Genomic DNA, 57,671 nt, shown 5'->3' with positions numbered 1-57,671 from the left:
TGATATCGGTTGCGGGCGGATCCTGAAACGATGGAAACTGATTGGCGAGAGCCGGATTCTTCGGCCCCGGATCGGTCAGGCTCTGGCGGTTGCGCGCGTTGATCGCGCCTTCCGGCGGGCGGTCCGGGTTGCCGAACGTGGCCGCCTTCGCCGTCACGGCAAGGCCGGCCGCGGCAACCGCGCCGGCCGTGTTCGCGAGCATCCTGCGTCGGGAAAGATTCGTCATGATTTCCTCTTCAATTCGCAATTAATCGAATTCTCGGCACGAGATAATCGATCGACTTTCAATTTGTCGATTAAATCGATATCCCGAGACACAAGTTAAATACAAAACCAAGAGAAAATTAAATGAATAATCAAGATGGTTTAATGATTTAATATAATCAACTTTAAGTTTGTAATAAATGCATTCGGGTGACGCGAACGTGCGGGATGCCGTCTCGCCGATTTTTCGGGCCATCCCTCTATCGACATTCGTCACACCATAGTTTTTATAAGCTGGCGCGAATGATTTTGGCTTCGTTAGATGAATGACAATTCGCCGCCAAACGACAACGATCTAACAGCCGATGACCTGCGCGTTCGCCCATACCGTCGAAGCCCGTTTCGCCGAACTGACGCCCACCGCGAAGCGCATCGCGAGCTACATGCTCGCGAATCTCGACCGGCTCGGCCTCGAGACCGCCGACCAGATCGCGCAGCAGGCCGGCACCAGCGGAATCTCGGTCGGGCGCTTCCTGCGCAGCGTCGGCTACCGCAATCTCGACGACCTGAAGCGCGAGCTGCGCGGCGACGGCGATCGCCCGTGGATGATCACCGACCGCCTCGACGAATACCGCCGCGCCGCCGCCACGCCGGACGGCGCGCGTCACGACGCGCTCGCGCAGTCGCTCGACCGCGAGCTGGATGCGATCCGGCACGTCTACCGGCTCGCCGAAGGCCCCGTGTTCGCCCGCGTGGCGGAGCGCATCGCGCAAGCCGACGCCGTGTTCATCCTCGGCATCCAGTCGACGCGCGGGATCGGCAACGCATTCAGCAGCTACCTCGAATACCTGCGCCCGCGCGTGTTCTATTCGGACGGCCAGTCGGGCTCGTACGTCGATTCGCTGAACTCGGAATTCGCGCAGCCGTATTGCATCGTCACCGACACCCGCGCATATTCGCGCGTCGCGCGCCGCTATTGCCAGGCGGCCGCCGAGCGCGGCCTGCCATTCGCGCTCGTCACCGACCTCTACTGCCCGTGGGCGCGCGAATGGCCGGCCGACCTGCTGCAGGTGAAGACCGACGTCGGGCAGTTCTGGGATTCGCTCGCGCCGCTCACCTGCCTGTTCAACCTGCTGATCACGGCCGTCGTCGACCGCCTCGGCCCCGCGATCGACCGGCGCGTCGCGCGCAACCGCGAGCTGCAGCGCGCGTTCGACCAATTCGAACCCTGAGCCCCGATCCGCCGATGAATGCACCCCGCCTCGTCGAAATCACGGCCCGCACGCATGACGTCGAGATCGACCTCGTCTACGCGACCGAACGCAACCTGACCGGCAAGGCGATTTACCGCCGCGCGCATTGCCTGCTGCTCGAGCCGGCCGAAGCGGCGCTGCGCCGCGCGGCCGAGGTCGCCGCGCAGGCGGGCCTGCGGCTGCGGATCTACGACGCGTATCGCCCGCCGCAGGCGCAGCAGGTGCTGTGGGACTTCCTGCCCGATCCGAACTTCGTCGCCGATCTCGGCCGCGGCTCGAACCACAGCCGCGGCACCGCGCTCGACCTGACGCTCGCCGGCGCGAACGGCGACGTGCTCGACATGGGCACCGGCTTCGACGAGATGGTGGCCGCGTCCGGCCACTTCCACGCGGGCCTGCCGGCCACCGTGCAGCGCAACCGCCTGCTGCTGCTCGGCGTGATGCACGCGGCCGGCTTCGCGCACATCGCGAGCGAATGGTGGCACTACGAACTGCCCGGCTCGCACGCGCTGCCGCAGATCGACAACGCCGACAGCGGCCCGTGGCGGCTGATGTGAGGCTCGACCCATTTCCCGATGACCCACCGAAGGAGCGCACATGAAACGTCTGACACCCCGGCTCGTCGCGGCGCTCGCCGCATCCGTGCTCGCCGCCGCCCCGCTCGCCGCGCGCGCGGAGACGCCGAAGGACATGTTCGTGATGGCCACGCTGCTGGACGAATTCACGACGCTCGATCCGGGCGAGATCTACGAGCTGGTGCCGGAGGAATACGTCGCGAACACCTACGACCGCCTGGTGCGCGTCGACCTGCGCGACCCGTCGACATTCAACGGCGACGTCGCGCAGTCGTGGACCGTGAGCCCCGACGGGCTCACCTACACGTTCAAGCTGCGCCCGGGCCTCAGGTTCCATTCGGGCAACCCGCTGACCGCCGACGACGTCGCGTGGTCGATCCAGCGCACGGTGCTGCTCGACAAGGGCCCGGCCGCGGTGCTGACGGGCATCGGCCTCACGAAGGCCAACGTGCTCGCGAACGTGAAGAAGCTCGACGACCAGACCGTGTCCGTCACGACCGACCAGAAGTACGCGCCGACCTTCGTGCTGAACGTGCTCGGTTCGTGGCCCGCGTCGGTGCTCGACAAGAAGCTGCTGCTGTCGCACCAGCAGGGCAGCGACTTCGGCAACGCATGGCTGAAGACCAACGAAGCCGGTTCCGGCGCGTACAGGCTCGTCAAATGGGCGGCCGGCGACAGCCTCGTGCTGCAGCGCTTCGACGGCTACCGGCTGCCGCTCGCGATGAAGCGCATCGTGCTGCGCCACGTGCCGGAAGCCGCGAGCCAGCGCCTGCTGCTCGAGAACGGCGACGTCGACGCGGCGCGCGACCTGAGCCCCGACGATCTCGCGGCGGTCGTGAAGTCCGGCAAGGCGAAGGTCGCGCCGTCGCCGCAGGCGACGCTGCTGTACCTCGGCCTGAACACGAAGAACCCGACGCTCGCGAAGCCCGAGGTGCAGGAAGCGCTGAAATGGCTGGTCGACTATTCGGGCATCCAGAACCACGTCGTGAAGACCACCTACAAGGTGCACCAGACCTTCCTGCCCGACGGCTTCCTCGGCACGCTCGACGCAAAGCCGTACCGGCTCGACGTCGCGAAGGCGAAGGCGCTGCTTGCGAAGGCCGGCGTGCCGAACGGCTTCGCCGTGACGATGGACGTGCGCAACGACTATCCGTACACCGAAATCGCGCAGGCGGTGCAGGCGAATTTCGCGCAGGCGGGCGTCAAGGTGCAGCTGATCCCGGGCGACAACAAGCAGACGCTCGCGAAATACCGCGCGCGCCAGCACGACATCTACATCGGCGAATGGTCGGCCGACTACATCGACCCGCACAGCAACGCGCAGGGTTTCGCGTGGAATCCGGACAATTCCGACAAGTCGAGCTATAAAATGCTGGCCTGGCGCAACGGCTGGGATATTCCGCAGCTGACGAAGGACACCGACGCCGCGCTCGCCGAACCGTCCGCCGCGACGCGCGCGCAGCGCTACCAGACGATGCAGAAGTCGCTGGCCGCGCGCTCGCCGTTCGTGATCATGTTCGAGAAGGTCGCGCAGGTCGCGACGCGGCCGGGCGTGGGCGGCCTGGACGTCGGGCCGATCAATGATCTCGTGTCGTACCGCAACCTGAAGAAGCAATAAGATTCACCCCATGTCGACTCCCGCCCCCTCCCTCGAAGCGCTGCGCACGCTGCCCGCGCGGCGCCCGGCCATACGCCGGGCGCTGCGCGTGCTGCGCTGGGCGCTCACGCTCGCCGTCACGTTCGCCGGGCTGCTCGCACTGACCTTCGTGATCGGCCGCAAGGTGCCGATCGACCCGGTGCTCGCGATCCTCGGCGATCGCGCGTCGGCCGAAGCGTATGCAGCCGAACGCATCGCGCTCGGCCTCGACAAGCCGCTCGCGACGCAATTCCTGATCTACGCGCGCGACGTGCTGCACGGCAATCTCGGGATGTCGCTGCTGACGTCGAACCCGGTGCTCGACGACATCAAGCGCGTGTTTCCGGCGACGCTCGAGCTGGCGACGCTCGCGACCCTGATCGGCATCGCGATCGGCGTGCCGCTCGGCGTCGTGGCCGCGGTGAAGCACAACCGGCCGATCGATCACGTCGCGCGCTTCGTCGGCCTGATCGGCAGCTCGGTGCCCGTGTTCTGGCTCGGCCTGATGGGCCTGCTGCTGTTCTACGCGCGGCTGCACTGGGTCGCGGGGCCCGGCCGGCTCGACCCGGTGTTCGACGGGATGGTCGACACGCGCACCGGCAGCCTGCTGATCGACGCGGCGCTCGCCGGCGAATGGGACGTGTTCCGCAACGCGCTGTCGCACATCGCGCTGCCGGCCGCGATCCTCGGCTACTACTCGGTCGCGTACCTGAGCCGGATGACGCGCTCGTTCATGCTCGACCAGCTGAGCCAGGAATACATCGTCACCGCGCGCGCGAAAGGCTTGTCCGAGCGCCGCGTGATCTGGCGGCACGCGTTCGGCAACATCGCGGTGCCGCTCCTGACCGTGATCGCGCTCACCTACAGCAACCTGCTCGAAGGCTCGGTGCTGACCGAGATCGTGTTCGCGTGGCCGGGGCTCGGCTCGTACCTGACGGGCGCGCTGCTGAACGCCGACATGAGCGCGGTGCTCGGCGCGACGCTCGTGATCGGCGCGATGTTCATCACCGTCAACCTGCTGACCGACGCGCTGTATCGCGTGTTCGATCCGCGCGCACGCTGAGGGCCGCGCCGACATGTCCGCTGCATCGCTTCTTCCCGCCCGCTTCATGCCGAAGGCCGCCCGATCATGACCACGAATGCAGCACGCCCCACCCTGCGCGCGTGGCTCCTGTCCGACGCGCCCGCGTCGCGCTCGCAGGCCGCGCTCGGCCTCGCGTACCGCCGCTGGCGCCGGTTCGCCGCGAATCCGCTCAACCTGCTCGGGCTCGCGATCCTCGTCGCGCTGGTCGCGGTCGCGCTCGCCGGCCCGCTGATCACGCCGCACGACCCGCTGCGGCAGGTGCTCGCCGACCGCCTGCTGCCGCCCGGCTCGCCGTCGCACTGGCTCGGCACCGACCAGCTCGGCCGCGACATCCTCTCGCGCCTGATCGGCGGCGCGCGCCTGACGCTCGGCATCGCCATGCTCGTCGTGGTGCTCGTCGTGCCGGTCGGGCTCGCGATCGGCACGACCGCCGGCTACGTCGGCGGCTTCGTCGACAGCGTGCTGATGCGCATCACCGACGTCGCGCTCGCGTTCCCGAAGATCGTGCTCGCGCTCGCGTTCGCGGCCGCGCTCGGGCCCGGCGTGATCAACGCGGTCGTCGCGATCTCGATCACCGCGTGGCCCGCGTATGCGCGCCTCGCGCGCGCCGAGACGATCCGCATCGCGCAGGCCGACTACATCCACGCCGCGCGGCTGCAGGGCGCGTCGGACCCGCGCATCCTGCTGCGCTACATCGTGCCGCTCTGCATGTCGTCGGTGATCGTGCGCGCGACGCTCGACATGGCCGGCATCATCCTGACCGTCGCAGGCCTCGGCTTCCTCGGCCTCGGCGCACAGCCGCCGAGCCCGGAATGGGGCTTCATGGTCGCGTCGGGCCGCAACGTGCTGCTCGACGCGTGGTGGGTGGCGACGCTGCCCGGCGCGGCGATCCTGCTCGTCAGCCTCGCATTCAACCTGCTCGGCGACGGGCTGCGCGACGTCTTCGATCCGCGCCATGGAGCGTGACATGACCGCCCCCCACACCAACCACACGAACGCGCCGCTGTGCGAGATCGACGGGCTGAAGATCGGCTTTCGCGGCCACGACGGCACGGTGTCGGACGCCGTGCGCGACCTGTCGCTCACGCTCGCGCCGGGCGAACGGCTCGGCATCGTCGGCGAGTCGGGTTCCGGCAAGTCGCTCACGGGCCGCGCGCTGCTCGGCCTGCTGCCCGACGCCGCGCAGTGGTCCGCGCGCACGCTGCGCTTCGCGGGCCACGACCTGCTCGCGATGTCGCCGCGCGAGCGCCGGCGGCTGTGCGGCAGCCAGATCGGGATGATCCTGCAGGATCCGAAGTATTCGCTGAACCCGGTGATGACGATCGCCAAGCAGATGGGCGAGGCGTTCCGGCTGCGCGAGCCTGGGCTGCGCGGCCGCGCGCTGCGCGCGCGCATCGTCGACGCGCTCGCGGCCGTGCAGATCCGCGACCCGGCGCGCGTCGCCGACGCGTATCCGCACGAGCTGTCGGGCGGCATGGGCCAACGCGTGATGATCGCGATGATGGTGTCGACCGGCCCGCGCCTCTTGATCGCCGACGAGCCGACCTCGGCGCTCGACGTCGCGGTGTCGATGCAGGTGCTCGCGGTGCTCGACGCGATGATCGCGCGGCACGGCACCGGCCTGATGTTCATCAGCCACGACCTGCCGCTCGTGATGTCGTTCTGCGACCGCGTCGCGGTGATGTACGCGGGGCGCGTCGTCGAGACCTGCGCGGCGCGCGACCTGCGGCACGCGACGCACCCTTATACGCGCGGCTTGCTCGCGGCCAACCCGCCGCTGCGCAACCCGCCCGACGAGCTGCCGGTGCTGCAACGCGACCCGGCCTGGCTCGGCATCGCACCGCAACAGGAGGCCGCCCGATGATCGACGTCGACCACGTTTCGATCCGTTTTCCGACCCGCACCGGCCACGTCGACGCGGTGCGCGACGCGAGCTTCGCGGTGCGCGACGGCGAGGTGTTCGGCCTCGTCGGCGAATCGGGTTCCGGCAAGTCGACGCTGCTGCGCGCGCTCACCGGGCTCGTGCCGCTCGCGTCGGGCAGCCTGTCGATCGACGGCCGGCCGATCGGCGGGAAGCTCGACCGCGCGTTCCGCCGCCAGGTGCAGATGGTGTTCCAGGATCCGTACGCGTCGCTGCATCCGCGCTTCACGATCGACCAGACGTTGCGCGAGCCGCTGGCGATCCACGGCATGGCCGACGCCGACGCGCGCATCGCCCGCGCGCTCGCCGAAGTCGGGCTCGGGCCCGCGTTCCGCTTCCGCTATCCGCACCAGCTGTCGGGCGGCCAACGGCAGCGCGTCGCGATCGCGCGCGCGCTGATCGTCGAGCCGCGCGTGCTGCTGCTCGACGAGCCGACGTCCGCGCTCGACGTGTCGGTGCAGGCCGAGATCCTGAACCTGCTGCGCCGCCTGCATCGCGAGCGCGCGCTGACGATGATCCTCGTCAGCCACAACCTCGCGGTGGTCGGTTTCCTGTGCCAGCGCGTCGCGGTGATGCAGCACGGCGAGATCGTCGAGCTGCTCGGCGTCGAGGACGTGCGGGCCGGCCAGGTCGCGCGCGACTACACGCGCTCGCTGCTGCGCGCGACCGAAGGCTACCGCCGGCTCGACCCGGCGCTCGACGCGCCCGCCGCCTGACATCGCGGCGGCCTGACATCGCGGCGACGTGTCGGCATGCGAAACTTCACGCGCGGCGGGCTGCGCGGAACCCTTGCGCGGCACGCCGGTCCATGCAACATTCATCCATCAACGAACAGGAGGGCTCATGCTGCATTTCATCGAAACCCTGGTGGTCGGGCTGATCGTCGGCCTGCTCGCTCGCGCGCTGAAGCCGGGCGACGACAAGATGGGGCTGGTGTTGACGTCCGTCGTCGGCATCGTCGGCTCGCTGATCGCGGGCTACGTCGGCCGCGCCGCGGGCTGGTACGCGCCGGGCCAGGGCGCAGGCTGGATCGCGTCGATCATCGGCGCGATCGTGCTGCTGGTCATCGTCGGCGCGATTCGCAAGCGCGCCGCCTGAACCTGCGCTTTCCGCATCACCCGTCAAAACGGCCGCTCGTCACTGAGCGGCCGTTTTGCATTCCGGACGATGCCGCGCATCGCGCGCGCCTTTCACGATCCTGTCGCACCGGTATTACCCCCAACTTGCGATAGCGCAGACGCGGCATATATTGAATCGAACGATATCGATATCGTTTGATTATTCGTTTTATTTTTCATTTTCCATTCAAGAGATCCAATGCATTTGCCGTTTACGCACCTAGCACCGCAGCGTTGACGGACTGCCACTCGAGCGGCCCCGCTGCGACACGCGTCCTCTCTGGAGCCTGTCATGAAGCATCGCGCAATCGCCGCCTCGTTCGTTCTGGCTGCCTCGCTTCTGGCCACGTCCTCGCCCTTTGCCGCCGGCGCGTCCGGCATCATCCAGTTCACCGGCATGATCGTCGAGCCGCCGTGCTCGTTCGCGCTCGATGCGGCGGTCGGGGTGCCCGCAAGCGTGCGCCCCGACTGCCCGCGCCCCACGTCCGGACAGATCGCATTCGTCGACGCCGCGAGCCTGCAGGCAGTCAAGACAACGACCTTTACGCAAGCTTCCCGCGCAATCGTTTTACCGAAACGTGCGGGCAACGCTCAAGCGCCAATGATCGCGATCGTGACGTATCAGTAACACCGGCCGCCGGCGCGGCGCGCAGCGGGTTCGACACGCCTTCGACGCCGTTGCGCGTCAGTCGCGATGGCGCGCGATCCAGTCGCTGAACGCGCGGATCTTCTGCTGGCTGCCGAGGTTCTCGGGATACACGAAGAAATAGCGCGCGCCGGTTTCGAGCACGACGTCGAACGGGCGTTCGAGCCGTCGCGCGCTGACGTCGTCCTCGACGAGCGTCACGTCGCCGATCGCGACGCCGAAGCCCTGCATCGCCGCGTTCGTCGCGAGATCGAGCGTGTCGAAGCTCGGCCCGCGCTCGGGGTCGATCGCGCGCGCGCCCGCGTGATCGAGCCACGCGCGCCAGTCGCGATGGTCGCGCGTCGGATGCAGCAGCGTATGGCGCGCGAGATCGCCGACTTCATCGAGCGGCGACGCCTGCCGCAGCTCGGGCGCGCACACGGGCGTCAGCCGCTCGTCGAACAGCGGCAGCGCGACGACGCCCGCGCCCGGCGAGGTGCCGTAGACGATCGCCGCATCGAACGGTTCGGTCGCGAAGTCGACGACGTGCTGCCATGCGGTCGTGATCTGCACGTGCAGATCGGGATGCTCGCCCTGGAAGCGCATGATCCGCGGCAGCATCCAGCGCATCACGCAAGTCGGCACCTTCAGCGCGAGGTCGGTACGCTGGCGCGTGAGCCGCATCGAGATGTCCTCGATCCGCGCGAAGCTCTCGTTGACGACCGGCAGCAGCTGCTCGCCCTCTGCCGTCAGCGTGAGCCCCTTCGCATGCCGCTTGAACAGCGGGAAACCGTAATGCGCCTCGAGCGTCTGGATCTGCCGGCTCACCGCGCCCTGCGTGATGCACAGCTGCTCGGCCGCGCGCGTGAAACTGCGGTGGCGGGCGACCGTCGAGAAGATCTGCAACGCGTGCAGGGGCGGAAGTCGGCGCATGGCGAGGCGAAGTGAGCGATGAAAACGCGCGCGCCGTCGGCGCGCGCAGACCGACACGATAAGCGAAACGCCGGCTTTGCGCGAGGCGGCGCGGCCGGTGGACGAGCGGACATCAGCCGAACATCACATGAACGTCAAGCGGCGATCAGCGCGGCTGCCGCGATGCGCGCCGCCGCGGCGACGACGTCCGCATGCGGCGCCGCGCCGGCATCGGGCTGCGTGAACGATACCGCCATCACGAGCGGCGCACGCGAGGTCGGCCACAGCACGGCGACGTCGGTCGTCGTCCCGTAACCGCCCGCCCCGCCCATGCTGGCGACGCGCCAGTCGGACGGCACACCCGCGCGGATGCCCGCGAAGCCGCGCGCGTTGCCGAGCATCCATGTCGTCAGTTGCGTGCGCTCCGGTTCGCGCAGCACGTCGCCGAGCAGCAGCCGGCGCAGCGCTTCGGCCATCGCGAGCGGCGTCGACGTGTCGCGCTCGTCGCCGGGCGTCGCCGTGTTCAGCGCGGGCTCCCAGCGGTCGAGGCGGAAGCTCGTGTCGCCGCTGTCGTGCGCGAACGCGGTGACGGTCTGCGGCCCGCCGAGCACGCGCATCAGCAGGTTCGCCGCGGACTTGTCGTCGGACTGCAGCACCGCCTCGCACAATTGCCCGACCGTCATGCCGGTATCGGCGCGGCTCTCGGTGACCGGCGAACCCGGCACGAGCTCGTAGCGCCGATACAGCGTGCGGCGCGACAGCAGCGACGCATCGAGCGTGCTGCGCGCCAGCATCGCGGCCACCGCGACGACCGCGTACGTGGCGCACACGGGGAAGCGTTCGCGCGAGCGATAGCCGATTCGCGCGCCGCTCGCGGTGTCGAGCGCGGCAACGCCGAGCCGGCCGTTCGATGCTTTTTCGAGTGCATCGAGCTGGGACTGCGCGGCGTGAAGATGTTCGCGGTCGCCGGCGGGCGCTCGCGCGCATGCGGCAACGAACGGCGCCGCGACAGCGGCAAGCAGCAGCGAACGGCGTGACGGAGAGTGGTCCATGGCTGACGGATCGACTGCGTATCGGGCGCTGCATGACGGGAACGACGGACGAGCGGGCCTGGCTGCTCCTGCTCCTGCTCCTGCTCCTGCTCCTGCTCCTGCTCCTGCTCCTGCTCCTGCTCCTGCTCCTGCTCCTGCGCGTAGCGTAGCAGCGACCGCGCGCGTATTCCAGCGCCGGCCGCGCGCCGCTCAGCCTTGCGACGTCGGCAGGTAGGGCATCGGGTTGACCGGCTTGCCGTCGCGCCGCACCTCGAACAGCAGCGCGACGCGCGAGTTGTCGACATCGCCCATCTCCGCGATCGCGTCGCCCTGGCGCACGACGTCGCCGGTCTTCACGAGCAGCTTGCGGTTGTGCGCATACGCGGTCAGGAAATCCGCGTTGTGCTGGACGATGATCAGGCTGCCGTAGCCGTTCAGCCCGACGCCCGCATACATCACGCGGCCGTCGGCGGCAGCGCGCACCGGGTCGCCGGCGCGGCCGGCAATCTGGATCCCGCGGTTCTGCCCCGGCCGGAACGGCTCGACGACATTGCCGCGCGCGGGCCACGTCAGCGCGACCCCGCTTGCATGACGCCGGGTTTCCTTGACGACCTGCCGGTCGCTGGCCGACTGCGCGGCGGCCGGCGACGCGGCCTGCGCCGATGCGACGGCCGGCGCCTGCGGCGCTTCCTGCTTCACGATGCGCAGCGCCTGCCCGGCCCGCAGCCGGCTGCGCGCGCCGAGCTTGTTCCACAGGCGCAGGTCGGCCACGCTGCAGCCGTGCGCCGACGCAATGCCCGCCAGCGTGTCGCCGCGTTTGACGACATAGCGATGCGCCACCAGGATGGGGGCCGGCGGCGGCGCCGTCGCGGCCGATTGGGCGGCCGCGTCCTGCGGCGATGCCGGCCCGCCCGCGAGCGTATCGCTCGGCGGAACCGGCGGGGCGGTCGCGCAACCGGCCATGACGAGCACGGCGCCAAGGCCCGACAGCCACGCCGCCCTGCGGTAGATCTCGCGCTTTTCCATGGTCGACCGACTCCGATTTAACATTCTTGACAAGCTTTCAAGCATCTCAAAAACGGGACGGGCGGCGTGTAACCGGATGCAAACATTGATGACAAACGATCACGAAGCCCGCGTCCGCGCATGCTCGATACCGGTAATACGGTCAAATCGGGAAGAACTTGACGCCTCGCGGCGCAATTAGCGCAAAAATTTCCGGGGAACGGGGAAAATTACGCAAGCCTTTCGATGCGCGCACAACGGCGCGGGCGGGCTCAGCGCAGCCGGTCGGCCAGTTCCAGGCAGGCCAGCGCGATGCCGACGCACAGGAAAAACAGGTGCAGCGCGATCTTGAACGACACGCCCCACGACGGGTTGGTGCGCATGACGGTCTCCTCGGGTCGATATGCGGCCCATGATCCGGCAATGATCGCGCCCCGAAAATGCGGAAGCGGCGAAGCGGGCCTCAGGCAAAGCCTGAGCCCGCGTCCGCGGTTCCTGCTACCGTATCGCCGATACCCACGACACGCCCCCACCATGCGCTTCGACCTGACCGACCTGCGGCTCTTCCTGCATACCTGCGAGGCGGGCAGCATCACCGGCGGCGCGGAACGCACGCACATCACGCTGCAGGCCGCGAGCGAGCGCATCCGCGGGATGGAGGACGAGCTCGGCGTGCCGCTGCTGCACCGGACCAAGTCGGGCACGCAGGTCACCGACGCGGGCCGCGCGCTCGAGCATCACGCGCGCACCGTGCTGCAGCAGATCGACCACATGCGCGGCGAGCTGCAGCAATACGGCCAGGGGCTGCGCGGCCACATCCGGCTGCTGTGCAACACCGCGTCGCTCAGCGAATACCTGCCCGACGCGCTCGCCGCGTACCTGCCGCATCATCCGAAGCTGTCGATCAGCGTCGAGGAGCGCTCGAGCCAGGAGATCGTGCATGCGATCCGCAACAAGACGGCGGACGTCGGCATCGTCGCCGATTCGGTCGGGCTCGGCGGGCTCGCGCAGATGCCGTTTCGCGAGGACTGGCTGATCGTCGTCGTGCCGGCCGGCCATCCGCTCGCCGCGCGCGACAAGGTCGCGTTCGACGAGATCGTCGATGCGGACTTCATCGGCCTCACCGACGGCAGCGCGCTGCAGGTGCACCTCGCCGACCAGGCGCGGGCACTCGGCAAGCGGATCCGCTATCGCGTGCAGTTGAAGAGCTTCGACGCGATCTGCCGCGTGATCGAGAGCGGCGTGGGGATCGGGATCGTGTCGCGGCACGCGGCAGCGCGCGCGATGCAGACGATGGACGTGACGATGGTCGAGCTGTCCGACGCATGGAGCCACCGGAAGCTGACACTGTGCGCGCGGTCGTTCGATGCGTTGCCGAAGTACACGCGGGAGTTCGTCGCGTTCCTGTCGGGCGCGGCCGCGCAGGGCTAGCCAGTCGGCGCAGCGGCGCGGGTTCAATGCAGCGCCGACGCCGCCATGTACCCGCCCAGCGCGATCAGCCCGACGAAGAAGCAGCGCCGGAACGCCCGCTCGCTCATCGCTTTCCGTGCGGCCTGCCCGCCGAGCATCCCCGCGAGCGCCGGCACGAGCGCCAGCACCGACACGCCGAGATCGACCGCCTGCAGCGCGCCGGTCATCCGCAGCTGCAGGCCGAGCGCGATCGTCGACGCGGTAAACGACAGCCCGAGCGCCTGGATCAGGTCGTCCTTCGACAGCCGCAGCGCCTGCAGGTACGGCACCGCCGGCACGACGAACACGCCGGTCGCGGCCGTGACGACGCCGGTCAGGTAGCCGACCACGGCCGACAGCCATTGCTCGTGACGCCCGGGCGCAGGCAGCCGTGCGGCCGCGAGCCCCCAGCCCCCATACGCGGCCAGCACGACGCCGAGCGCGGCGTGCGTCCATCCGTTGCCGGACGCAAGCGCCGGCAGGCCGCCCGTCAGCGTGCCGATCGTCAGCCCCGCGAGCAGCGGCCGCAACCGGCGCAGCAGCGGCCCGAACGACGGGCCGAGCCACAGTTGCCAGACATTGGTGACGAACGACGGCACGAGCAGCAGGCTCGCCGCGGCCGACGGCGGCATCGCGAGCGTCAGCAGCCCCATTGCGATCGTCGGCAGGCCGAGGCCGATCATGCCTTTGACCGCACCGGCCAGCAGGAACACCAGCACGATGATCGTCGTCGTATCGAGTTGCATGAGCGCGCGTTCCGTTCGGGTGAATACGGCGCGATCGTGAACCGCCGGCCCGCCGCGCGCCATCTGGTTTTGCCTGAGGCTGGCTCGGGCTGGCGCGGCGGGGGCCGGGCGGCACGATGGGCGGCGCCCGGCGGCAGTGAGGCCGCCAGCCGACGGCCGCTCACCCCTTGTGAGCAGCCCCTCGCCCCTGCTCGCTGTCGAGGTGCGCCATCTGTGCGGCCGGATAACGGTCGCCGGCCACCGCCCCGGCGGGCACCGCCGCTTCGATGCGGGCGAGATCATCGACCGTTAGTTGCATCGCAAGCGCCGACAGCGCGTCCTGCAGTTGCGTGCGCTTGCGCGCGCCGATCAGCGGCACGATGTCGTCGCCGCGCGTCAGCGCCCACGCGATCGCGACCTGCGCCGGGTTGCTGCCCTTCTCGTCCGCGATCGCCCGCAGCGCTTCGACCAGCGCGAGGTTGTGCGTCAGGTTCTCGCCCTGGAAGCGCGGGCTCGCCGCGCGGAAATCGCGCCCCACTTCCCGCGCCGCCGTCCAGCGCCCGCTCAGCAGCCCGCGCGACAGCACCCCGTATGCGGTCACGCCGATGCCGAGTGCGCGGCAGGCCGGCAGGATCTCGGCCTCGATGTCCCGCGACAGCAGCGAATACTCGATCTGAAGATCGGCGATCGGCGCGACGGCCGCCGCGCGGCGCACGGTGTCCGCGCCGACCTCCGACAGCCCGATCTGCCGCACGTACCCGGCCTTCACGAGATCGGCGATCGCGCCGACGGTGTCCTCGATCGGCACCGCCGGATCGATCCGGGCCGGCCGGTAGATGTCGAGATAGTCGGTGCCGAGCCGCTTCAGCGAATACGCGACGAAATTCCGGATCGCCGCCGGCCGCGCGTCGTAGCCGACGAAGGTGCCCGCCGGATCGCGCAGCGCGCCGAACTTCACGCTGATCACGACCTGCTCGCGCGTCCTGCCGCGCAGCGCGTCGCGGATCAGCATCTCGTTGTCGCCCATCCCGTAGAAATCGCCGGTGTCGAGCAGCGTGATGCCGTGGTCGAGCGCCGCGTGCAGCGTCGCGACACTCTCCGCGCGGTCGGCCGGCCCGTACAGGTCCGACATGCCCATGCAGCCGAGCCCGATGACCGACACCCGCGGGCCCGAGCGGCCCAGTTGACGCAGTTCCATGTCCGTTTCCTCGAAGTGGTGAGTGGATGGACCGCATTCTGGCGAGATCGCGGCTGGTGATAAACGCGAAAGACTCCACCAAACCATTCGACGCTGATTAACAATGGAGGCTGTCCAATCCGCCCCACCCCCGCCTCGCATGGATCATCTGCACGCAATGCGCATCTTTGCGCGCGTCGCCCATCTGGGCAGCTTCACGAAAGCGGCCGAGCAGCTGCAGCTGCCGCGCCCGACGGTGAGCAACGCCGTCCAGTACCTCGAGAAACACCTGAAGATCCGCCTGCTGCAGCGCACGACGCGGCGCGTCGCGCTGACCGCCGAGGGCACGGCCTACTACGAGCGCTGCGTGCGGCTGCTCGCAGATCTCGACGACGCCGAGACCTTGTTCGAGGACGCCGGCGCGTCGCCGCGCGGCGTGATCCGCGTGGACCTGCCCGAGCGTTTCGCGCTGAATGAAGTGATCCCGGCGCTGCCGGCGTTCCATGCGCGCTATCCGGACCTGCGGGTGGTGATCAGCACGACCGATCGCTTCGTCGACCTGGTGGCCGACGGCATCGACTGCGCGGTGCGGGTCGGCGCGCTGTCGGACACGTCGCTCGTCGCGCGGCGCCTCGGCGAGCTGGCGCAGGTCAACTGCGCGTCGCCGGCGTATCTCGCGCGCCACGGCACGCCGCGCTCGCCCGACGACCTGCCGGAACACGTCGCGGTCGGCTATTTCTCGAGCCGCACGGGCCGCGAGCTCGACTGGGAATATGCGGACATGGATACCGGCGAGATGCACGCGGTGAAGATGCGCAGCATCGTGTCGGTCAACAGTTCGCAGGCGTACCTGGCCTGCTGCCTCGCGGGGCTCGGAATGATCCAGGCGCCGCGCGACAGCCTCGACGGGCCGCTCGCGGACGGCTCGCTCGTCGAGGTGCTGCCGGAATGGAATGCGGCGCCGCTGCCGGTGTCGGTGGTGTTTCCGCATGGCCGGCATCTTGCGCCGCGCGTGCGGATCTTCGTCGACTGGCTCGCGCAGACGATCGGGCGGACGCGCCCGCCCGGCTGACGGGCGTCGGCACGCCTGCGCCGGCGATCAGAACTTGTGGCGGATCGCCGCGCGCACCGCGAACTGGTTCGACGACGACGACGGGCCGTCGGTGCCGACCACGTAGCCGCCGTCGGCGGCCGTGCCGGTGCGGTCGCCGGCGACCTTCTGCCATGCGCCCTGCAGGTACACGTCGGTGCGCTTCGACAGGCTGTAGTCGGCCATCACGCCCACCGTGTGGTACTTCGGCTTGAACGAGCCGGTCGCGGCGTCGAACTTGCCGTCCGTGAAGACGTACTGCGCGCCGAGGAAGAAATCGGGCGTGAGCTGGTACTTGCCGTTGACCTCGAAGTTCTGGAACTTCGTCGCGGTCAATCCGAGGCCCGAGAACGTCGACGCGGGCAGGTAGACGGTCGACACCGGATTCTTCACGTCGGTCTTCGTGTACACGAAGCCGACCGTCGCCGGGCCGAACGTGTAGTTGATGCCGCCGCCGAAGATGCGCAGGCGGTCGGCGACGAAGTTCGCGTCGTCGGCCGCGATCGCGCCCGCGTTGCCGATCCCGGGGCTGTTCGCCTGCAGGTAGGCCGCGGCGACCTGCAGGCCGGCCAGCGAATATTGCGCGCCGATGCTGTACTGGCGGTTGTTCGCGAAGCCGGTGCTGTTGCTGAAGCTGTACGTACCGCCGAGCGTCAGGCCGTTCCAGTCCGGGCTCGCATACTTCACCGTGTTGTTGACGCGGAACGAGTTGTCGGTGTTGTCGTTGTCGAACGGATGCGAGAACAGCGTGCCGCCCCAGTTGCCGTTCGCGGTCAGCGGCGCGAGATAGTCGACGAGCGCGTCGTACTGGCGGCCGAACGTCAGCGTGCCGAAGCGCGACTCCGACAGGCCGACGAACGCCTGCCGGCCGAACATGCGGCCGCCCTGGTTGAACCGGCCGTTGTTCACGTCGAAGCCGTTTTCGAGCACGAAGATCGCCTTCAGCCCGCCGCCCAGGTCCTCCGAGCCGCGCAGCCCCCAGCGGCTGCCCTGCGCATAGCCGCTCGCGAGCTGGTAGTTGGTCTTGCCCAGGCCGCCCACGTTGACGTTGTTCGTGTAGTTGAAGCCCTCGTCGATCAGGCCGTACAGCGTCACGCTGTTTTGCGCGAACACCGGTGCGGCGAAGGCGGCCAGCGCGGCGGCGGAAAGGACGTGCTTCTTCATGGCGAATCTCCAGAACCGGGAGTCGGGGGCGCTCGTGCGGGGCGCCCGGTTGTTGGTCTTGTATGGCCCGATCGGCGGGCGGCGCGGGGTGGCACGCCGCGCAATGGTCAAAATGGTGTCACGACGCAATCCAAACGTCCATCGGGGCGCGGCACCCGCGCGCAAAGCGTTGCGCCCTTCCAACTGGCCCCATTGTCCCGGTTGCCGGGCGGGCCTTGCGGGCCGTGGCTGGCAGATATGCCATTCACGTAAACCCTGAACCGGCCACTTCGGTGGCACAATGCGCCTCCTGTCGACAATTCTTCACGAAGTCATGCCTGACCCCGATTCATGCGCGGTGCGTGCCGGCCGCGCGCGCGGCGCTCGCCGGGAGGCGCGCCGATGAGCCCCGCCCGGCCCGGCCGCTACGCCGAGCTCGATTTCTTCCGCGGCCTCGTGCTGCTCGTCATCGTCGTCGACCACATCGGCGGCAGCATCCTGTCCCGTGTCACGCTGCATGCGTACGCGCTGTGCGACGCCGCCGAAGTATTCGTGTTCCTCGGCGGCTTCGCGACCGCGATCGCGTACAACTCGCTCGCCGAGCGCCACGACGAGGCCGCCGCGCGCCAGCGCTTCATCCGCCGCGCGTTCGAGATCTACCGCGCGTTCCTCGTCACCGCGGGCCTGATGCTGCTGATCACCGCGGCGCTGAACGCGTTCGCGATCGACGGCCCGAACATGCCGACCAACGATCTCGACGGCCTGATCCACAAGCCGCTCGCCGCGCTGCGCGACATCCTGCTGTTCCGGCGCCAGCCGTACCTCGCGTCGGTGCTGCCGATGTACGCGTTCTTCGCGCTGCTCGTCCCGCTCGCGCTGCCGCTCGCGCGCAGCCAGCCATGGCTGCTGCTCGCGTTCAGCGCGTCGCTGTGGTTCGCCGCGCCGCACGCCGCGCATTTCCTGCCGACCGTCGAGGGCGCGCCATGGGACTTCAATCCGTTCGCGTGGCAGCTGCTGTTCGTGCTCGGCGCGGTCTCGCGCTGCCAGCCCGTCTACCAGACGCTCGCGCCGAAGCCGCAGGGCTGGCTGCTGACCGCCGCGTCGCTCGCGATCGTCGCGGCGGGCGCGTACTACCGGCTGCGCATCGAGCCGTTCCCGACCGATCCGTCGATCAAGCAGAACCTCGGCGTGCTGCGGCTCGTGAACTTCCTCGCGATCGCGTGGCTCGCGGCCAAGCTCGTGCACCTCGGCTGGATGAAGAAGGTGGCGCACGCCATGCCGTGGATCGGCACGATCGGCCGCCAGGGCCTGCTGTGCTTCGTCGCCGGCACCGGCATCTCGCTCGCGGTGGATTCGCTGCTGTACCAGGCGACCGAAGGCTACCTCGACGTGCCGCTCGGGCTGGCCGCCGACGTCGGCGCGATGGGCCTGCTGTACCTCGTCGCCAAGCTCTACGCGCCGCTGATGTCGCGGCTGCCGTTCCGCACGCGGCGCTGAACCGCCGCGCGACCGTCATCCGCCGCTGCTACGATAGGCGACGATACTCCTCACCCCGCTCGACATGCGCCGATTTTCCTTCCTGCTTGCCGCCGCGCTGACCATCGGCTTCGCCGAATCCGCCGCATCCTCCCCGCCCGCCCAGCCGGCCCAGGTCGCCGCGATCAGCGACGACAGCAGCGTCGCGATGCGCACGTTCCGTTCGCCGTCGCTGCAGCGCGACTGGTCGTACACGGTCTACCTGCCGCCGCGCTACAACCCGGAAGGCGCGCGCTACCCGGTGCTGTACCTGCTGCACGGCAACGCGGGCAACGCGAACGACTGGATCACGCAGGGCCGCCTGCAGACCACCGCCGATACGCTGATCGAGCGGCACGACATCCCGCCGGTCGTCATCGTGATGCCGCAGGGCGGCACCGACTGGTACGTCGACCGCAAGGAACGGATGCAGAGCGCGTTCCTCAACGACCTGCTGCCGGACGTCGAGGCGCATTTCGCAGTGTCGAACCAGCGCGCGGGCCGTGCGATCGGCGGCGTGTCGATGGGCGGCTTCGGCGCGCTGCGCTTCGCGCTGCTCGAGCCGGGCCTGTTCTGCGGCGCGATGCTGCTGAGCCCCGCGATCTACGCGAACGAGCCGCCGCTCAATTCCGCGGCGCGCTACGTGGGCGTGTTCGGCGACAAGCAGTTCGACTCGCGTGTCTGGCATGAACTCAACTACCCGGCGCTGCTGCGCGGCTATTTCGCGCGGAGCTGGCGCGTGCCGATGTTCATCGCCGCCGGCGACGACGACCTGACGATCCAGGCCGAATCGAGCTTGCTGTATACGCAGCTGCGCCGCGCGCAGAACCCGGCCGAGCTGCGCATCGTCGACGGCGGCCACACGTGGGACGTGTGGCGCGGCATGATCGCGCCGGCGCTCAGGTATACGCTCGATTGCGTGAAGTAAGCCGCCCGGGCGCACTATTGCGCGCCCGGGCGGGTGGCGCGGGCCGGCCCGGCGAAGGGCCGGCCGCGTCATGCCGAAGCGTCCACGGCCGGACGCAACGGTTCGCCGAGCCGGGTCACACCGGATCGATCCGGTGCAGCGCCCGCTGGTACATCGGCCTGCGCACCTCCGCATAGAAGCCGATATTCGTGCGCAGCCGTGCGACGTCCTCATCCGTCAGAACGCGAACCACCCTGGCGGGCGCACCGAGGATCAGCGATCGCTCGGGAAACACCTTGCCCGCCGTGACGACCGCGCCCGCCCCGACCAGGCACTGACGGCCGATCACCGCGCCGTCGAGCACCACCGCCTGGATCCCGATCAGCGAGCCCTCGCCGATCGTGCATCCATGCAGCACGGCCTGGTGACCGACCGTCACGTGTTCGGCAATCGTCAACGGGCACCCCGCGTCCGTATGCAGCACGGCCCCGTCCTGGATGTTGGTGCCCGCGCCGACGACGATCGGCTCGGTGTCGCCGCGCACGATCGCGCCGAACCAGACGCTCGAATCGGCGCCCAGCCGAACGTCGCCGACAATCGACGCCGTATCCGCGACGAACGCGCTCGCATGGATGGTGGGCACGCGCTCACCCAATCGATAGATAGCCATCGAATATTCGCTCCTTCATGCGCGGGTCGAATGCGACGTACGCGGCCTGGCGACCGGCAGGCCGAGCATGTCCCGCACCTCGGCGGCGGTTTGCACCGTGACGCCCCTGGCCAGCAGGTCTTCGCGCAGCATGCGCACCTGCTCCCAGGTGCCGCGCGCCTTGCGCACGCCGCCCGGAACCCGGCTGTCGAGCACGGTCAGGCCGTCTTCCAGCCCGATGCGCACGCCATCCAGGCGCAACGCGTGCGCGAGATCGGCCAGTATCGCCTGCAGCGGCCCCGGCAACAGCAGCGAAACGAGCGATGACGGAAAGCCGTCGCGCAGCCGTGCAACCACCGGGCTCAGCTGTTCGACCGCGAGATCGATCGCGCGCTGCCGCGCCGGCGCGTCGCCGGCCGCCACGCAGCGGGCGATTTCCTGGCGAACGTCGGGCGCGATCAGCGAATCGTCCTCGACGTCCCCGCTGACCGGATCGCGGCGGTACTGGTCGACGCCGGCCACCAGCATGAACAGCACGGGCCGGCCGGTCGCTTCGAGGAATTCCCGGTAAAGCGTAGTCGCGTTGTCGATGATCGTGTGATTGAAGACTTCCACCTCGGGGCGCGTGCCGACCCGCTGGAAATGCGCGAACTGCTCGGCCAGGAAATCCGGCGCGTTGTCGTAACCGCCGCCGCCCTGGAAAATCACCGCGGCCGGGCTCAGCGACGCAACTTCGGGCACCGCGGCCTCGCCGTACGATTTCAGGTGAGCGCGCCGCAGCGTGCTGCGCGAGCCTTGACGATCGCCCCGCACGCTCGTCGACAGATTCAGGATCGCCGTCGTATCGACGTTCCGCACCGCCGGCACGATCGCGTCGTAGTGGTCCACGACGATCTGGTTGCGCTGCGTGCCGACCGTGACGGCGCCCAGCCCGGGGATCTCGAGCGACGTGCGGTCGCCGAGTTCACGTGTGTGCAGGTGCACGACCGCCGCGCCTTCCTGGATCGACCGGACCGTTTCGTCGACGATCGCATCCGGCGTGATCGGCAGGACCGGCGAGCGCCCCTTGCCTGCTTGCCAGTAGCCGGCGCCGCATGCACGCCAGCCGGATGTTTCGAGTTTCGCCAGCAGCGCCGGACAATCCTCGCGAATCGACGCGATCAGCGCAGGCGGCACAAAGCTGTGCAGCTTCGCGTGATGCCAGACGAGATCGCCGCGCTCGTCGGCCACCCATCCATACGTCGTCAATTGCAGCACGATGCGCCTGACGAGCTCGACCGACGACAGCGCCGCCAGCCATTCGCGCGGAATGACGGCGCTGCCGGATGCCGACACCGGTGGCGGATGCCACGCCCGATCGCGGTGAGTCCACCCCATTTCCTCCAGTGCATGGCGCGCGACAGGCGGGTTTGGTAGTTCTGCTAAAAAACGATCTGCAAGAGAAAAACCGTGTCCTGATTCGATCAACCATCCGCCGGCGGGAACGGCTTCCCAGCCGTCCGATCGCAAACGCGCGACGATTTTCTCGGCTTCGGCCGAGTCGAATAACGGGTGAATAAGACCGGACGGAATAAAGGTCGGTTCGAGCGGATCGAGCCATTTCGGGACAGCCCCGGTAGGAGCGGCCGTAATGTACATACGTGTCATGGGCAATCTTCCTGTTGGATGAGAAGAAATACATGAAGCAACGTTGCTTACGATCAGCTTATAGCAATTGAAATTTAATACAAGGCTTATGAAGGTAAATTGACTGGAATTTGAAAGAAACAATCAGATGTCATTGAAATGATTTGATTGATTATTCTTGAACCGCCGAAATTGTTTAAATCAATTGAAAACTCCGGCAATTTACAGATGCGTCTGTATCGCAATCATCGCGAGAAAAAACATGCACCCGGAATGTTCATGCGTTTTTCGAGAGCCGCTGCCGGTTTCGATTCGAGATCGGGGCACGGTCTTCCGAGAGCGCGGAGCTGCCCGGTGACCGCCGGGCAGCATGCCGATGCCGCCAACGTAGGCCCCCGCTCCCCGAACGCCGCCGATCGATAGAAAAATATTCCACGAAAGGCCCAATTTCCAGCCAAGTTTGGATCCTTTTTCCTGGTCGGTCACCGTATCATTTCCTGAATTGCGAAGGGGCCAGTGAAGGATATGAGCGAGAACAACACATTGCATTACCTCGACTACGCAGCGACGACGCCGGCCGATCCGCGCGTGATCGAATCGATGGTCGCCTGTCTCGGCGCGGACGGCGCGTTCGGCAACCCGGCGTCGAGTTCGCATGCCGCGGGCAGGCAGGCGCGGGCGAAGGTGGAACGAGCGCGCGCACAGGTTGCCGCGCTCATCGGCGCGGATGCGGACGAAATCGTCTGGACGTCGGGCGCGACCGAATCGAACAACCTGGCGCTCAAGGGCTATGCGGATGCCGCCGTCGAGAAGCGTCACCTGATTACGAGCCGCATCGAACACAAGGCCATTCTCGACACGATGGCCAGCCTGTCGAAGCAAGGCATGTCGGTCACCTGTCTCACGCCGACGTCCGACGGCGAAATCACGGCCGACGCCGTGGCCGCGGCGATCGGCCCGGACACCGGCCTCGTGTCGCTGATGCTCGTGAACAACGAGATCGGCACCCTCACGGACATCGGCGCGATCGCCCGGGTCGTGCACGCCGCCGGCGCCCTGCTCCACGTCGACGCGGCGCAGGCGCTCGGCAAGACCCCGATCGACGTGCGCGCGCTCGGCATCGACATGATGTCGATGTCGGCGCACAAGTTCTATGGGCCCAAAGGGATCGGCGCGCTGTTCGTGCGCCGGGACATCGCGGATCGAATCGCGCCGCAAATGCACGGTGGCGGACACGAGCGCGGCTTGCGTTCGGGCACGCTTGCGACCCACCAGATCGTCGGCATGGGCACCGCGTGCGAGCTGGCCGCCGAAGGCCTCGAGACAGAAGCGGCGCGGATTGCCGTGCTCAGCACGCGGTTGAAGGACGGCGTGCTGGCGCTCGGCGACGTCACGCAGAACGCGGCCGCGGCGCGGCGCATCCCGCATACGTTGAGCCTGACCGTCACCGCACCGGGCTTCTTCCCGTTCATGCTGGGCGATGCGCTCGCCGTGTCGTCGACTTCGGCGTGCAACTCGGCCGCCGGCACGCCGTCCCACGTCCTCACGGCCATCGGGCTGGATGCGGATTCGGCCGGCCGCACCGTCCGGATCAGCGTCGGACGCTTCACGACGGAACAGGACATCGACTTCGCGATCGCCTGCTTCCGGCACGCGATCGAGCAGTGCCGGTCGAGCGCATCGAGCGGGTTGACGGCGTCGCGCCAGATCATGCCGGATGATTTGAAAGCGATTCGCAGCGCGGGCTTCCGCGCCGTGATCTGCAACCGGCCCGATGGCGAGAGCGCCGATCAGCCGGCGTTCGAGGAGATTGCGGCCGCGGCCCGTGAGCTTGGGCTCGACGCGCGATACCTCCCGGTCGAATCCGATCAGATCGGCGACGCGCAAGTCGATGCGTTCGGCGTGATGGTCGATGCGTTGCCGAAGCCGGTTCTTGCGTATTGTGGTAGCGGCAAGCGGGCCGGGATGCTGTGGCGTCGGCTGGTGGCGCGGCGGATGGCGTGATGACGTGATGGCGCGGTGAGCCAGTTCAGACGAGCTTGGGACGGATATCGTAGGTCGCGCGTGCTCCGCGACTGCCAGTCAATCAAACCCCAAAGAACGCCAACCCCGCGATCACGATGCCAATCGCGGCCGCGCCGATCGACAGGCCCTGCATCCATGACCGCCGCGTGAGGATCGTGATCGCCGCCAGTGCGATCGAGATCTGGATGACGGTCGTCGCCTGCGACCATCGATGGTGTCGGTGCATCCGCTCCTCGCTCGCGGCGTTGTTCTTCTCGACTTCCTTTTCGAGCGCCTCGGCACGTGCCCGGATCGGCTCCTTGTCGGCGCGGTATCTCGCGGCATCCGTCTCGAACCGCTTTCGCTGCGGCGACGCCTCCGGGCTCAACGCCGCGCCGAGCTCGGCGAGGTTCTGCTTATTGCCCTTCGCCTGATAGTAGGCCCACTGGTTCGCAGCCTCGGTTTTCCGGATCGCGGCGTCATTCTTGTAGAGCAGCGCGAAGCTCTCGTCAGCACCGCTCTGATAGGCAGATATCGCGCCGAAGCAGGCAAGCACGGCCGTCAGCACCGCGATGCGCGACGTACCTTGATCACCACCATGAGCCGCGTGATGTTCCACCGCATGGTCGTGAGGGCCATGAACTTCGAATTCTTCAGACATCCTTGGCATCCGCGTGATACGCGTTCTCTCGGGACAATGCGGCGATTATCCGGTAGTTGGGCGAAGTCGGGCAACGTCCGAACCACACGATCAGCTCAACATTCGACGCCCCAGGAAACGAACGCGCGTGCGTTACAGCAGCGGCCCCAATTTGCGCGCCGGCCGACGGGCGCTTCGACGCGTTCTCCTGCGCCTGCTCGTCGAGATTGACGGTCGCGGGAATGAAGCGCTCACGCAGCCCGATCACCGTGTTCAGCACCTCCGTCGCGGGGCACGACGAACACGGTCAACGCGCCAGTCTGCGGATCGGCGAGAAAATAGCTTTTCGCGATGCCGTCGAACGCATCGAAGTGCTGGTGCGACAGGCTGACGAACCCGACGTGGCGCGCGCGGAAATCCGCCAGCGCGTCCTCGCTCATTGCATCGATCCGCTGGAGCGCGTTCGCGCCGATCGCACGAGGCCGGCGGACAGGTTTCTTCGTGACGCGGAAAGCGAATCGCCCGGCGCCATGCGTCGGGCGAGGAAGAAGACCGCGGCGCGAAAGTCTCGATGACCTCGCCGGCGACCGTGCCGGTTCAGCGCGACTCGAACGCCGGCGCAGCGCCGTCGTCGGACGATCCGTTCGCGTGACGGATGCAGCGCGTGACCACGTTGACCGCGCGTCCGAGCGGCATGCCGACGAGCATGCCCCAGATCGCGAATGACAGGATCGCGAAGGTTCCGGTGGCGGCCCACGGCCGCGACGTGGCGATCGCGTCATGAATGAACGTCTCGGCAACGAAGATCAGAAGCAGCGTGGCCAGCAGGCTCGCGTCGCCGGGCAGGCGCACGAGCATGCCTTCGGGCCCGGTCCTGAACTGCAGCCGCCAGCGGCGCGCGTGGAACCAGCCGCCCGTCGCGCCCAGCGCGAGCGCGGCCAGCGCGGCCGCGTAGGCATCGCCCCCCGCCTGCGGAAACAGGTGGCCGAGGCTCGACAGGCCGAGCCCGACGAACACGATCGGAAACAGGATCGGACGCACGGGCCGGACTTCGCGCGCGAAGCAGCGCGTCACGCCGATATAGACGAGCCCGCAGAACAACACGTAGACGTAGGCCGGGAGATGTTGCATGGGGTACCTGTTCGAGAGCGCCGCGCGCGGCGGATATGCCGACGACTATAGCGGCCGGAAAGTCCGCCTGCCGCGCTTTGCGATGAACGGCGGGAATTGGCCGATGAACGGCGCCTGCGTCCGGCGAATGTCCGTGCGGGGCCGCTTCGTCGTCGCGCCAGCCCACGCGCGCTGCTGCATTACAACAACCCGACGACGCGTCGCATCTACGCTGGCTGCGTGCGCGAATCGAGGCCGCCGCGCATGCGTCGCGGCCGCTCGCCAGTGGTGACGGTGCCGCGAATTACGTTACCATCGCCGCCATCCGCACTCGCTCGCAGCCATGCAAAGCAGGCTCCTCCCGTTCCTGTCGTCCGCGCCCCATGCCGGCCTAGTGCATCGAGGCCGATCGCTGCTGGGCCTCTTGGTTTTCAACTCCGGTGTCGGGCTGATGTTCTGGGCCACCCGCCGCAATGAGGTGCTGCTCCCGTATCTGGTCGTCGCGAACGGCATCGGTTTCAGCGCGACGCTGCTCAGTGTCGCCGCCGACAAGCTCGTGCGCGGCAAGCTGGCGCTGGTGCCGAAGATCCTGATCGTCGCGCCGGCCAGCGTGTTCATCGGTTTCGAGATCGCGGCCTCGACGATCGGGCACGTTCCGCACCTGATCGGACATGCGGGCGTCAAGGTATGGCTGGCCTACGGCTCGTCGTTCGTCGTCGCCGGTGCGGCCTGCGCATTTGTCTCGGTGTTCGTGCAGGCCGCGCGCATGCGCGCGTCGCTCGAAACGCAGCGGCGCGAGGCCGCGGAGGCGCGCCAGGCCGAAACGGCCGCGCGGCTCGCGCTGCTGCAGGCCCAGATCGAGCCGCATTTCCTGTTCAACACGCTGGCGAACGTGCAAAGCCTGATCGAGCGCGATCCGGCCCGCGCCACGACGATGCTCGACAGCCTGAACCGCTATCTGCGCGCGAGCCTGAGCCGCACGCGCGAGGCCACCTCCACCCTGGAAGAAGAACTGGAACTGGTCGAGGCGCTGCTGAAGATCGCGACGATCCGGCTCGGCGAGGAACGCCTGCGCTATGCGATCGACGTGCCGGCCGCGCTGCGCGCCTTGCCGCTGTCGCCGCTCCTGCTGCAGCCCCTCGTCGAGAACGCGCTGCTGCACGGCATCGAGCCGTCGGTCGACGGTGGCGAGGTGCGCATTCGCGGCACGCGCGACGGCGACCTGCTCGTCCTGAGCGTGAGCGACACGGGCGTGGGACTTTGCAACGGCGGCACGAAGCTGCACGGCGGCGTGGGGCTCGCGAACGTTCGCGCGCGGATGATCAGTCTTTATGGCGAGCGCGGCCGCGTGTCGGTCGGCGCGAATGCCGACGCCATGCGGGGCGTGACCGCAACCTTGCAGATTCCGATCGCCTGATATGCCGACCGCCCTGATTGCCGACGACGAACCCAACCTGTCCGCGGAGCTTGCCGCGCGCCTCGCGCCGCTGTGGCCTGAGCTCGAGATCGTCGGGATGCCTCGCAACGGCGTGGACGCACTCGCCGAGCTGAATGCGAAGCGACCGGATTTCGCTTTCCTCGACATCCGGATGCCGGGTATCGACGGCCTGAAAATCGCGAGTCTCGTGCCGCACGTGCACGTCGTGTTCGTGACGTCCTACGACGAGTATGCGGTCCAGGCGTTCGACCAGTCGGCGATCGACTATTTGCTGAAACCGGTGACCGACGAACGCCTGCTGCGCTGCATCGTCAAGCTGCAGCGCGGCGGCCCGGCGCCCGTCGACACCGCCCTGCTGGCCAATGCGCGCGAGCGGCGCGATGCCGCGCCGATCCGCTGGCTGACCGTGGGCCTCAGGGACACGACGCGGCTCGTGTCGGTGGACGAGGTGCTGTACTTCCAGGCCACGGACAAATACACAGAGGTCGTGACCGCAGGCGAGCGGCACGTGATCCGCACGCCGCTCAAGGACATGCTGCAGCGGCTCGATCCCGAGCGCTTCGCGCAGGTGCATCGCGGCGTCATCGTCGCCTTTGCGGCCATCGATCACATCGAACGCGATCTGCTCGGCCGGCTGCGTATCCATTTGCGCGGGAACAGCGACGTCCTGCCCGTCAGCCGCGCGTGCGCGGGCCTCTTCAAGCAGATGTGACGCTCGGCGTCCCGTCTCAGCTCAGGTCACCCCCAAACCTATTGAAACCAGCCTGACTCAAGCTGGCCACGCGGGGATATGGGGAAAGCCAGCCCGGCACGCATGTCCGCCAGGCACGAGCCGCCGCGCGTGAGCAGCGCGAATGGTGCCTGCGCCTCCCGCATCTTTTCGACCATCCCCAAGGCACACGTCAACCGGGCACGACGCGCGCCAGCCATTCGCCCACGCTTTCCGCCACGTGCTCGCGCTCGGGACTGTCGTGCCACACGCGGATCACCTGCCCGATCCGGCCGCCCTCGTCCGGGTCGAGATCGATGCACAGATGATCGCCGCTGCCGTTGTGCGTGAGCGGTATCCATTTCAGGTTGTACCAGTCGCCGCGAATGCCCGGCTCCGGCTCGCCCTCACAGTCCGCCAAATCGCCGCGCGCAACCAGTTCGTGCCAGATGGACCACTGCGCGAGGATCTGCCGAGCGGACAGCAGCGTCTCGCCCGCAAACGGTTCGGTACGCCCGGCTTCCTGTCCGTCGTGCAACCGCAAGCTCTCGCGCCACGCCTCCGGCAACGCCACGCCCAGCCCCGCCTCGAGCGCGCGCAAATCCTCGTCGCTCGCCGGACCGCGGAACGGCTCCGACGCATCGGCCGGCAGCGTGCGCCTCCATGCGTCTAGACGCGACCAGGCTGCCGCGATCGTGTCGTGCGGAGATGGTGCGGCGGCGCCTGGCGCATCCGCTCGCGTTGCATCAGAGGCGGCCGTGTGCGATGCGTCCACCGCTGAAGATCGAACCGCTTGCGTGTCCTCCACCGCGGCGCGCGCAGCCCGCACCGGCCGGCGCGACTGGTCGAGCCGCATGAACAGTACCGGCGAGCCCGCTGCCAGCGGCGTCGCCCCCGACTCGATCGCGACGAGCGCATCGGCTCCGGCGAGCGCGCCGAACGCATCGGCCCGCTCGCCCGCGAGCGGCGTCACGACCGGCTCGCCCGTCGCACCCGCCGCAAGCGTCGCCCAGCAGAGGTCATTCAGCATCGGATCACGCGATGTCGGCGCGCCGAGTACGCCCGTCTCCCAGTACGGCCCCGGCACGTCGACAAATTCCAGCAGATCGATCAGCCGACGCAGGATCGTGTGCGCGAGGATCGCGACGTCGCCGGGATAGCCCGGCAGATTGACGAGCGTCGCCTGGTCGAAATAGGTGACGACGCGCGACCCGCGCGGCCGGCCCGCTGCATCGGTCAACTCGAACGTCCGGCGCTGCGCCGGCGAACGGTCCTCGCTGCGGCCGAAATTGAAGCGCGCGCCATGCACCTGCGGCAGCGTCACGCGCGCCTCGCTGACCGGAAACACCGGCAACCGGTTCAGCGCGGCATCCTGATGCGGCGCCTCCGCCAGCACCCCGGTGCCGACCAGCAGGTCGTAGCGCTGCGCGAGCTCGGCAAGCTGGCGGCGAAACGCCAGCTCGGCATCGCGGGACTCCAGCGGCGGCACGGTCATGTCGGGCGGCGCGACGTATTCGAGCGACGCGTCGTAGCCCCACTGCTTCAGGAGCGCGCACAGATAGGGGCCGTTCGCGTCGGGACGCTGCCACGGCTGCCGCTCGCCGGCTGGCGGCACGAGGTCGTAGCTCGCGACGACCACGCACACGCGCGGCCGCCGGCTGACCTCGACGGTACGCACGCCTGCGGCGATCAGCAGCGCCTGTTGCTCCGCGCCAATGCGCTGCCCCTTGTCGAGCAGCAGCGCATCACATGCGTAATCCGCGCCACGCGCGATCACACCCTCCCCTTCGACCGGCGGCGCGTCAAGGTCGAGGCGCGCATGCTGCTGCCCGTCAGGCGCGCGATTGCGCGAGCGCGGCACCACGGTGTCCGCATGCGCCGGCAACGGCGCGAGCGCGGGCAGCCATTCGGCATCGCCCGCCGACAGCGCGCGCGCCGCCGGATCGCCGCCGCGATGAATCAGGACCGGATATTGCAGGCGCACATTCAGTGTCGCCGGCCGCGCGGGCGATGCGTGTGCAGCGTCACCCGCGCGCAGCGCATAGCCTTCGATCGCCGCGAGCGCAAGCCGCGGCAGCGCGTCGGGCGCGGTCACGGCCTGCGCGAGCACGCGTCCGCATGCGTGCTCGACCGGCACGGTCTCGACGCGCATGCCGCCCGGCACGGCGTCGGCGCAACGGCGATAGGCGTCGGCCAGCCATGCCGGCATCGGTAAAAGGTCGTTCGTCATCGTCATGTCAATACAGTACGGGCGCGCGCATCGTCGGCAAGCAGCCCGATGATGCGCGCGGTCGGTCAGATGCAGCGTCGCGAATCAGTGCCGCTTCGACGCGGGCGAAGCACCGCCCGGTTCGACGTCGACGTAGAACTCGTCGCCGTCAAGCACGCGCTGCGCGCGGAAAAAATCGCCGAGAAACGCGCCGGCGCGACGGTTGTCGCTAGGATCGATGCGCCTGACCGAGAACCTTCCGCTCGCCGCGCCCTGATGGGTTGCCGCGAACGGATACTCATCGCAATCGCAACCGCTCGGCGTTTCGTTGGAATCGCCGGTGAACGTGCATTGTCCGGTGACCTGGCCGTACTTCGCAATGCACTGTTCCTTGGACGTAGTGCGATTGCTGGCGCGCAGCGTTGCGTCGCGGGTGCGCGTGAGCGCCCGCGAGTCCGATCCCGGCAGGATCGTACCGTCGTCACGCGGCACGAAGTTGCCCGGCAGCCCTTGCGCCTGCGCCTCCTTGATGTGCTTCGCAGATTCGTCGACATCCGGGTTGTCGGTCTTGACCGAGCGCATCACCGCCGGCGCCTTCGAGTAGATGCATCCCTGCGTGCCGGATTTCGCAAGGTCGACGTCACAGCGCAAATCGGGCACGTAGCTCATGCCCGAATGCGAGGTCAAGCTCGAACCATTCTCGAACGAGTCGCCGGTCTTCACGATCCGGTACTCCACATACGGGCGCACATACAGCGGATTGCCCTCTTTCATGTTCGGCGTGATGGTGACGATCGTTTCGTTGGAGAGGCCACCCGGCATGAGGCCTACGCCGGCGCTCGGCGACACGGTGCACTGCGACCCGCACTCGATAACCGGTTTGATCTGCAGCCCGCCGCCATTGCCGGACAGGGTCGTCGTGCGGAACCGGAACCGGATCTGCCACGACAGCTGGTTGAGCGGATTATCCGAATAGGTGTAGGCCTCGATGCGGACCCTGCCGGTCTCGCTGTTGTCGTCTCCAATCAGCACCCGGTCGAAGGCCTCTGACTTCTGGCAATGCGAACCGCGACTGAGCAGGGAGTTTTCGCTCGTGTCCTGGAATACGGACGTGCAAATGGGCGACACGTCGGGCGCGCCCCCCGCTTGCGCCGGAGACATGAATAATGGCCAGCATGCACTGACGATTATCAAGCTCTTTCCTATTACCTCTTTCATCCACCTTCTCCTTAACTTATTTATCTATTTCCGTTTAAAGGAGAATCGAAATTAGCACCGCACTCAATGAAAGCAAACCGTTAACAATGACAGGAATGTAATAATTTCCAAGCAATCCATATCAATGCCCTATATCGCGGGCTAGGATGGCGTCGTTTCACCATTTCGCTTCAAGCCGGCTTTCCGCCTTGCCCGATGCGAAGCCGATCGAATTCTGCAACGGCACAGTGTCCGACGAGGTAGACGGCTTCACGCAATGGGCGGTGACGCAGACTGCGCAAAGTCTGGCCTATGCAACAACCTCCTTCAACTACAAGAATCCGCAACACAATTATTCCGTGCGGAGTGATCTCGGTGATAGCGCAATCACCTACACGCATGACGCAACCACCCCGCCGCCGCAGGCATACGGTCCAGGCACTTGCATGTGGCGACGGCAGTCATCGCACCACCGTCGGAGTGTCCACAGATGACGACGTCAGTTGCGTTCAGGCCTGCGACTGCGTATTCGATGCTGGCTGACACGCCACCAGGCTGCACGCCGTCAGCCGGAACTATGTTGCCGGCGTTGCGAATGACGAACAACTCGCCTGGCTCTTGCTGTGTCAGCAGCTCCGGCACTACACGGCTGTCTGAGCAAGCGATGAACAGCGTTCGCGGATTCTGAGTGGTTGCAAGCTGCTTAAACAACTCCGTGCGCTTGGGAATCTCTTCGCGCTGGAATTTCAGGAAGCCTTCGATCAGGTCTCGCATGATGTCGCCCGTTTGGTTGTGCGGGAACTCGATGTTCAAAATGGATGATCTGAGCTCTATCGGTTTTGGTCGCGTGGATGCCAATCACCGTGAGCAGCCCAAACTAGTTGCTCACGCCGATGCCGAACAGCGCACCCGCACGCCAAGGCGCGACAGCGCCTCACCCAACTCGCCCGGACCGAATACGGCCGCGCTTTGCCGCCGGTCTTCCCATGCGAAGACATCGTCGTTGACGATCAGGCGGTCACCGAACTGCCGCGATATGCGTCAAACAACTGTGAGCACAGGGCCGCCAGGGCAGCGAGATTCACAGCCTGGTCCGCGTGCTCGACTTCGCCGGCATTAAGCACGTCATCGAGGACAGGAGCCAGGCGACGCAGTTTTCGGAAGGTAGCGGCGTCAAGTTTCATGTGATGATGCGCGACGGGGCACGCTGGACTTCTGCCAAACTCTTCGCGCTGGAACTTCAGGAAGCCTTCGATCAGGTCTTGCATGGTGTCGCCCGTTTGGTTGTGTGGGAACTCGATGTGCAAAATGGATGATCTGGGCTCTATCGGTTCTGGTCGCGCAGATGCCAATCACCGTGAGCAGCCCCATGGCCGGTATCGAATGCGCTAACCGGCTCGCAACATGCTGCCATCGAGGTGGCCACGAAAATATGCCTGCGCTTTATGCTCAGATCGTGCACCCCCGACATCCATGACCGGGGGCGCCCAGGCTGGGAATGCTTCAGACCGACTTACCTTCCAGCATCTTTACCGTATCGTCTGTGGTCCAGACCCCATCGGCGATGAAGCGATAATTGACTAGCGCAGCGCCATAGCCATCGCCTTCCGGCAGCTTCGGTCCCGCTACGGCGTCACGCACGACTGCCACCTCGAAGCCATTCTCGAGCAGATCACGCAGATGCGACTCCACGCACAGGTTGGCCAGCATGCCCGCCAGAATGACCTGGTCCACGCGCTGCTTGCCCAGTTGGAGCTTCAGGTCGTTGACCTGGGGGCCATAGAGCTTGTGCGGCGAGCAGATGATTGTCTTGTCATCCTCGATGTACGGTTTGAACTCCGGAAGGAAGTCCGAGCCTGACCCGCGGAAGCCTTCAAGCGAGAGCGCACTCGGACGGTCGAACAGGCCGAGGTTGTGCTGAAATATCTCCGCCCCACCCTGGAACTGCCACCGATGGTCCTGCGGATAGTAGTAATGGGGGGAAATCGCTATCGTAATTCCGGCCTTCTTGGACGCCTGAAACAGTCGCACCAGGTTCGGCACCATATTCTGTTCGGTCACGCTTTCGCCCACCACCGGCCACGCCTTGCCCTTCGGGCTCATGAAGTCAATCTGCGGATCGATCACGACGAACGCAGTACGGGTGAGGTCAAGCTTCATGTCCGTCTTGGGCAGTGCCGGTTTGGCCGGATCCGCGTACTTGGCACCGCCACCGGCGGGCGCTGAGTTGGCCAGCGAGGGCAGTTGCGTGGAGGCCACTGCCGCGGCGGCAGCCATGCCCTTGAAGAAGGTACGGCGGCCATGAAATTTTGAGGATTCACACATAGTAATTCTCCGGTTGGCTGCGCGGGAATGCTGGCAGGTGCGGCAGACGCACTGTCACGGGTCCAGAGCGCACGTTCGCTAAAGCAACTTCCAGAATCGGGAATAGACGGAGTGATCGTCACAGCCGCCAGGTTTCATCACCGCCTGGAAAGCTCACTCCGGCTACCCGAACTCCTTGTCGGACGAGCCGGGCGATGCAGGACGCAACATCTACGGGGTTCCAGTTGTTGATCGTCCCCACGAGACAAGTGAGGATCGGCAGCTCCTGCTAGCTGTATCGGGTGTGCACGCGTTCTCGCGAACAGGATCTTCGATCGTGATCTTCTGAAACAGCGGGCCGAACTCCATGCGCTTCGTGGACAGTTCTCTGGACTGCTGAACGTAGGTAGGAAATCGAGTCATGATGTTTCCTGGATGAGCTGACTGACGGCGTGTTTCTCGACCATGGCGGTGCGTTCCAGATCGAGTGTCATCGTGGGAACGGGCATGGCGCGCTCGGTGGGATCGGTGTACTACGCCGGTTGTTCTGCTGTTGGTCGTTGCTGTGTTGGGTCATGTTGGTTCCTGGGACTGGGGTGGACAACGAACACGTCGCGAAGCTCTCGAGCCGATGCATCGATGCTGACGTGATGCGTTGAAATCTAGAAGCAAATGCCTGCCTGAACTAGGGGCCGGGCGCGGACAGTTCTATCAATCGCGACGCACCAATCGCGTTCAGCGAGAGTTCATCAAGAATGAGCCGGCGCATTTGAAGATCCTGTCGTGCGGATGGCTGAGCTCGGTGAACGACCCAGCGGCACGCGCCGGATGCGTTGCCGCAACATTGGTGAAGCACCTGCAACATCGAATTGCACGTGACGCATATCGCACGGCGAGGAGACCGTGGCTAGACTGATCGCGTCTCCACTCAGGTCTATACCCATGAAGATTGATCCCGCGCCAATACGGCCTGGCTTCGCTGGCGTCACGCGCCGTCAGTTTTTGGTCATCGGGGCAGGCACTGCAGCAGCAGTGGCTTTGCCATTCGCAGCGGCCGCTGCCCCTACTGCGCCGAATGGCGCCGAAACTCCGGAAGGAAATCCACCCATGAGCTATATCACTACCAAAGACGGGGTCCAGATCTTCTACAAGGATTTGGGTCCCTCCAATGGCACCCCGATCGTCTTCTCGCACGGATGGCCTCTGAGCTCCGACGATTGGGACGCGCAGATGATGTTCTTCCTCTCCAAGGGCTATCGTGTCGTCGCGCACGATCGGCGCGGGCATGGCCGCTCGGCGCAAGTCTGGAACGGCCACGACATGGATCACTACGCCGACGACCTCGCCGCGGTCGTGAACCATCTCGACCTCAAGGGCGCGATCCACGTCGGCCACTCCACCGGCGGCGGCGAGGTCGTGCGCTATCTGGCTCGCCACGGCGAGAAGCGAGCCGCGAAGGCCTGCCTCATAAACGCCGTGCCGCCGCTGATGGTCAAGACCGCGTCGAACCCCGGCGGCCTGCCGAAGGACGTGTTCGACGGCCTGCAACGGCAGACGGCCACGAACCGGGCGCAGTTCTACCGCGACATTCCCGCCGGGCCGTTCTACGGCTTCAACCGGCCGGGCGTGAAGCCGCAGGAAGGCATCATCCAGAACTGGTGGCGCCAGGGGATGATGGGCAGCGCCAAGGCGCACTACGACGGCGTCGTCGCGTTCTCGCAGACCGACTTCACCGACGACCTGAAGAAGATCGGACTGCCGGTGCTGGTGATGCACGGCGACGACGACCAGATCGTCCCCTACGCCGACTCCGCGCCACTGTCGGCCAAGCTGCTGAAGAACGGCACGCTGAAGACCTACAAGGGCTTTCCGCACGGCATGCCGACAACGCACGCGGACGTCATTAACGCGGACCTGCTGGCTTTTATCAACGCCTGATCGAGTCCGAATCAGCCGGCACCGTCGATGGCCGGTCCACCGTTGGGGTGATGGCCATCGACGCGACGCCCACTCTGGACGTCCAGTCCCCCATCCTGAAGACGCTCCGCTGAACCCTTCTTCCTGCCCACATCGCCATGACCAAACTCACTTTTACCAACGGCGCCCCCGTTGTCGACAACTACAACATCGAGACCGCCGGTGCGCGCGGCCCCGCGCTGTTGCAGGACATCTGGCTGCTTGAGAAGCTCGCCCACTTCGACCGCGAGGTGATCCCCGAGCGGCGCATGCACGCCAAGGGCTCCGGCGCATTTGGCCACTTCACGGTGACGCACGACATCACAGCGTTCTCGAAGGCCAGGCTCTTTTCCGGCATCGGCAAGAAGACGGACGTCTTCGTGCGCTTCTCCACGGTGGCCGGCGAGCGCGGCGCGGCGGATGCCGAGCGAGACATCCGCGGCTTCGCGGTGAAGTTCTATACCGAGGAAGGCAATTGGGACCTGGTGGGTAACAACACGCCCGTGTTCTTCCTGCGCGACCCGCTGCGATTTCCCGACCTGAACCACGCCGTCAAGCGCGACCCGCGCAGCAACCTGCGCAGCGCCCAGAACAACTGGGACTTCTGGACGCTGCTACCCGAGGCGCTGCATCAGGTGACCATCGTGATGAGCGATCGCGGCCTGCCCGATGGCTATCGCCACATGCACGGTTTCGGCAGTCACACGTTCAGCTTCATCAACGAGAACAACGAGCGGCACTGGGTGAAGTTTCACCTGCGCAGCCTGCAAGGCATTCGCAACCTCACCGACGCACAGGCCGCCGCGATCGTCGCCAACGACCGCGAGAGCGCGCAGCGCGACCTGCTCGAGGCGATCGATGGCGGCAACTTCCCGCGCTGGACGTTGTGCATCCAGGTGATGACCGAGCAGCAGGCGCAGGTCTGCCCGTTTAATCCCTTCGACCTCACCAAGGTCTGGCCGCACGGCGACTACCCACTCATCGAGGTGGGTGTGCTGGAGCTCAACCGCAACCCCGACAACTACTTCGCCGATGTGGAGCAGGCGGCGTTCTCGCCCGCCAACATCGTGCCGGGCATTGGCTTCTCGCCGGACAAGATGCTGCAGGGGCGGCTCTTCAGCTACGGCGACGCGGTCCGCTACCGTCTGGGCGTGAACGCGCACCAGATCCCGGTGAACGCCCCGCGCTGCCCGATGCACAGCTATCACCGCGACGGCGCGATGCGCGTGGACGGCAACCAGGGCGGGCTGCCCGGCATCGTGCCAAACAGCCGCGGCGAGTGGGCCGACAGCCCGCGGCTGGCGGAGCCGCCGCTGGAGGTCTCGGGGGCAGCCGCGCACTGGGACCATCGCGCGGACGAGGACTACTACTCGCAGCCGGGGGCGCTGTTCCGACTGATGTCGTCCGAGCAGAAGCTGCAGCTCTTCGACAACACGGCGCGCTCGCTCGGCGGCGCGAGCGAGGACGTGCAGCAGCGGCATATCCGCAATTGCACGATGGCCGATCCCGCCTATGGCGCAGGAGTTGCCGAGGCGCTGAAGAACCGCTAGTCAGGCACCGGGCGCGTTGGTGCTGCAAGTTGCCCAACGCGCCCGTGAAAGGCGGGGCAGAGTGCGTACGCTTATGCGCATCAATGAAGAGGATCACTTCAAGCGATGGTCACAATGCTCAAACTGTCCTTCCCTGGCGCGGTGCACGCCGCATTCGCCCTCGCGCCCGTTATCTGCGGCTACGCAATGCTCCTGCGCTTCGGACAACATACCAACGTCTTACCGCAATCTCCCAACTGACAGATTGTCACGTGCCGAACGTTCCCTTGATCCTCGCCACTTTCGTAGTGGTCGAACTCCAATACGTCTACAGCGCTCGCCCTCTGAAACAGGCCCGGGCCACTATCAACTTCAAGCTGGATATCCAGAAGGTACCGGATCCGGAAGGCGGCCACCGTGCGGTGACTACCCTTGACGGCAAGCATTTGCCGACCAAGCCGCTTTGACTGTATGCCATCCTAAGCGGATAGGGCCGCTGCCCCGGTCCCCGGAAGGATCGCCGATGTGACCTGCAGGCTGTATCGGCGGGCGAATTCGGTGGGGGTGGCGCAGTCCAGCGCAGAGTGGGGTCGACTCTCGTTCTGGTGGGTCCGCCAGGCAGAGATCTTGGCCCTGGCGCCGTCCACTCGTGGCGCAGCCGGTCGTTGAAATCGCGTCGTCAGTCGTCCTGCCAAGTCTATTGACCCGGCAGGGGCACCAATGGCGCCGAGGCGGCCTGTCGATCATCACGCGTTGGTGAAAAAGCACCCGCGCATTGAAGGTCCAGCGCCCGGATTGCTGTCGTCATGTGATCGACGAACACGCGGATACGCGACGGCAGATGCTGACGACTCAAGTAGCAGATGTAGTGGCCGCGGTCATCGGGTGCATACTGTGGCATGGAGTAAACCAGTTTCCCCTCGCGCAGCAGATCGCAGATCAGGTACCCCCCCAACTGAGCGATGCCTTTGCCCTGGAGGACGGCCTCCAGCACTAGCCCGACATCGTTGAACATGAGGCGCGATGGCGGAGTCAGCTTGCGCGTCCCCCCCTCCACCTTGAACTCCCATTCGTAGACGCGGCCCGACGGCAGACGGACGTTGATGCAGTCGTGCTGCATCACCGCGTCCGGTGACTCGGGCATACCGCGCCTGACGGCATACTCGGGCGAGGCGCATACCAAAGTCTGCATCGGGACGATCCGTTTTGCGACGATCCGGCTGTCGGCCAGGCGCCCGTTGAGAAACGAGACGTCGATGCGGTCCGACGTGAAGTCGCTCGCGACGCAGCTTAGGTGCAGTTCGATCTCGATGTCGGGGTACTTCTCCTGGAAGCCCCACAGCAGCGGTGCAACCACTTTGCGGCCGAAGCCCACGGAAGCGGAGACCCGCAGGCGTCCTCGCGGCGGACCGTCGCGCAGATCGCGCATGTCTTCCATCGCCTCTTTGATGAGAGCGACGCTGGGCTGGCAGCGGGCATGGAAGATCTCGCCTTCGCGCGTGAGCGAAATGCTGCGCGTCGTCCGACTCAACAGACGCAAGCCGACCTGCGCCTCCAGTTTCTGGATGACGCGGCTGACCGCGGAACGAGTGATCCCGAGCCGGTCAGCAGCCTTACAAAAGCCGCCTTCGGCCACAACGGTGATGAAGGCGACGACTCCGGGATAGCTCGTCGCGAAACTCGATGCAAGCGCGTCCGAGTTGCCCGCAGCGGCAGTCGCCAAAAGAGGCGATTGCATGGCGCAGCAGGACTGAGCCTTGTAGCGATCGAGCCAGTCCTCGAACCGGATCGCGCCGATGCGGGGGTTCTCCCCGGGCGTGAGCGTCCGATCTGAGAGGAGGCCACCGAAGTAGCGCGCGTGGATGTCCGGCACGACCTTGCGCGTATCCTGCATCGCCCGCAGGAAGCGCCTGACCAGTTCGTCCAGTGGCATCGCCTCCGGACCGGCGACTTCGACCGTGCCGTTGACCGGCGGCGCGACTGCGGCCTCGGCAAGCGCCGCTGCCACGTCCGCTGACGCGATCGGCTGGATCAGCGCCGGCGACAAGCGAATCTCCTTGCCTAAGGTGGCCAACTGGGCAGCCGACTGGGCAATGTCGCCGACAGACTCGTAGAACTGCGTCGCACGCACGATGGTGTATGGAATGCCGGATGCCTTGATGAGGCCCTCCTGCGCGACCTTCGCCCGGAAATAGCCGCAGTCGGTAAGCCGTTCGCTACCAACGATCGACAGGGCCACATGGTGGCGTACGCCGGCGGCAGCGCCCGCAGCCAGCAGGTTGCGGCCCGATGTCTCGAGCAACTCGATGGCCGCCTTGTCTTCCCATACTGGCGCGTTCGCCGCATCGACGACGATCTCGGCACCGTCGAGCGCTTTGGCCAAACCCTCGCGGGTGCGGGTGTTGTCGCCGGTGTCAGGGGCGGCTGCGAGCACGTCATGGCCGCGCTTGCGAAGGTTCTCCACAAGCATCGTTCCGATGAGGCCGGTGCACCCGATGACGACAATTTTCATGTTTTCTCTCCGTTTCTCGACCGCAAACCGTTGTCGTCGATATATATGGAGATTGCCCGCGCGCTCCGGGGAAGTCCTTGCCTTCGCCTTGAATTTCTCTGCAGGAGAGCTTGATTATTCGTCCAATCGTTGCTCGATCGGGATGAGATGCTCTCACCTCCGGTTGCAGTATCATCCATGGACGGAATTCGCCGGTTACCCCCTGGGAGCCGAATCGGCCACGGGATGTCAAGTGAAGTTCGAGTTTGGAGACTACGTGATCGACCCGGAACGCCGGGAGCTTTCGCATCGCGCGAAAGTCGTACCTGTCGGGCCGCAAGTCTTCGATCTGCTCCTGCATCTTGTCAGGAACCGTGACCGTGTCGTCAGCAAGGACGACCTGCTGCAGGCGGTATGGCACGGCCGAATCGTGTCGGAATCGACGATCACCAGTCACATCAATGCGGTCCGCAAGGCCATCGGCGACACCGGCGGGGAACAGCGCTTGGTCAGGACTGTCGCCCGCAAGGGTTTCCGCTTCGTCGGCGAGATCGGCGAACACATCTCCAGAGAATTGAGGGAGCCTCCGTCCGCGCTCCTCCTTCCGGGTAAACCCTCCATTACCGTATTGCCCTTCCAGAACCTGAGCGGCGATCCCGAGCAGGAGTATTTCGCCGACGGCGTGGTGGAGGACATCATCGCTGCGCTATCGCGCATACGCTGGCTGTTCGTCATCGCGAGCGACTCGAGCTTCACCTACAAGGGCCGCGCAGTCGAGGTGAAGGACGTCGGCCGCGAGCTTGGCGTGCGCTACGTGCTGGAAGGTAGCGTGCGCAAGACTGGCAACAAGGTGCGCATCACGGGGCAGCTCATCGATGCCAGGATCGGGGCACATCTCTGGGCGGAGCGCTTCGAAGGCACGCTGGACGACATCTTCGAACTGCAGGACCAGGTTGCGGAAAGCGTCGTCGGCGCCATCGCGCCGCAGCTCGAGCGGGCGGAAATCGAGCGTGCCAAGCGCAAGCCGACGGAGAACCTGTGCGCCTACGACTATTACCTTCGCGGCGCCGCGCACTTGCACAGCGGAACGCGCGAATCGATCGAGGCGGCGCTGCCCTTGTTCTACAAGGCCACCGAGCTCGATCCGGATTTCGCATCGGCCTATGGCATGGCGGCCTGGTGTTATTTCTGGCGCAAGATGAATGGCTGGATGACCGATCCGCCCCGGGAGATTGCCGAGGGCACTCGCCTGGCGCGACTGGCGGTGGAGCTTGGCCGGGACGATGCTGTGGCGCTCACGAGAGGAGCTCATGCACTCGGGCATCTCACCGGCGACCTCGACGGCGGTATCGCGCTGTTCGACAGAGCTTTGCTGCTCAATCCGAACCACGCCCCTGCATGGTCCCTGTGTGGGTGCCTGTACGCTTGTCGCGGTGAAACAGACGTTGCGATCAAGTATTTGACGCGTGCCATTCGCTTGAGTCCATTGGACCCGGAAATGTTCAGGATGCAGGCTGGGATGGCGCTGGCACATTTCTTTGCAGGACGCTTCGACTCCGCTTCGGATTGGGCCGAAAGAGCCAAATGGAATCTACCGAGTTTCCTTGCCCCGGTCGGCATTCTGGCGGCAAGTCATGCGCGCGCTGGACGCATGGACAAAGCGAAGGAGGCGATGCAGCGCCTGCGCACGCTCGATCCGTCACTCCGCGTTTCCAATCTCAAGGACTGGCTTCCGATCGGTCGCCCAGAAGACCTGACCCAGTTTGCGGAGGGGCTGCGGCTGGCCGGATTGCCCGAGTGACTACGGCACGATTGCTCCTCGTCGATGGCGCATACCGTGCCGAGCAGAGCGTGCTCTCGAACGGCCGCACCGATTGTATGGATGAGACCGCGAAGGCCTACCCTGTCGAGCGGTGTGTGGCCTGGTGCGACCGGTGTAGGCGTTCACAATTAGCGCTAGCAGTGTTCACAGACGCGCCGATATGTCCAGTAACCCTGCCAGCGTAGCGCTCTAATCCGTGAGAAGCGGAGTGCTCGATGGCGCGCTATTGCTCGTAAACCGGCATCGATATTTGCGGCTTTTCAGAAATTGGGTGTCCAGATGCAGTTTCCCAACGATCACTGAGTGGTTGTGCAGCCCGCTCTGCCTGCTTTCGCGAAGCCGTGCCCTTCCCCAGCGGCCTGAATACAAACGCGACCTTCACTGCTCGAATTTCGATCAATTCGAGGGAAGCTATGTTCACCTCACCCGGGGTATTGGACGGAGACGCTAGCGGAACTAAAGGACACGAAAGCCGCGCCAGCAAAGTTAGTGACCAGAGCAAGCGTCATTTGTTGCGCAACAGTAACGCACTGACAAATGCGGCATTTCCCCCCAACCCCTTGAAACTAGGTGGTTTCCGTTCGATTGCCGTTAGCATGGTTATTGAGCACCGCTAGCGCCAATTGTGAACACCAACAGAAGGCTCTAGCACCGGCTTCCAGCGGCCGCGTTCGCGTACATCGTTACCAGCCGGTCGGCGGGCCGTTTGAATAGCCCGGCCGACATGGCCGCAACCAGTGCATGCTCGCGCGGCACCGGCTCTGCCGACCGCGCATTTGGTGACTGAGGAGGCGCTGCATGCGGCCGCTCCTACCCGCGTCCAGGCCCGCGCGTGCTAAGTGCGGGTACGACGCCGGTGCGCACCGAGTCGACAGCCGACACACCAACGGCAGGATTCAGACGAGGCTCGAAATCAGGTGGCAGCCACACGTGGCGCGATGGCCGTGCCGTGCGATCGGAATGCCCTCATCCGTCATCGACGCGTCGCCTTCCTCGATAAGGTTGGGCGATATATCGGGATGCTGCGGGCACGACACATGATCGCCCTTACGGGCGACGTAGCGGCCGTCGAAGCGCATTGTCGTGGAACCCGTTTCGACCTTGCCTCCGTGGTCGGTGTTGTCACCGACTCGAATTAAATTCATCATATCAATCTGCTATTTCGCGAGAAGCGTTTTCAAATAATCAACTCGCTGCTTCGTGATCGTGACGAGACAATCTTTCGTGATTAGACCGGGGCCGGCACCTTGAGATTGCGATGCCTCCGCCGCAATATAACCATTACACTGCTTCTCCCTATAGTTGAGCCATGCCTTCTGCGACTGCTCGAACTCATCCTTGTATTGCGTGGATGCGTATATTTTCTGGTAAATAGAATTAAGTTCTTTTTTTGACTTATCCAAGGCGCGCTCAGCGCAAGACAAATCACTATACACATTCCCACCACCAATGCACGCGTCGGCAAACGAACTCAAAGGAAGCAACATCAAAGATAGGAAAATGATTTTCTTCATAATACTCTCTATAGATCAGTGATTGTATGAATCAGGGAGCTCGATGGAATAGGGCTCCGGCCTAGAAGGCATTAGTCCCTGTGTTGTTCCATGCACGTGAACCGCGCGCCCCTTTCCATACCGATACCCAGTAATGCTTGCCTGATGGATGACATCCTCAACCCACGCTCTAGTTGCGTCCGAAGCTTCATCTAGCGCATATGGATTTGCATAACTCAGGTTGTTCCCAACCAGCGAAGCTCCTCCGTTAGCCCGATCTTGTAGATGAGCAATAACCAGGGATCTTACTCGCGGAGAAACGCGGCTCTCGGGCACATTTTGCACGCTTCCATAAGCACTTGGCCTCGGAGCATTAATATCAGAAAACTGCCACCTTTCGTTAATCACGCTCCTAATGGTGCTCCAGTTTTTAAGGCCAGTCATCCGGCGATTTAAAATCGTATCAACGACCGCGCCAGCCTGCTTTCCCAGATCGTCATCATCCAAGCTCAACGCAACCTCTGTCGCTGTAACCTTGATCAGATCATCGACGTCCTGCTCAGACAACCGAAGCGCTTTGCCGCCAACTTCTGAATTAATGAAATTACCGATAATCCCGATCGGATGGAAATGCCATGGGCTCGGCTCACTCGGGAAGCCATCCACCTTTTTTTCGGCGACCTGCTCCCACCACTGCAATTTTCCGATCCGTTCGATCTCGGCCTTCCACAGCCACAGCAGCTTCTTCATGAGGGGCGACAACGCTTCCCACTTACCTATGCCGCCACCCCATTCGCTTTCGCAGCGTACGACGAGATGCGAGAGGGCTTCGGCCGTCCACTGTGTTTCCTGCGCATGCTTCAGCTCTCGCGCAGTCACCTTCCCATCGTGGTTCGCGTCAATCGCCTTCTCGAGCTTCGAGATGAGGGGGCTCGCGTTGACCGTTGCCGCGCTCGTCTCGAATTCGGTTTTGTCTTCGTCGGCCAGAAACTGCTCGGCGACGTGGATGTAGCGTTTGAGCATGTCCACTGGCTTGATGCTGTTGTTGTCCACCAGTTCGAAGCCAGGCCAATCCCATGCGCCGCACATCCGAACCAGCGGGGGATTTTGCTCGCAGACCCAGCCGGCCCGCGTGCTGCCGTCCTTCGTGCCGATTGTTACGTTGTACCAGTATCGCCCCTTGTCGTCTTTTGCAATGTTCGCGTCGCCGTTTTTTTCGAGGTCGACTCGTCGGAACACATCGCGGAAGTCTGCGCCCGGCCCCTTTGCATTCGAGAGGCGTAGCGGGAAATCCTTCCAGCCCGGCACGATTGCGGTCGTCGTCGTATTGGCGAAGCTACCCTCGACCCATACGGGCGGGCCAGCGTCATTGAAGACCGGCTTCGCATGACGGCCGCCATGTACGGGTGCTGCCGTTTTCGGTTGAACCTTGACCCATCTACCCTTTGCGCCGGCCGTGACGGCTACAAGCTTGGTGCCGGGTTGCAGTTTCTGATCCGGCTCGGGCAAGTCGGTGACCAGTAGCGCGCCCGGCGAGATTTCCAGAAACGATTTTTCGGGCGGGCGTTCTTTCGCCCTGGCCTGGCTCTTCTTGATGAACGCCTCGAGCTCGGGGCCGGCGAACACCTCGAGATGCAGCAACGGCCGGGTCGGCTTCGCCGGCAGCAGCTTGGCGTCGGGGTAGCGTAGATAGTGGCCGAGCTGGGCGATGACGTCGCCGGCCTTGACGGTGTAGGGCTCCTTCAGCACAACGACCGTGTCCAGCGGCTTGGGATCGACGATCGGGTCTAATTCTTTCTCGTACACATACCCGTACGGCGCATGTTGCGATACCGGCTGGCCGACGACCGCGCTGGCCGGCGTGCCAGACTTGACGACCTTGATCTTTACCCAGCCCGGTTTCGCTTTTGTCTGGTCGTCGGTAGCGACCGTCAATTCCGCGCCGCGCGGCAGGATGCCGATGATCTTCCCGTTCGGCAGATCGCGGATGCGGAGGCCCGTCACAGGAGGTGGGAGCGGCGTCGTGTCTTTCGCATCTGCTACCGGCTCGGGCACTTTCTTGAAGTCGCTTCCGATGAACTCCCCAAGCACATCGCGAGTACTTGGCACGGGCACCTTCGGCCGCGGCACCTCCTGCGTGTCTTTAGCCTTGTCGCCGACCCGATAGTAACGGTCGCCTTCCCAATACGGCATCGGGTTCATGTTCAGTTTCGACGGATCGACCTGGGCGACCTTCGCTTGTTCCGCCGCCGATTGGTAACTGTTGTGATCCATCGTGTGCATGTACAGGCTGAAGAACGTCAACACTTCGCCTTGTGCCGGCTTGTTCGTGCTCACTGCAGGTGTCGCCGCTGCCGGTGGCGTTGTTGCTGTCGATGTCGGCGCCGCTGTCGATGTGGATGACGTCGCCGGCTGCGCCGTCGAGTTCTTGGTGGTGTCCGTCTTTGGTGGCTCAGGCGGCGGCGCTGGCGGCAATTGAAGCCGATGGCGGACCAACACGAAGCCCGTCGAATACAACGCGTGCCGACCGTCTTGGTACTCCTGTTCCGGATACTTACTGTCCAGTCGATACGCGACGACTTCACCGTCGGCGATCGCGCGGATGCCGCCGGCTTGCTTCAGTGGCGCGCCCGTATTCTGGTCGAAATGAATGCCGCCGTGCCACATGCCGTTCGCGCCAAGCGGATAGAACCCGTCTTCAGCGACCGCCAGCGACTTCATGTAGGTCATCGGATTGGTTGGGTCATCCTGTCCGGCCGGGGTGAACGGAAATGCCCACCGCAGCCGCTTGTAAGGCGGCGGCGAAGATGTGTCCGAGGTCGTCGCCGGCGTGCTCGGCGCGGCCGCGGCTTTTGCCGGAGCTGCGTGCTTTGGGGATTGGTGGCTTTTGCTCATGCTTCTCGGAATCTCTCGTTTCTCGTTTTTCTTGCCGCGTCGACGATGGTCACCGCTGCGTCAGCCGGAAAAGAGCGAACCGCGCCCGCCGTCCGTCGACACCGGCGTCGCCTGCAGCGGATCGCGAATCGTCCCGCTTGCGCCGCCGGGCTTGTCCCAATTCGCGCATTTTTCGAGAATCTGCCCGGTCGTCGCGTTCTCGATCAACCCGCCCTTGATGCTGATATACGAGCCGCCGGCGCCGATCCACACTTCCTTCGCGGCCGTCAAAATCAACCGCCCGTCCGCGCTTTCGATCTTCACATCCTGCAGCGCCACCAGCGAGGCCGTGCCGCTTTGCGCCTGAATGTCCACCGGCCCCTTCGCCGCAAAAATCTTGATGCCGAGGTTCTGCGCGAACAAGCTGATCTTGTCGAGCACGCTCGCCAGTAGCGACTTGCCGGCCGCCAGGTTGACGTTCTTGCCCGCCACCATGTTCGTATGCTGGTTCGCGGTGACGTGCACCGATTGCTGCGTCGACGCGGCGATGCCCTCGGGGCTCGACAACAGCATCACCGGCTTCGAAAAGCCATTCGCATTGCCGGTGCCGCCGCCAGCCGTGCGGCCGCCGCTGGTCGAACCTGCAACCGCGCGCTGCGTCGCGTCGGTGAACGACTTCAGCGCGGTCTGGCCGTCTTGCAGGCTTTCGGCGCGGTTCGTTTCGCTGGCTTTCGATGCGGTTTCGAATACCGCTTCCGCGCCCGCGAGCGGCTCGGTCGCGGCCGTCACGTTCAGCGGCTGCGCGGTGGCCGGCTGGGTCGACACATACAGCCCCTGCTCGGCGCGCACGGCGCCGTGTGCGCCGGACTTCAGGTCGAACCCGCTGCCGAGGAACGCGCCGCGCGTGTTGTCGGACTGCTCGATCAGGTAGCCCAGATGCAAGTGAGAGCCGTAGCTCGATGAGTACAGGTGGACCCGGTTCTGGCCGCTCGAGTCGTCCATCACGAGCTGGTTGAAACCGTCGCCGCCGTATTCGCGAGACCGGAAGCCGGACAGCAGTCCGTGCGTATGCCACACCGGCATCGTCGCGCCCCCATGCAGCCTGGAGATGATCACCGGCCGGTCGCAATCACCGTTCACGAATCCCAGGAGCACCTGGTCATCCTTGCGCAACGGGAAGTAGCCGCCCCGCTTTGCACCGGCGTCCGGCATCGCCGCGCGGATCCACGTGGTCGACTTCGTGTTGTGATCGTTCCGGCTGTTCGATGTGCGGACCCGCACGCGGTTGCCGTCGTCCGTGAGAATTTCGTCGTCGCTGTCCGTCACGACGATCGCGGTCTGCAGGTGCATCTCCGGCTTCTCGTGCTCGAACGGACTGCGGAACGGCGTCTTGCGGCGCTGCGCCTCGATCTCGACGTGGAAAAATCCGACGCCGCCATCGCGATGCCTTACGGTCGCACCGCTCCCGACCGCCTGAGCCTGTTCGATTTCGCTGCGCAGGCTGCGCGGAAACCGCGTGAGCGCGTCCACGCCTGGCAGGTTGTTTTGAATCAGCCAGTCGCTCGCGATGATCGACAGCTCGCGCTCTTCCTCCGGCAGCGCGTCGAGGACGGGATGCCCCGACACCTTGAACCAGTAGCCGGGCAGCGCGTAGCGCGGGCTACCGATTGCGAAGTAACGTTTCGAGCGCGATGCCCATTCCTCGGTTCGAATGCGAGCCTGTTGCTGGCCGACGTCGGATGCCGCCCAGGTCTGCGAGCCGGTATAGAGATAGTCCTCACCTTGACCCGGCAAATCCTCCAGATCCGCCGCTGGCGTGCTGACTTGTTGGTCAAGATTGGGGCGCTTGTAGTCGACCGTGCCGATCGTCAGCGTGGCGCTTTGCGCGTCTTGCTGCTCGCTCAACTGGGTGAGCCCGTCGAAATCCTCGTCGGTGCCCGCGTGGCTGAACTTCATCTCGGCGTTCGGCAGCGACGGCCCAAAATACAGATCGTCCATGACGACGACCTTGTGCGACTTGCCGTCTTTCTCGAAATCAAAGCGCGGGAACACGCCGACTTCCTCCATGCTCCGGTGCACGAAGTTCCAGTCGGTTTCCCACTGCACGCGATGCGAATACGAGGGGATCGTCCCGCGCAGCTCCAGCCCGTAGTGGCCGGATGCCTGTGGATGCTTGTCCAGCACGTCGGTCAGGATCTGCCAGCCGGGGGTTTCCTGCCAATCTCGCCGGTCGCTGCTGAGCTTGAGGAAGCTCAACCAGGACGCGAAGCGGAGCTGAAAATACGAGAGCGATCCATCACTTCCCAGACGCCGAACCTGCTGCACGTAGCCATGAATTGGCAGATAGCTGCCGTCCGTCTGGCGAATCCAGAGCGTGACGGGTTGCAGCATCAGGGCATTGAGCTTGATCTTGTCGCCGACGACCGATGACGCGTCGACGACCACCTCGAAATTCCGCCCGAGCCGCGCTTGAATCTTGACGTACAGCGGCACGAGCCAGTCGTCGCCGAGCGGTGTATCGAGTTTGACGATGCGTTCGAACTGCGCGTGCCCGCCGCGCAGCGCCTTCAGCAAGACTTCGCCGCTCATGCTGACATCCCATGGTAAGCAATCCCGGCTGTTATTGCTCTCTCAGAACCGCGACTGCGTGTATCGAATAATATGACGTCGCGATTACATATTCTTTCACCATCCTTTCGTATCGGGTACTAATTCCCGCTGCGCGTGAGGAGTGATTTGAATCGCTTCGTCGGAAAAGACAAACTCAGATGATATGGCAATTCGCGAATTTGTCGTAGGGTGAATCGTCAACGCGAATACCAGCGATTGTTAAATCGAATTCGAGAGATACCCAATTTCAATGACACCAATGCAAAGCGTGTCGACGGCATGCGATATTCGCGGACCACTTGTTGAAGTACGTAGATACTGCTAATGGTGTCCGTTCGTGCGCTAATCGTGTCCAACGATTCCGCTAATGCGGGGCGGCGAACGTCAAGCTGAGGCAGTGAGCAGCGGCGGGTCGCTGGCGACGTATTTCATCGACGTGCGCTCAATTCCAAACGATGGTTTTGAGGCGCGACATGGGCGTACACCACGGCTCAATGTCGACAGCCTCCACCACCCTGGAAAACAGGCATTAAAGTCGCGCCCCCCAGCTTGGGACGAGAGATATATTGTTGCGCACGCACCCAATTTGTTGATCATCGGTTACGTGCACACCATGCTCTCGTCACGAGCGACTTTCCTCATTACGCCGCTCGTGAGCCACATCTGACATTGCAAGCTCTTGAAGGCGCATTAGCAAAATCTTCGCACATACATCCCCCTTTGTTGCATGAGCGCAACGCGTGCGGACACGAAAAGAACATCGCTCTCAGCCTTTGCTGACGGCGCTACCACGAGTTTGCCCATTAGCAGAATCTATGGTCACTGTTAGCAGAAACTTCGAACGGCAACAGAAGTCGGGGAAATCGGTCGCCGACACGCAGCGCCCGGCAGCGGCCACGTTACCGGAATCTCGGCGGCGGCGGGACCCCGACCGGCGCACCGCGAATTCTCTCCGCGCTGCGGTGAGAATTCAGCCCCCGTCGCTCCCAGCACTATCACTCACTGACTTCGGCGCGCTCGCGCCCGATCACTTCGGTGCCAGCCATGCCGGAACTCGAGACGTGGCGGGCCGCCGCCCGCGCATGAACGGGGGGCACGCGACGATCGTTCACCTCCGAGGCGGCCTCGCGGAGAGCGGTGCAAGCGGGACGTCGGCGGCGCCGTCAGCGGATCCCGCCGGCCGGCGATTTAGTCGTTTGAGCGGCCCCATGCGGGTACTCGGCGAGAATGTCCAGAAATGAAGGGTAACATAGCCCTCACTATGTTCCCCTTCACATCTCGCGATCGAGTGCTGCGACCTCGACGAGGTGGTATGCCCTCCCGGAGATCCCTCGCCGTCCCAGGATTCGATGAGCCCCGGTCGCGTGTTGATACGTATCAACACCAGCGCAAAATAGACCCGTAACCACTTGAATTTATTTTGTTATTTATAAAACACGAACTTCACACATCCGGATCCGGAATCCGCGCCGACTGAATCACGACCAGCGTATCCCCCGCCTCGATCCGGCACGGCGGATCCTCGTAGAACGAGTGAATCTTCCCGCCCCTATCGAGCCCGACGACGATCGCGCCCGGCACGACGTTCGTCATGCAGCCGATCTCGTGCTTCATCGCCGGCCGCTCGACCAGCGTCGCGCGGCCGCGGGTCGACAGCATGTCGTTGACGAACGGCACGATGTAGCGGCTGTGCACCGCATCGGCGAGCAGCAGCGCGCCGATCTTCGTCGACGACACGATCACGTCCGCGCCCGCCTGGCGCAATTGCCGCTGATACAGGTTCTCCTGGATGCGCACGACGATCTTCGTGTCGGGCGCGATGCTGCGCACCGACAGCGTCAGCAGGATCGCGGTCGGATCGTCGGTCACCGAGATAATCACCGCCTTCGCGGCGCGCACCTGCGCCTGCTGCAGCAGGTCCTCGTGCGCGGGGTCGCCGAGCAGCCCGGTCACGCCGAGCGACGTCGCGGCCTCGAGCGCCTGCTGCTGCGCGTCGATCACGATCACCGTCGCCGGATCGACGCCGCTTTCGAGCAGCTCGCGCACGGCGATCGAGCCTGACAGGCCGTAGCCGCACACGACGATGTGATCGGTCAGTTGTTTTTGCAGGCGTTTCATGCGGAATTCCTCGACAACGCGCTGGATCACGAACTGATACGCCGTGCCCAGGAAGATGAACCAGATGCCGATGCGGATCGGCACGATGAAGAATGCATCGATCAGCCGCGCCCGCGCGGTGACCGGCACGATGTCGCCGTAGCCGACCGTCGCGACCGTGACCATCGTGAAATAGACGAGATCGGCGATGCCCATCGGCGTGCTCTTCGTCGAATCGCGCAGGCCGTCGCGATCGAGATACAGCACGAGGAATGCGAGCGCGCACAGGAACACGACGAGGGCGAGGCGGAACAGCAGCGTGCGATGCGGCGACGTCGCTGGGCGCGTGAACAGCGTGCGTGCGCGCGGCGCCTGCCACGGGTTGCGGGCGCGCCGCAGGCGAGAGCGCAACGACCGGCGCTGGGCGGATGGCGAAGCCAACGGGCAATCTCCTGATGGATAAGGGGTCGATTCTACGATGGGCGGGCGCGCCTGCGGCAAGCCTGCCGGCCCCCCGGCCTTACCCACGTTGCATCGGCGATACGTCGCGACACCCCGGACGTTTCAGCGCTGAAACATTTCTCGAGGCCGGGCCCAGCGCCCCGCTTGCGCCACGGCGACGGTTCGCCACCGCCCTGCTGCCCTGCCATCTTGATCCGCGCACGAGAGCGTAAGCGCCGCCGCGCATCGCGCCGCGCACGTCCGCAACGCCCCCCGAATCAATTCGTATCAGAGCCGAAACAAAATCGCCATTCGCGCCGGCCGGCCGGCTCGCGCAAGCACGCATCGCCATGCTGCGCGCGCCCGCCGCCGCATCTGGCCCGCTACTTGCTGTTGCTCCGACGTAAGGCAGTAGTCGACAAGCAGTCGCACCAAGCGACGAACATCGAACGAACAACATCGGGGTAGCGCATGAGCACGACAGAGCGCTTGACGGCGGGGATATCCGCGCCGGGGGGACTGCCGCACCGGTCCGACCGTCACCTGCGTGGCGGCGTACTGTAATGCATGCCGCAACGACGGACGCCGCGGCGGGCGCGGCGGGCGCGACAGGCGCGCGTACATGGGATCTGCCCCACGGATCGGGCATCGAGGACGATCCGCTGCTGGGCTGCCTGCTCGTGCTGACGCGGCTGTTCGACCGGCCGGTGGGCGCCGACGCGCTCGTGGCCGGCCTGCCGCTGGCCGGCCAGCGCCTGACGCCGGCGCTGTTCATCCGGGCCGCGTCGCGCGCGGGCCTCTCCGCCAAACTGGCCCGGCGCGCGCTCGACGACATCCCGAACGCGGTCTTGCCCGTCGTGCTGCTGCTGAACGACGGGCAGGCATGCGTGCTGGTTCGCAGAAACGCGTCCGGCACCGTGCAGGTGATCCTTCCCGAAACCGGCTGCGGCGAGGCAGCGCTCGCCCCGGCCGAGCTCGCGCAACGCCATGCCGGCCTCGTGCTGTTCGCGCGCCCCGCCCACCGGTTCGACGCGCGCGACGCGGAAAGCGCCGTGCCGCGCCCGCGCAACTGGTTCTGGGGCGTGGTCGCGCAGTCGTGGCCGATTTACGCGGAAGTGATGCTCGCGTCGATGCTGGTCAACCTGTTCGCGCTGGCCATGCCGCTGTTCACGATGAACGTCTACGACCGGGTCGTGCCGAACCACGCGCTCGAGACGTTGTGGGCGCTGGCGGCCGGCATCGTGCTCGTGATCGTGTTCGACGTGGTGATGCGCACGTTGCGCGGCTATTTCATCGACATGGCCGGCAAGAAGATCGACGTGATCCTGTCCGCCAACCTGTTCGAAAAAGTGCTCGGCATCCGGATGGCCGCGCGCCCGCCGTCGGTCGGCGGATTCGCGTCGCAGATCCAGGAATTCGAAGCGGTGCGCGATTTCCTCACGTCGGCCACCGCGGCGGCGCTGATCGACCTGCCGTTTTCGATCGTGTTCATCGCGGCGATGTTCTGGGTCGGCGGCGGGCTCGGCTGGCTGCCGCTGATGGCGCTGCCGCTCGTGATCGGCGCGGGCGTCGCCGTGCAGGGGCCGCTCGCACGGGCCGTGCAGGCCAGCCAGCGCCACGCGAGCCAGCGGCAGGCGCTGCTGATCGAAACGCTGGTCGGCCTCGAAACGATCAAGGTCAACGGCGCGGAAGGGCCGATGCAGGCCCGCTGGGAACAGTTGCTGGGCGAAATCGCGCGGCTCGGGCTCAAGTCGCGCCTGCTGTCGGGATGCGCGGTCAATTTCGCGATGTTCTCCCAACAGGCGGCCTATCTCGCCGTGGTGCTGTGCGGCGTCTACATGATTGGCGACGACCGGCTCACGACCGGCGGCCTGATCGCCTGCACGACCCTGACGGGCCGCGCGCTGGCGCCGATGGGCCAGGTGGCGTCGCTGCTGACCCGCTACCACCAGTCCCGCAGCGCGCTGGCATCGATCAGCGGCGTGATGAACCTGCCCGGCGAGCGCCCGGCCGACCAGCGCTTCGTGCACCGGCCGGCACTGCGCGGCGAGATCGAATTCCGGAACGTCGGCTTCGCGTACCCGGGCCAGAGCGGCACGTCGCTCGACGGCGTGTCGTTCCGCATCGCCGCGGGCGAGCGCGTCGGCATCATCGGACGCGTCGGCTCGGGCAAGACCACGATCGAAAAACTCATCCTGGGGCTCTATCCGCCCGCTTCCGGCAACGTGCTGATCGACGGCATCGAGCTGCGCCAGTACGATCCCGCCGCGCTGCGGCGCGGGATCGGCCACGTGCCGCAGGACGTGATGCTGTTCAACGGCACCGTGCGGGACAACATCGTGCTGGGCGCGCCCGGCGTGGACGACGACGCCGTGCTGCGCGCCGCGCAGGTCGCCGGGGTCGCCGACTTCGTCAACCGCTTGCCGAACGGCTTCGATCTCGCCGTCGGCGAGCGCGGCGAAGCGTTGTCCGGCGGACAGCGTCAAGCGGTCGCAATCGCCCGCGCGATGTTGCTGTCGCCGCAGGTGCTGTTGCTCGACGAGCCCAGCAGCGCGATGGACAACCGGTCCGAGGAACTGTTCAAGGCGCGGCTCGCGGCCCGCCTCGAGGGCCGCACGCTGCTGCTCGTCACGCATCGCCCGTCGCTGCTCACGCTCGTCGACCGCCTGATCGTGATGGATCAGGGCCGCGTCGTCGCCGACGGCCCGAAGGACCAGGTCCTGGCCGCGCTTGCAGGGAGGACGCTCCATGTCGCTGCTGGCTGAACCCGACGGCGCGGATACGCCGACGATGAACCGCGCCGCGGCGCTCAAGGCGCTGGCCGCGCGGATCGGCGCGGCCCTCAAGCCGCGCGCCGACGATACGGCGTTCATGCGCGAGCGCTGCGCGGCGGCAATGGAAGGGCCGCGCTATTTCAGCCACTGGATACTCTGGGCGACGCTCGCCTTCTTCGTCATCGCCCTCGCCTGGGCCGCGTTCGCCGAAGTGGACGAAGTGACCGTCGGCGAAGGCAAGGTGATCCCGTCCAGCCGGGTGCAGGTGGTGCAGAACCTCGAGGGCGGCATCGTCTCCGAGATCATGGTGCGCGTGGGACAGGTCGTGCAGAAAGGCCAGCCGCTGATGCGCATCGACGATACGCGCTTCACGTCGTCGTACAAGGAAGGACAGGCGAAGGATGCCGCGCTGCTTGCCCGGATCGCGCGCCTCACCGCCGAGGCGAACGGCACCGCGTTCGTCGCGCCCGATCGGCTGGCGCAGACGAGCCCCGGCCTGCTCGACGAGGAGCGCTCGCTGTTCGAATCGCGCCAGCGCGAATTGCAGGCCAATCTGGACGTGTTGAGGCAACAGGCCGAACAACATCGCCAGGAGCTCGCGGAGAAACGTTCGCGCCAGGCGCAGCTTCAGCATAGCTATGGCCTCGTCGCGAAGGAGCTGGCGCTGACGAGCCCGCTCGTGCAGAAAGGCGCGGTATCCGATGTCGAAGTCCTGCGGCTCGAACGGCAGGCCAACGACATGAAAGGCGACCTCGACGCGACGCGGCTGGCGATGCCGCGGCTGGAAGCCGCCTATCGCGAAGCGCGCCAGAAGATCGACGAAACGACCGCGCACTTCCGCGCCGACGCGATGAAGGAGCTGAACCAGGCGCGCGCCGAACAGTCCGCGCTGAGCGCGGCCAATGTGGCGCTCGAGGATCGCGTCACGCGCACGCTGGTGCGGGCGCCGCTGAAGGGCATGGTCAAGCAGATCAAGATCAACACCGTCGGCGGCGTGATCCAGCCGGGGATGGATCTGCTGGAGATCGTGCCGCTGGACGACACGCTGCTGATCGAAGCGCGCGTGCGGCCCGCGGACATCGCGTTCCTGCATCCGGGGCAGGACGCGACGGTCAAGCTCTCCGCGTACGACTTTTCCATCTACGGCGGCTTTCCGGCCGTCGTCGAGGACATCAGCGCCGACACGATCGTGCCCGACCGCCCCGGCGAGAAACCCGACAGCTACTACCGCGTGCTGGTGCGCACCCGGCAGAACAAGCCGAGCGGCCGCAGCCAGCCGGTCGCGATCGTGCCGGGCATGATCGCGACGGTCGACATCCGGACCGGCCGCCGGACCGTATTGCATTACCTGCTCAAGCCCGTCATCAAGACCAAGGACATGGCGTTGCGCGAGCGCTGACACGACGATCGATTTGCAGATCCGCGGGCGAGCGTCGCATCGGGCGGCGGAACGCCTGCATCAATACACATTGGACAGGACGGGGAGCACGACATGGCGACGACTTCGAACGGCACCGCGGTGTCCATGGGCAATACGCCTCAGGCGACAAACGACGTGTTTACGTCGGCGCAGACCGGGCTCACCGACAATACGCTCACCACCGTCTACCTGAACGTGATGGCGAACGATCTCGGTGGCGCGGCCAAGACGCTCTACTCGCTCGACTCCGGCACCGAAGCGACCGTCGCGCTCGAGCAGACCGCGCTGCTGACGCAGGACACGGCGAGAGCCGAAGCCGTGAGCATGGATTACAGCGCGCACGGCGCGCACATCTGGATCACGTCGGACGGCAAGGTCGGGTACGATGCGAGCCACCTCGATGCGTCATGGCTGTCGAACAGCTTCAATACGCTCGGCTATGCGCAGGACAGCTTCACGTACGCGATCCGGCTGGGCAACGGCACGCTGAGCTGGGCGACCGCCTATGTCAACATTGCGCCGCCCGCCCCTGTCGTCGCGCTGGCGCACGACACGGGCTGTTCTGCCGCCGACAACATCACGTCGGACTGCACACTTTCGGTCGGCGGAGTCGCACACGGCGCGACCATTCAGTACAGCACCGACAACGGCGCGCACTGGAACACGAGCTTCAGCGCGGTCGAGGGAACGAATACCGTGCTGGTCCGGCAGATCGATGTCGCCGGCAATGTGTCGGCGGCGGCGTCCTGCTGTTTCACGCTCGATACGGCCGCGGCTGTGGCGCCTGGCGTGGCGTTGGCGGTCGATTCGGGGAGCAGCGGCGTCGATCACGTCACGAATGTCGGTACGCTGAATGTGACCGGGGTTCAGAGTGGCGCGACCGTGCAGTACAGCGTCGATGGCGGTGCGCATTGGGGCACCAGCTTCGGTGCGATCGAGGGCACGAACAACGTGCAGGTGCGGCAGGTTGACGTTGCAGGCAATGCGTCGGCGGCGACGTCGTTCAGCTTCACGCTCGATACGTCGGCGGCTGCGCCGGGTGTCGCGCTGGCGGTCGATTCGGGCAGCAGTGCTGTTGATCACGTCACCAACGTCGGCACATTGAACCTGACCGGGGTCGAGAGCGGCGCCACCGTGCAGTACAGCGTGGATGGCGGCGCGCACTGGAGCACCAGCTTCAGCGCCGTCGAAGGTGTGAACAACGTGCAGGTTCGGCAGGTTGACGTCGCGGGCAATGCGTCGGCGGCAACGTCGTTCAACTTCACGCTCGACACGTCGGCTGCTGCGCCCGGTGTCGCGCTGGCGGTCGATTCGGGCAGCAGTGCTGTCGATCACGTCACCAACGTCGGCACATTGAACCTGACCGGTGTCGAAACCGGCGCCACCGTGCAGTACAGCGTCGAAGGCGGTGCGCACTGGAGCACCAGTTTCAGCGCCGTCGCAGGATTGAACAACGTTCAGGTCCGGCAGATCGACGTCGCGGGCAATACGTCGGCGGCGACCTCGTTCAGCTTCACGCTCGATACGTCGGCTGCCGCGCCCGTCGTCGCGCTCACCACCGACTCCGGCAGCAGCGCATCCGATCACATCACCAACGTCGGCACGCTGAACCTCACCGGCATCGAAACCGGCGCGACCGTGCAGTACAGCGTCGACGATGGCGGCCATTGGAACACCAGCTTCAGCGCCGTCGAAGGCACGAACAACGTCCAGGTCCGCCAGATCGACGTGGCAGGCAATACGTCGTCGGCAACCTCCTTCAGCTTCACGCTTGACACGTCGGCCGCCGCGCCCGGTGTGGCGCTCACCACCGATTCCGGCAGCAGCGCTGTTGATCACATCACCAATATCGGCACGCTGAATCTGACCGGGGTCGAGAGCGGCGCCACCGTGCAGTACAGCGTCGATGGCGGCGCGCACTGGAGCACCAGTTTCAGCGCCGTCGCAGACACAAACAACGTCCAGGTTCGCCAGATCGACGTGGCCGGCAATACGTCGTCGGCGACCTCCTTCAGCTTCACGCTCGATACCTCGGCTGCTGCGCCGGGTGTCGCGCTGGCGGTCGATTCGGGCAGCAGTGCTGTTGATCACGTCACCAACGTCGGCACATTGAACCTGACCGGCGTCGAAACCGGCGCCACCGTGCAGTACAGCATCGACAATGGCGGCCATTGGAACACCAGCTTCAGCGCGGTCGAAGGCGTGAACGACGTACAGGTCCGGCAAACCGATATCGCCGGCAATACGTCGTCGGCAACCTCGCTCAGCTTCACGCTCGATACGTCAGCTGCCGCCCCGGGCGTCGCGCTCGCCACCGATTCCGGCAGCAGCGCGTCCGATCACGTCACCAACATCGGCTCGCTGAACCTGACCGGTGTCGAGACCGGCGCGACCGTCGAATATTCGATCGATGGCGGTCACACCTGGAACACCAGCTTCAGCGCCGTCGAAGGCCTGAACGACGTGCAGGTCCGGCAGACCGACATCGCCGGCAACACCTCCAACCCGGCTTCGTTCAGCTTCACGCTCGATACCTCGGCGGCTGCGCCGGGTGTCGCGCTGGCGGTCGATTCGGGCAGCAGTGCGTCCGATCACGTCACCAACGTCGGCACGCTGAACCTCACCGGTGTCGAAACCGGCGCCACCGTCGAATACTCGATCGACGGTGGTCATACCTGGAGCACCAGCTTCAGCGCGGTCGAAGGCCTGAACGACGTCCAAGTCCGGCAGACCGACATCGCCGGCAACACGTCCGTTCCGACTTCGTTCGGCTTCACGCTCGATACCTCGGCTGCCGCCCCGGGCGTGGCGCTCACCACCGATTCGGGCAGCAATGCCTCCGACCACGTCACCAACGCCGGCACGCTGAACCTGACCGGTGTCGAGACCGGTGCCACCGTCGAATACT

45 protein-coding genes and 5 pseudogenes (2 of these 50 only partly in view) are annotated in these 57,671 nt (G+C 65.7%); 23 read left to right on the top strand and 27 right to left on the bottom strand.

Annotated elements, in window-relative coordinates:
* Nucleotides 1-226, bottom strand: the beginning of a protein-coding gene (locus ABFO07_RS20930; protein ID WP_060028354.1) for an oxalate decarboxylase family bicupin. It extends 1,031 nt beyond the left edge of the window; the window shows 226 of its 1,257 coding nt (coding positions 1-226); the start codon lies at nt 224-226; its stop codon lies beyond the left edge, outside the window.
* Between the two features lie 343 nt (nt 227-569).
* Between ABFO07_RS20930 and sapR the strand changes: the two genes are divergently transcribed.
* The 9 genes from sapR (at nt 570) to ABFO07_RS20885 (ending at nt 8,419) form a co-directional block, all read left to right on the top strand.
* Complete coding sequence (sapR, locus tag ABFO07_RS20925; protein WP_059883836.1) at nt 570-1,436, top strand: sap1 transcriptional regulator SapR; 867 nt, start codon at nt 570-572, stop codon at nt 1,434-1,436.
* A 14-nt stretch (nt 1,437-1,450) separates the two neighbouring features.
* Nucleotides 1,451-2,014, top strand: a complete 564-nt coding sequence (ddpX, locus tag ABFO07_RS20920) for a D-alanyl-D-alanine dipeptidase (RefSeq protein ID WP_059923505.1) — start codon at nt 1,451-1,453, stop codon at nt 2,012-2,014.
* Nucleotides 2,015-2,054: 40 nt separating this feature from the next.
* Nucleotides 2,055-3,650, top strand: a complete 1,596-nt coding sequence (locus ABFO07_RS20915) for an ABC transporter substrate-binding protein (protein WP_322229761.1) — start codon at nt 2,055-2,057, stop codon at nt 3,648-3,650.
* 10 nt (nt 3,651-3,660) lie between these two features.
* On the top strand, nt 3,661-4,731 hold the full coding sequence (locus ABFO07_RS20910; protein ID WP_059961924.1) for an ABC transporter permease: 1,071 nt from the start codon (nt 3,661-3,663) through the stop codon (nt 4,729-4,731).
* 66 nt (nt 4,732-4,797) lie between these two features.
* Nucleotides 4,798-5,718, top strand: coding sequence for a nickel transporter permease (gene nikC, locus ABFO07_RS20905; RefSeq protein WP_347469506.1), 921 nt, complete (start codon nt 4,798-4,800; stop codon nt 5,716-5,718).
* Nucleotides 5,708-6,616, top strand: coding sequence for an ABC transporter ATP-binding protein (locus ABFO07_RS20900; protein ID WP_175038361.1), 909 nt, complete (start codon nt 5,708-5,710; stop codon nt 6,614-6,616). The genes nikC and ABFO07_RS20900 overlap by 11 nt, the downstream gene beginning before the upstream one ends.
* Nucleotides 6,613-7,389 carry an ABC transporter ATP-binding protein gene (locus ABFO07_RS20895; protein ID WP_059908359.1) on the top strand — a complete coding sequence of 259 codons (777 nt, stop codon included), beginning with the start codon at nt 6,613-6,615 and terminating at the stop codon, nt 7,387-7,389. Before ABFO07_RS20900 ends, ABFO07_RS20895 begins: the two co-directional genes overlap by 4 nt.
* A gap of 127 nt (nt 7,390-7,516) precedes the next feature.
* Nucleotides 7,517-7,771 carry a GlsB/YeaQ/YmgE family stress response membrane protein gene (locus tag ABFO07_RS20890; RefSeq protein WP_059810238.1) on the top strand — a complete coding sequence of 85 codons (255 nt, stop codon included), beginning with the start codon at nt 7,517-7,519 and terminating at the stop codon, nt 7,769-7,771.
* Nucleotides 7,772-8,083: 312 nt separating this feature from the next.
* A complete protein-coding gene (locus ABFO07_RS20885) occupies nt 8,084-8,419 on the top strand; it encodes a hypothetical protein (protein WP_059883832.1) in 336 nt (111 codons plus the stop codon).
* 57 nt (nt 8,420-8,476) lie between these two features.
* Here the strand turns inward: ABFO07_RS20885 and ABFO07_RS20880 are convergent, their stop codons facing one another.
* From ABFO07_RS20880 to ABFO07_RS20870, 3 genes are all read right to left on the bottom strand, one after another.
* Nucleotides 8,477-9,349: a LysR substrate-binding domain-containing protein gene (locus ABFO07_RS20880; protein ID WP_059565630.1), complete on the bottom strand. Its 873-nt coding sequence runs from the start codon at nt 9,347-9,349 to the stop codon at nt 8,477-8,479.
* 134 nt (nt 9,350-9,483) lie between these two features.
* Complete coding sequence (bla, locus tag ABFO07_RS20875) at nt 9,484-10,380, bottom strand: class A beta-lactamase (protein WP_059883831.1); 897 nt, start codon at nt 10,378-10,380, stop codon at nt 9,484-9,486.
* 189 nt (nt 10,381-10,569) lie between these two features.
* Nucleotides 10,570-11,385 carry a peptidoglycan DD-metalloendopeptidase family protein gene (locus ABFO07_RS20870; RefSeq protein ID WP_059565628.1) on the bottom strand — a complete coding sequence of 272 codons (816 nt, stop codon included), beginning with the start codon at nt 11,383-11,385 and terminating at the stop codon, nt 10,570-10,572.
* 513 nt (nt 11,386-11,898) lie between these two features.
* Here ABFO07_RS20870 and ABFO07_RS20865 point away from each other — a divergent pair.
* Nucleotides 11,899-12,795 carry a LysR substrate-binding domain-containing protein gene (locus ABFO07_RS20865; RefSeq protein WP_059565627.1) on the top strand — a complete coding sequence of 299 codons (897 nt, stop codon included), beginning with the start codon at nt 11,899-11,901 and terminating at the stop codon, nt 12,793-12,795.
* A gap of 23 nt (nt 12,796-12,818) precedes the next feature.
* Here ABFO07_RS20865 and ABFO07_RS20860 read toward each other — a convergent pair whose 3' ends face one another.
* The gene (locus ABFO07_RS20860; RefSeq protein ID WP_059993229.1) at nt 12,819-13,559 is read right to left on the bottom strand and encodes a sulfite exporter TauE/SafE family protein; all 741 of its coding nucleotides are present in this window, start codon (nt 13,557-13,559) and stop codon (nt 12,819-12,821) included.
* 160 nt (nt 13,560-13,719) lie between these two features.
* A complete protein-coding gene (locus ABFO07_RS20855; protein WP_347469505.1) occupies nt 13,720-14,736 on the bottom strand; it encodes an aldo/keto reductase in 1,017 nt (338 codons plus the stop codon).
* A gap of 139 nt (nt 14,737-14,875) precedes the next feature.
* Between ABFO07_RS20855 and ABFO07_RS20850 the strand changes: the two genes are divergently transcribed.
* Nucleotides 14,876-15,787, top strand: coding sequence for a LysR family transcriptional regulator (locus tag ABFO07_RS20850; protein ID WP_059565624.1), 912 nt, complete (start codon nt 14,876-14,878; stop codon nt 15,785-15,787).
* Nucleotides 15,788-15,814: 27 nt separating this feature from the next.
* Here ABFO07_RS20850 and ABFO07_RS20845 read toward each other — a convergent pair whose 3' ends face one another.
* On the bottom strand, nt 15,815-16,969 hold the full coding sequence (locus tag ABFO07_RS20845) for a porin (RefSeq protein WP_059889278.1): 1,155 nt from the start codon (nt 16,967-16,969) through the stop codon (nt 15,815-15,817).
* A 381-nt stretch (nt 16,970-17,350) separates the two neighbouring features.
* Between ABFO07_RS20845 and ABFO07_RS20840 the strand changes: the two genes are divergently transcribed.
* Complete coding sequence (locus ABFO07_RS20840) at nt 17,351-18,445, top strand: OpgC domain-containing protein (RefSeq protein WP_059883829.1); 1,095 nt, start codon at nt 17,351-17,353, stop codon at nt 18,443-18,445.
* 64 nt (nt 18,446-18,509) lie between these two features.
* Entirely contained in the window at nt 18,510-19,391 is an 882-nt protein-coding gene (locus ABFO07_RS20835; RefSeq protein ID WP_059565621.1) for an alpha/beta hydrolase, read from the top strand.
* 115 nt (nt 19,392-19,506) lie between these two features.
* Here the strand turns inward: ABFO07_RS20835 and ABFO07_RS20830 are convergent, their stop codons facing one another.
* The 3 genes from ABFO07_RS20830 to ABFO07_RS20820 form a co-directional block, all read right to left on the bottom strand.
* Nucleotides 19,507-20,040, bottom strand: coding sequence for a gamma carbonic anhydrase family protein (locus tag ABFO07_RS20830; RefSeq protein ID WP_124519052.1), 534 nt, complete (start codon nt 20,038-20,040; stop codon nt 19,507-19,509).
* A 15-nt stretch (nt 20,041-20,055) separates the two neighbouring features.
* Nucleotides 20,056-21,789: a 3-keto-5-aminohexanoate cleavage protein gene (locus tag ABFO07_RS20825; protein ID WP_230948456.1), complete on the bottom strand. Its 1,734-nt coding sequence runs from the start codon at nt 21,787-21,789 to the stop codon at nt 20,056-20,058.
* A gap of 78 nt (nt 21,790-21,867) precedes the next feature.
* Entirely contained in the window at nt 21,868-22,131 is a 264-nt protein-coding gene (locus ABFO07_RS20820; RefSeq protein ID WP_124596978.1) for a hypothetical protein, read from the bottom strand.
* 39 nt (nt 22,132-22,170) lie between these two features.
* Here ABFO07_RS20820 and ABFO07_RS20815 point away from each other — a divergent pair, with 39 nt between their 5' ends.
* Nucleotides 22,171-23,649, top strand: coding sequence for an aminotransferase class V-fold PLP-dependent enzyme (locus ABFO07_RS20815; RefSeq protein WP_347469504.1), 1,479 nt, complete (start codon nt 22,171-22,173; stop codon nt 23,647-23,649).
* Between the two features lie 82 nt (nt 23,650-23,731).
* Here ABFO07_RS20815 and ABFO07_RS20810 read toward each other — a convergent pair whose 3' ends face one another.
* The 4 genes from ABFO07_RS20810 to ABFO07_RS20795 all read right to left on the bottom strand — a co-directional run bounded on the left by ABFO07_RS20810 (nt 23,732) and on the right by ABFO07_RS20795 (nt 25,420).
* The gene (locus ABFO07_RS20810; protein ID WP_059986809.1) at nt 23,732-24,310 is read right to left on the bottom strand and encodes a DUF4337 domain-containing protein; all 579 of its coding nucleotides are present in this window, start codon (nt 24,308-24,310) and stop codon (nt 23,732-23,734) included.
* Nucleotides 24,303-24,569 carry a hypothetical protein gene (locus ABFO07_RS20805; RefSeq protein WP_124490376.1) on the bottom strand — a complete coding sequence of 89 codons (267 nt, stop codon included), beginning with the start codon at nt 24,567-24,569 and terminating at the stop codon, nt 24,303-24,305. The genes ABFO07_RS20810 and ABFO07_RS20805 overlap by 8 nt, the downstream gene beginning before the upstream one ends.
* Nucleotides 24,541-24,729: a hypothetical protein gene (locus ABFO07_RS20800; protein WP_185633618.1), complete on the bottom strand. Its 189-nt coding sequence runs from the start codon at nt 24,727-24,729 to the stop codon at nt 24,541-24,543. Before ABFO07_RS20800 ends, ABFO07_RS20805 begins: the two co-directional genes overlap by 29 nt.
* 157 nt (nt 24,730-24,886) lie before the next feature.
* Nucleotides 24,887-25,420, bottom strand: coding sequence for a DUF6622 family protein (locus ABFO07_RS20795; protein WP_124490375.1), 534 nt, complete (start codon nt 25,418-25,420; stop codon nt 24,887-24,889).
* Nucleotides 25,421-25,742: 322 nt separating this feature from the next.
* On the opposite strand from ABFO07_RS20795, the gene ABFO07_RS20790 reads away from it, so the two are divergent.
* Together ABFO07_RS20790 and ABFO07_RS20785 are read left to right on the top strand one after the other, a co-directional pair.
* Complete coding sequence (locus ABFO07_RS20790) at nt 25,743-26,816, top strand: sensor histidine kinase (protein WP_124490374.1); 1,074 nt, start codon at nt 25,743-25,745, stop codon at nt 26,814-26,816.
* 1 nt (nt 26,817) lies between these two features.
* Nucleotides 26,818-27,549: a LytR/AlgR family response regulator transcription factor gene (locus ABFO07_RS20785; RefSeq protein ID WP_124490373.1), complete on the top strand. Its 732-nt coding sequence runs from the start codon at nt 26,818-26,820 to the stop codon at nt 27,547-27,549.
* A 190-nt stretch (nt 27,550-27,739) separates the two neighbouring features.
* Here ABFO07_RS20785 and ABFO07_RS20780 read toward each other — a convergent pair whose 3' ends face one another.
* The 5 genes and pseudogenes from ABFO07_RS20780 to ABFO07_RS20760 all read right to left on the bottom strand — a co-directional run bounded on the left by ABFO07_RS20780 (nt 27,740) and on the right by ABFO07_RS20760 (nt 33,277).
* Complete coding sequence (locus ABFO07_RS20780) at nt 27,740-29,776, bottom strand: SMI1/KNR4 family protein (protein WP_185633617.1); 2,037 nt, start codon at nt 29,774-29,776, stop codon at nt 27,740-27,742.
* A gap of 84 nt (nt 29,777-29,860) precedes the next feature.
* Complete coding sequence (locus ABFO07_RS20775) at nt 29,861-30,916, bottom strand: NucA/NucB deoxyribonuclease domain-containing protein (RefSeq protein ID WP_124490371.1); 1,056 nt, start codon at nt 30,914-30,916, stop codon at nt 29,861-29,863.
* A 432-nt stretch (nt 30,917-31,348) separates the two neighbouring features.
* Nucleotides 31,349-31,726 (bottom strand): annotated as a pseudogene (locus tag ABFO07_RS20770) (carbonic anhydrase); the annotation flags it as partial.
* Between the two features lie 236 nt (nt 31,727-31,962).
* Nucleotides 31,963-32,220 carry a hypothetical protein gene (locus ABFO07_RS20765; protein ID WP_124482004.1) on the bottom strand — a complete coding sequence of 86 codons (258 nt, stop codon included), beginning with the start codon at nt 32,218-32,220 and terminating at the stop codon, nt 31,963-31,965.
* A gap of 235 nt (nt 32,221-32,455) precedes the next feature.
* Nucleotides 32,456-33,277 carry a cysteine hydrolase gene (locus tag ABFO07_RS20760; protein WP_081059787.1) on the bottom strand — a complete coding sequence of 274 codons (822 nt, stop codon included), beginning with the start codon at nt 33,275-33,277 and terminating at the stop codon, nt 32,456-32,458.
* A gap of 1,086 nt (nt 33,278-34,363) precedes the next feature.
* Between ABFO07_RS20760 and ABFO07_RS20755 the strand changes: the two genes are divergently transcribed.
* The 3 genes and pseudogenes from ABFO07_RS20755 to ABFO07_RS20745 all read left to right on the top strand — a co-directional run.
* Nucleotides 34,364-35,194 (top strand): alpha/beta fold hydrolase, encoded by an 831-nt coding sequence (locus ABFO07_RS20755; protein WP_059986799.1) that lies wholly within the window; start codon nt 34,364-34,366, stop codon nt 35,192-35,194.
* A gap of 137 nt (nt 35,195-35,331) precedes the next feature.
* Nucleotides 35,332-36,762 carry a catalase gene (locus ABFO07_RS20750; protein WP_059961958.1) on the top strand — a complete coding sequence of 477 codons (1,431 nt, stop codon included), beginning with the start codon at nt 35,332-35,334 and terminating at the stop codon, nt 36,760-36,762.
* 338 nt (nt 36,763-37,100) lie between these two features.
* A pseudogene (locus ABFO07_RS20745) lies at nt 37,101-37,208 on the top strand (cyanase); the annotation flags it as partial.
* Between the two features lie 12 nt (nt 37,209-37,220).
* Here ABFO07_RS20745 and ABFO07_RS20740 read toward each other — a convergent pair.
* From ABFO07_RS20740 to ABFO07_RS20730, 3 pseudogenes are all read right to left on the bottom strand, one after another.
* A pseudogene (locus tag ABFO07_RS20740) lies at nt 37,221-37,379 on the bottom strand (integrase core domain-containing protein); the annotation flags it as partial.
* A 59-nt stretch (nt 37,380-37,438) separates the two neighbouring features.
* Nucleotides 37,439-38,332, bottom strand: a pseudogene (locus ABFO07_RS20735) (LysR substrate-binding domain-containing protein); the annotation flags it as partial.
* 162 nt (nt 38,333-38,494) lie between these two features.
* Nucleotides 38,495-39,253 (bottom strand): annotated as a pseudogene (locus ABFO07_RS20730) (SDR family oxidoreductase); the annotation flags it as partial.
* 232 nt (nt 39,254-39,485) lie between these two features.
* On the opposite strand from ABFO07_RS20730, the gene ABFO07_RS20725 reads away from it, so the two are divergent.
* Nucleotides 39,486-41,033 (top strand): winged helix-turn-helix domain-containing tetratricopeptide repeat protein, encoded by a 1,548-nt coding sequence (locus tag ABFO07_RS20725; RefSeq protein ID WP_124490370.1) that lies wholly within the window; start codon nt 39,486-39,488, stop codon nt 41,031-41,033.
* 917 nt (nt 41,034-41,950) lie between these two features.
* Here ABFO07_RS20725 and ABFO07_RS20720 read toward each other — a convergent pair.
* From ABFO07_RS20720 to ABFO07_RS20700, 5 genes are all read right to left on the bottom strand, one after another.
* Complete coding sequence (locus ABFO07_RS20720) at nt 41,951-42,202, bottom strand: PAAR domain-containing protein (protein WP_059993129.1); 252 nt, start codon at nt 42,200-42,202, stop codon at nt 41,951-41,953.
* Between the two features lie 9 nt (nt 42,203-42,211).
* Nucleotides 42,212-42,568, bottom strand: coding sequence for a lysozyme inhibitor LprI family protein (locus ABFO07_RS20715; RefSeq protein ID WP_080410144.1), 357 nt, complete (start codon nt 42,566-42,568; stop codon nt 42,212-42,214).
* Between the two features lie 15 nt (nt 42,569-42,583).
* Nucleotides 42,584-45,442, bottom strand: a complete 2,859-nt coding sequence (locus ABFO07_RS20710; protein ID WP_124490369.1) for a hypothetical protein — start codon at nt 45,440-45,442, stop codon at nt 42,584-42,586.
* A 60-nt stretch (nt 45,443-45,502) separates the two neighbouring features.
* Nucleotides 45,503-48,010, bottom strand: coding sequence for a type VI secretion system Vgr family protein (locus ABFO07_RS20705; RefSeq protein WP_124490368.1), 2,508 nt, complete (start codon nt 48,008-48,010; stop codon nt 45,503-45,505).
* A 1,464-nt stretch (nt 48,011-49,474) separates the two neighbouring features.
* On the bottom strand, nt 49,475-50,569 hold the full coding sequence (locus ABFO07_RS20700) for a potassium channel family protein (RefSeq protein WP_059565593.1): 1,095 nt from the start codon (nt 50,567-50,569) through the stop codon (nt 49,475-49,477).
* A 563-nt stretch (nt 50,570-51,132) separates the two neighbouring features.
* Here ABFO07_RS20700 and ABFO07_RS20695 point away from each other — a divergent pair.
* From ABFO07_RS20695 to ABFO07_RS20685, 3 genes are all read left to right on the top strand, one after another.
* The gene (locus ABFO07_RS20695) at nt 51,133-53,334 is read left to right on the top strand and encodes a type I secretion system permease/ATPase (protein WP_347469503.1); all 2,202 of its coding nucleotides are present in this window, start codon (nt 51,133-51,135) and stop codon (nt 53,332-53,334) included.
* On the top strand, nt 53,318-54,742 hold the full coding sequence (locus ABFO07_RS20690; RefSeq protein WP_347469502.1) for an HlyD family type I secretion periplasmic adaptor subunit: 1,425 nt from the start codon (nt 53,318-53,320) through the stop codon (nt 54,740-54,742). The genes ABFO07_RS20695 and ABFO07_RS20690 overlap by 17 nt, the downstream gene beginning before the upstream one ends.
* 93 nt (nt 54,743-54,835) lie before the next feature.
* On the top strand, nt 54,836-57,671 hold the 5' end (the start) of the coding sequence (locus ABFO07_RS20685) for a beta strand repeat-containing protein (RefSeq protein ID WP_347469501.1). Its footprint extends 5,849 nt past the window's final position; the window shows 2,836 of its 8,685 coding nt (coding positions 1-2,836); it begins with the start codon at nt 54,836-54,838; the stop codon falls past the right edge of the window.

The organism is Burkholderia stagnalis (genome assembly GCF_039848545.1).
GTDB classification, from domain to species: domain Bacteria; phylum Pseudomonadota; class Gammaproteobacteria; order Burkholderiales; family Burkholderiaceae; genus Burkholderia; species Burkholderia stagnalis.
Note: the sequence above shows the minus strand (reverse complement) of the source record. Positions and strands in the feature narration are given on the sequence as shown.

Bases quoted from the DNA above. Each gene is read 5' to 3' on its own strand.
- sapR (WP_059883836.1), top strand. From the start codon at position 570: ATGACCTGCGCGTTCGCCCATACCGTCGAAGCCCGTTTCGCCGAACTG.
- ddpX (WP_059923505.1), top strand. From the start codon at position 1,451: ATGAATGCACCCCGCCTCGTCGAAATCACGGCCCGCACGCATGACGTC.
- ABFO07_RS20915 (WP_322229761.1), top strand. From the start codon at position 2,055: ATGAAACGTCTGACACCCCGGCTCGTCGCGGCGCTCGCCGCATCCGTG.
- ABFO07_RS20910 (WP_059961924.1), top strand. From the start codon at position 3,661: ATGTCGACTCCCGCCCCCTCCCTCGAAGCGCTGCGCACGCTGCCCGCG.
- nikC (WP_347469506.1), top strand. From the start codon at position 4,798: ATGACCACGAATGCAGCACGCCCCACCCTGCGCGCGTGGCTCCTGTCC.
- ABFO07_RS20900 (WP_175038361.1), top strand. From the start codon at position 5,708: ATGGAGCGTGACATGACCGCCCCCCACACCAACCACACGAACGCGCCG.
- ABFO07_RS20895 (WP_059908359.1), top strand. From the start codon at position 6,613: ATGATCGACGTCGACCACGTTTCGATCCGTTTTCCGACCCGCACCGGC.
- ABFO07_RS20890 (WP_059810238.1), top strand. From the start codon at position 7,517: ATGCTGCATTTCATCGAAACCCTGGTGGTCGGGCTGATCGTCGGCCTG.
- ABFO07_RS20885 (WP_059883832.1), top strand. From the start codon at position 8,084: ATGAAGCATCGCGCAATCGCCGCCTCGTTCGTTCTGGCTGCCTCGCTT.
- ABFO07_RS20880 (WP_059565630.1), bottom strand. From the start codon at position 9,349: ATGCGCCGACTTCCGCCCCTGCACGCGTTGCAGATCTTCTCGACGGTC.
- bla (WP_059883831.1), bottom strand. From the start codon at position 10,380: ATGGACCACTCTCCGTCACGCCGTTCGCTGCTGCTTGCCGCTGTCGCG.
- ABFO07_RS20870 (WP_059565628.1), bottom strand. From the start codon at position 11,385: ATGGAAAAGCGCGAGATCTACCGCAGGGCGGCGTGGCTGTCGGGCCTT.
- ABFO07_RS20865 (WP_059565627.1), top strand. From the start codon at position 11,899: ATGCGCTTCGACCTGACCGACCTGCGGCTCTTCCTGCATACCTGCGAG.
- ABFO07_RS20860 (WP_059993229.1), bottom strand. From the start codon at position 13,559: ATGCAACTCGATACGACGACGATCATCGTGCTGGTGTTCCTGCTGGCC.
- ABFO07_RS20855 (WP_347469505.1), bottom strand. From the start codon at position 14,736: ATGGAACTGCGTCAACTGGGCCGCTCGGGCCCGCGGGTGTCGGTCATC.
- ABFO07_RS20850 (WP_059565624.1), top strand. From the start codon at position 14,876: ATGGATCATCTGCACGCAATGCGCATCTTTGCGCGCGTCGCCCATCTG.
- ABFO07_RS20845 (WP_059889278.1), bottom strand. From the start codon at position 16,969: ATGAAGAAGCACGTCCTTTCCGCCGCCGCGCTGGCCGCCTTCGCCGCA.
- ABFO07_RS20840 (WP_059883829.1), top strand. From the start codon at position 17,351: ATGAGCCCCGCCCGGCCCGGCCGCTACGCCGAGCTCGATTTCTTCCGC.
- ABFO07_RS20835 (WP_059565621.1), top strand. From the start codon at position 18,510: ATGCGCCGATTTTCCTTCCTGCTTGCCGCCGCGCTGACCATCGGCTTC.
- ABFO07_RS20830 (WP_124519052.1), bottom strand. From the start codon at position 20,040: ATGGCTATCTATCGATTGGGTGAGCGCGTGCCCACCATCCATGCGAGC.
- ABFO07_RS20815 (WP_347469504.1), top strand. From the start codon at position 22,171: ATGAGCGAGAACAACACATTGCATTACCTCGACTACGCAGCGACGACG.
- ABFO07_RS20810 (WP_059986809.1), bottom strand. From the start codon at position 24,310: ATGTCTGAAGAATTCGAAGTTCATGGCCCTCACGACCATGCGGTGGAA.
- ABFO07_RS20800 (WP_185633618.1), bottom strand. From the start codon at position 24,729: ATGAGCGAGGACGCGCTGGCGGATTTCCGCGCGCGCCACGTCGGGTTC.
- ABFO07_RS20795 (WP_124490375.1), bottom strand. From the start codon at position 25,420: ATGCAACATCTCCCGGCCTACGTCTACGTGTTGTTCTGCGGGCTCGTC.
- ABFO07_RS20790 (WP_124490374.1), top strand. From the start codon at position 25,743: ATGCAAAGCAGGCTCCTCCCGTTCCTGTCGTCCGCGCCCCATGCCGGC.
- ABFO07_RS20785 (WP_124490373.1), top strand. From the start codon at position 26,818: ATGCCGACCGCCCTGATTGCCGACGACGAACCCAACCTGTCCGCGGAG.
- ABFO07_RS20780 (WP_185633617.1), bottom strand. From the start codon at position 29,776: ATGACGAACGACCTTTTACCGATGCCGGCATGGCTGGCCGACGCCTAT.
- ABFO07_RS20775 (WP_124490371.1), bottom strand. From the start codon at position 30,916: ATGTCTCCGGCGCAAGCGGGGGGCGCGCCCGACGTGTCGCCCATTTGC.
- ABFO07_RS20765 (WP_124482004.1), bottom strand. From the start codon at position 32,220: ATGCAAGACCTGATCGAAGGCTTCCTGAAGTTCCAGCGCGAAGAGTTT.
- ABFO07_RS20760 (WP_081059787.1), bottom strand. From the start codon at position 33,277: ATGTGTGAATCCTCAAAATTTCATGGCCGCCGTACCTTCTTCAAGGGC.
- ABFO07_RS20755 (WP_059986799.1), top strand. From the start codon at position 34,364: ATGAGCTATATCACTACCAAAGACGGGGTCCAGATCTTCTACAAGGAT.
- ABFO07_RS20750 (WP_059961958.1), top strand. From the start codon at position 35,332: ATGACCAAACTCACTTTTACCAACGGCGCCCCCGTTGTCGACAACTAC.
- ABFO07_RS20720 (WP_059993129.1), bottom strand. From the start codon at position 42,202: ATGATGAATTTAATTCGAGTCGGTGACAACACCGACCACGGAGGCAAG.
- ABFO07_RS20715 (WP_080410144.1), bottom strand. From the start codon at position 42,568: ATGAAGAAAATCATTTTCCTATCTTTGATGTTGCTTCCTTTGAGTTCG.
- ABFO07_RS20710 (WP_124490369.1), bottom strand. From the start codon at position 45,442: ATGAGCAAAAGCCACCAATCCCCAAAGCACGCAGCTCCGGCAAAAGCC.
- ABFO07_RS20705 (WP_124490368.1), bottom strand. From the start codon at position 48,010: ATGAGCGGCGAAGTCTTGCTGAAGGCGCTGCGCGGCGGGCACGCGCAG.
- ABFO07_RS20695 (WP_347469503.1), top strand. From the start codon at position 51,133: ATGCATGCCGCAACGACGGACGCCGCGGCGGGCGCGGCGGGCGCGACA.
- ABFO07_RS20690 (WP_347469502.1), top strand. From the start codon at position 53,318: ATGTCGCTGCTGGCTGAACCCGACGGCGCGGATACGCCGACGATGAAC.